This window comes from Amycolatopsis sp. NPDC051106 (assembly GCF_040682775.1).
In the GTDB taxonomy this organism is placed as follows: domain Bacteria; phylum Actinomycetota; class Actinomycetes; order Mycobacteriales; family Pseudonocardiaceae; genus Amycolatopsis.
Genome location: NZ_JBFBBQ010000061.1, coordinates 1 through 49713, shown reverse-complemented (window position 1 = coordinate 49713; position 49713 = coordinate 1). Strand labels below are relative to the sequence as shown.

Sequence of the window (49713 nt, the reverse complement as noted above, 5' to 3'; positions counted from 1 at the left end):
TTCCTATCTTGCTCGGTGTCCCGTACCCCGTACCGCGGGGGTTCCGGCTTCAATCACGCGAGTCACGGCTCTGATCACGCGAGTTACGCCTGGGCGGCCAGGGCCCGCAGGGGCTCGTCCGTCAGGCGGTTGACCGTCCACTCGTCCATCGGGACCGCGCCGAGCGCCTTGTAGAACTCCGTCGCCGGGTTCCAGTCCAGGACCGACCACTCGAGCCGGCCGTAGCCGTTCGCGACGCACTCGGCCGCCAGCGCCGCCAGCAGGGCCTTGCCGAGGCCGGAACCGCGGTGGGCGGGCAGGACGAACAGGTCCTCCAGGTAGATCCCGTGCACGCCGCGCCACGTCGAGAAGTTCAGGAACCAGACCGCGAAGCCGACGACCTCGCCGTCCACTTCGGCCACGTGCCCGAACAGCTTGGGTGTCTCGCCGAACAGCGCTTCGCGAAGCTGCGGCACCGTCAGGTGGCACTCGCCGGGCGCGCGCTCGTACTCGGCCAGGTCGTAGGCCAGCTTGACGGCGGCCTCGACGTCGCCGGGCCGGATCCGGCGGATGCGGTCGTCGGGCACGTCAGTCCTCCAGGGCGGGCGGCAGGTTGAGGTGTTCGATCTGGGGTTCGCCGCGCTCGTCGCCGAGCACCGCGATGCCGGCCGCGTCCAGTCCGAAGTGGACGCCGGACGTCGCGGGCAGGCCGAGCCAGCGGGCCACCAGCACGCGGCTGAAGTGCCCGTGCCCGACCAGGATCACGTCGCCGGCCTCGATGTCGCCGCGGGCGCGCGCCAGCACGCGGTCCGCACGGTCGGAGACTTCCGAAGCGCTTTCGCCGCCGGGGACCGGGTGCGTCCAGACCGTCCAGCCCGGCACGGTCTCGCGGATCTTCGGCGTGGTGACGCCTTCGTACTCGCCGTAGTCCCACTCGGAGAGGTCCTCGGTGACCTCGTCGACGCGCAGGCCGGCCAGCGCGGCGGTCCGCAGCGCGCGGGTGCGCGGGCTCGAGAGCACGAGCGACGGCCCGCCGACCAGGCTTCGCAGCGTGCCGCCCGCGGCCAGCGCCTGGCCTTCGCCGGCCGGCGTCAGCGGGATGTCGGTGCGGCCGGTGTGCCGCCCGTTCACCGACCATTCGGTCTGGCCGTGCCGGAGGAGGAAGAGACGGTTCGCCACAGGGGCGAATATATCCGGCGGTTTGCGCGGCGGCCGGGCGTCTGGTTGGCTACTGAGCAGTAGCTTAGCTTGAGGAGACTTCATGTCCGACACGCCGACGTTCGCGCTGTGGCACAAGCTGGCCGCCAAACCGGGCGGGAAACAGCTGTTCAGCGCCGCGATGTGCCTGCGCGTGCCGTACTTCCGCACGGTGCTGCCGTCGGTGCGCGAGCTGCGCCCGGGCCACTGCGAAGTCACCGCGCCGAAGTGGTGGGGTGTCTACAACCACATCCACACGTTCCACGCGATCGCCGCCTGCAACCTCGCCGAGATCGCGATGGGCATGCTCGCGGAGGCGACGGTCCCCGCGACGCACCGGTGGCTGCCGAAGGGCATGAACGTCCAGTACGTCGCGAAGGCCGAGACGGGCCTGCGCGCGGTCGCGTCGTTGCCGGAGCTGCCGGAATTCGGCGACGAAGGTGTCGAGCTCGACGTCCCGGTGACCATTTCGGACAAGCGTGGCAAGCCGGTGGTCACCGGGACGATCACGATCTGGGTGACGCCGAAGAAGCGTTAAAGCGGCTTGTACTGCACGTACGTCGTCTGGTGGAACGCGTTCTCGCCGGCCGCCGACGGCAGGCCCAGCCGGAGGTCGACGAGCTTGCCGAGGGCGCCGCAGCCGGTGGTCGCGGGCAGGGCGAGGTCCGGGTCGACGACGCCGAAGTACGCGATCCTCGGGTCGTTCGAGATGATCCGCGGCGGCACCGCCGGGTCGTCGTGGACGACGGTGTGCAACGGCGCGGCGAGGGTGCCGATGCTGCAGTCCTTGCGCAGCAACGGGTGCTGGACGACGGCGTAGAGGTCGACCTCGCCGCGGCGTTCGTCGTTGCTCTGGAAGTCCGAATGACCGCCGTAGCGCACCTGGATCGTCGCGCCGGGAACGCCCGGCAGCGGGGCCGGCGCGTGCCGCATGGCGCCGAACACCTGCGCGTACTGGCCGTTCACCCGGCCCTCGCTGAACGTCATGCGCAGCTCCCCGAGCGGGATCTCCCGGTCGTGGATGGTCAGTTTTCCTTGCGAGACAAAGGCCTCGCAGCGCCAGGTGCCCGGGTCGGCGTTCGCGGGCGGTGCCGGGCAGTCCGTGAAGTCGAACGTCGGGAGCTCGTCGGCGGACGCCGTCCCGGGCATGACCCCCAGTGCGGCGACGGCGACCGCGGCCGCCCCCAGTGTGAGAAGTTTCATGGCCGTGAGCCTGCTCGTCCCGCGTGGCCCGGACATCCGGGATCGCCCCCAGGGGAGGACCGGAGATTTCCCTCGACCGGGTGAAACACGTTCTGACTAGTTAACGCCGTTTACTGAACTGGGGCATGCTCGGGACCATGTCTGCGTTTTCCCGCCGCCGGTTCCTCGGCCTCGCCGCCCTGAACTCCGCCGCCGCCCTCGGGCTGACCACGGTCTCGACGCGGCCCGCGGCCGCCTCGCCGCTCCCGGACCATTCGCCGGCGGTGGTCATCGGCACCGGCTACGGCGCCGCCGTCACGGCGTTGCGGCTCGGCGAGGCCGGGATCCCCACGCTGATGCTCGAGATGGGCAAGCTGTGGACCGAGCCGGGCGCGGACGGCGAGGTCTTCTGCTCGATGCTGAAGCCGGACGAGCGGGCGATGTGGTTCAAGGACCGCACCGAGGCGCCGCTCGCGTCGTTCCTCTGGCTCGACCTGGCCAACCGCGACATCGGGCGCCACGCCGGCGTGCTCGACCGGGTGAGCTTCGGCGACATGGCGGTGTACCTCGGCCGCGGTGTCGGCGGCGGATCCCTGGTCAACGGCGCCATGGCGGTGACGCCGGAACGGTCGTACTTCGAGGAGATCCTGCCGCGGGTCGACGCCGGCGAGATGTACGGCAAGTACTTCCCGCGGGCGAACGCGGCCCTGGGTGTCAACGTCGTCGACCCGGACTGGTTCGAGACGTGCCGGTCGTACCAGTACGCCCGCGTCTCGCGGCAGGCCGCGCGCAAGGCCGGGTTCGGCACGGTGTTCGTCCCCAGCGTGTACGACCTGGACTACCTGCGGCGCGAGGAAGCGGGCGAGGTCCCGCGCTCGGCGGACGCGTCCGAGGTCATCTACGGCAACAACCACGGGAAGCGCTCGCTCGACAAGTCCTACCTGGCCGCCGCGCTCGGCACGGGCAACGTGACCATCGAGACGCTGCGCGAGGTCCGCGAGATCCTCCGGCAGCCCGATGGGACGTACACGCTGGTCGTCCGCGAGATCGACGAGCGCGGCACCGTCCTGGGCACCCGGCACGTGAGCACGAAGTACCTGTTCCTCGGCGCGGGCAGCCTCGGTTCGACCGAGCTGCTGGTGCGCGCCCGCGACACCGGGCGGCTCCCCGAACTGGGCGAGGCCGTCGGGCAGGGCTGGGGCACCAACGGCAACGTCATGTGCGGGCGCGCCAACCACGTCTGGGACACCACCGGCGGCCTGCAGTCCGGCATGCCCGCGCTCGGCATCGACAACCGGGCCGACCCGGTGCACCCGGTGTTCGCCGAGATCGCGCCGGTGCCCGCCGGCGTCGAGACGTGGGTCAGCCTCTACCTGGCGATCACGAAGAACCCCGAACGCGGGCACTTCACCTACGACGCGGCGAGCGACTCGGCGAAGCTGCACTGGACGGCGTCGCAAGGACAGCCGTCGATCGACGCCGCGAAGGCCCTGTTCGACCGGATCAACCGGGCGAACCGGACGATCTACCGCTACGACCTGTTCGGCGACACCCGCACCTTCGAGAACCGCTTCACCTACCACCCGCTGGGCGGGCTGGTGCTCGGCGAGGCCACCGACGACTACGGCCGCGTGAAGGGCTACCGGAACCTCTACGTCACCGACGGCTCGCTCATCCCGGGCAGCACCGGCGTCAACCCGTTCGTGACGATCACCGCGCTGGCCGAACGCAACATCGAGCGCGTCCTCGCCGAAGACCTCAGGGGCTGAGCTTCGCCAGCGAATCGACGAAGCCGTCGTCGGCGGCTTCGAAGAACGACGCGTCGGCGGCTTCGACGTCCTTCAGGGCCTTCGCGACCAGGTCCAGGCCGGCCTCGGTGACTTCCAGGCGCTTCGCGCGGGCGTCGGCCGGGTCGTCGGCGCGGGCGAGCAGGCCGCGTTCGGCGAGCTTGCGGACGACCTGGCTGGTCATCATCGTGTCCGTGCCGGCCCGCTCGGCCAGCTGCCGCTGGGTCGGGGGTTCGCTCGAGCGGGTGAGCCACCACGTGGTGGTCAGCAGCACGAACTGGACGTGCGTGAGGTCGTGCGGCGCCAGCGCGGCCCGCATCGCCCGCTGCCAGGCCAGCGTCACGCGCCACAGCAGGAAGCCGGGGCTGCGCTCGGGGCCGGGCAGGCGGGACTCCGGGGCGGTCATACTCGCGATCCTGCCCTTCGGGGGTTCCGGGTGGCGGAGCCCCCGGCCCGGGGCGAAGCCCCGGATGTCGCAGCCTCAGCCAGCCTGGCCAGCGCGCGCATGGCGTCCGGGGTGTCCGACGTGACCTGCGGACCGAAGCCCTCGGGTCCGTCGATGGTGACGCGGTAGGTGATGCGCGTGCCGCCCTCGACGTCGGTCAGGACGTGCTCGAAGCGCAGGTGGGCGTCCGGCAGCCGGGTCTCGTCGGTGAAGCTCCGGCCCTCGGTGACCTCGGTCAGGGTGAACGGGATCGGTGGCATCCCGTCCATCGTCATGGTCCCGGCGGTCCCGACGGCGAAGGGGCCTTCGAGGACCACCGAGCGGACGCCCGCGTCCCACTCGGGCCAGCGGGCGGTGTCGGCCCAGAGCGGCCAGATCGCGTCGGCGGGAGCGGTGGACGTCTCGCTGTGCTCGTACTCGTAAAGTGTCATGCGGGCAGACTATATGCGCACTTACTAAATGGGCAAGGGGTCACGCGGACCCGGTGGTGCGGTGCTCAGTGCGCCGAGCGCAGCTTGTCGTAGTAGGCGACGCAGTCCTGGTAGGACGGCAGCAGCCCCTGCTCCCGGGCTTCGGCCAGCGTGGGGGCGGTGCGGTCCTTGTCGGACAGGATCGGCTCGATGTCCGCCGGCCAGGGCAGGCCCAGCGCCGGGTCGAGCGGGGTGATGCCGTGCTCGCCCGTCGGGTTGTACGGCTCGGAGCACAGGTAGGCCATCACGGTGTCGTCCTCGAGGGCGATGAAGCCGTGCCCGAGGCCCTCGGCGAGGTAGGCGGCGTTGAACCGGTCCGCGTCGAGCCGGACGGCGTCCCAGGTGCCGAAGCTCGGCGAGCCGACGCGGATGTCCACGACGACGTCGAGCAGCGAGCCGCGGGCGCAGTAGATGTACTTCGCCTGGCCGGGAGGCGTGTCGGCGAAGTGGATGCCGCGGATCGCGCCGCGCCGGGACACGCTGTGGTTCGCCTGGGCGAGGCGCAGGGGGTGCCCGACCGCTTCGCGCAGGGCCTCCTCCTGGAAGGGGGCGACGAACAGGCCCCGCTCGTCGGGGAACGCCCGGGGGGAGAACTCGAAGGCGTCCGGGACGCTCAGCCGGCGGAATTCCATGGCGTCACCATATCGGGCGGTTAAAAAACCGAACGGACGTCTTGGCAATTGCCGGGAATCAGGGGTTGTGTGACGTCAACCGCACCAAGGGGTCACCTCCCGGACAAGACCTGTCACAATGATTGGACCGCCGCGTCCGCGGCCATCGCCAGACCCACGGCACCGATGGCCGACGTGACGCCTCGCCGACAGGCCGGCGCTACCGCGCTGGGCTGCCGTGCCGGGATCCTTCACGGTTTCCCCTTGCAGACCGTGATCCCAGCCTGCATGCCCAGGAGAAATTCCAGTGACCCAAGTCCGATCCGCGAGTTCCGTCATTCCCACTGGAGGAATGACGGAAACGACGACAGGAATCCCCATGACCGACCCCACCGGCGCACCGGCGCCGGTCACCGACGAAGAGATCTTCACCGGGCACGAGGGCGGCAAGCTCTCGGTGGCGGCCACCCGCCCGATTTCCAGCCCGCGTGACCTTTCGATCGCGTACACCCCGGGTGTGGCGAAGGTGAGCCGCGCGATCGCCGAGGACGCCGCCAAGGCCAAGCGGTACACGTGGGCGGACCGGCTCGTCGTCGTGGTGAGTGACGGGACGGCGGTGCTGGGCCTCGGCGACATCGGCGCGAGCGCGTCGCTGCCGGTCATGGAGGGCAAGTCGGTCCTGTTCAAGACCTTCGGCGGGCTCGACTCGATCCCGCTGGTGCTCGACACCACCGACGTCGACGAGATCGTCGAGACGCTGGTGCGGCTGCGGCCGTCCTACGGGGCCGTCAACCTGGAGGACGTCTCCGCCCCGCGGTGCTTCGAGCTGGAGGACAAGCTCAAGCAGGCGCTCGACTGCCCGGTCATGCACGACGACCAGCACGGCACGGCGATCGTCACGCTGGCCGCCCTGCGCGGCGCCAACCTGGTCCTCGACCGGGCGATCGCCGACCAGCGCGTGGTCGTCTCCGGCGCCGGCGCGGCGGGGGTCGCGTGCGCGCGGATCCTGCAGGAGGCCGGCATCGGCGACGTCACCGTCCTCGACTCGCGCGGCATCATCCACCCCGGCCGCGACGGCCTGAACCCGATCAAGACGCACCTGGCCGCGACGACGAACAAGGCCGGTCTCCAGGGCTGGCTGGCGGAGGCCCTCGAAGGCGCCGACGTGTTCCTCGGCCTGTCCGGCGCGACGATCGACGAGACGCTGCTCGGCCGGATGGCGGGCGGCGGCATCGTGTTCGCACTGTCCAACCCGGACCCGGAGGTGCACCCGGAGGTGGCGGCGCGGTACGCGTCGATCGTGGCCACCGGGCGCAGCGACTTCCCGAACCAGATCAACAACGTGCTGGCGTTCCCGGGCGTCTTCCGCGGCGCGCTGGACTCCGGCGCGCGGGCGATCACGGAGAACATGAAGCTGGCGGCCGCCGAGGCGATCGTGTCGGTGGCGATGGACGACCTGGGCCCGGACCGCATCGTCCCGAGCCCGCTCGACCCGCGCGTCGCCCCCGAGGTCGCGGCCGCGGTCGCGAAGGCCGCGGAAGCCGACGGCGTCACGGCCTGACCCGAACGCCCCAAGGCGGCCTTGGGTGCGTTGAACGCACCGAAGGCCGCCTTGGGTGCGTCTGACGCACCGAAGGCCACATTGGGGCGCTTCAGCCCAGCAGGTCGGGGAGGCGGTGGCGGGGGACGTCGACCAGGCGCAGGTCCGTCAGGTCCTCGGGGACGTCCAGGGAGACGTTCGCCAGGCGGGCGTGGGCCCGCGTGAGCACCTCGTCCTGCTGCTCCACCGCGTCCGCGACCACCACCGCGTGCCGGTTGTCCGGCGTGCTGCGCAGGTACCGCAGGGTGTACTTGCCCCGGATCAGCTCCGAGAGAGCCGTCTGGGACCGCTCGTCCGCCAGGTCCGGGTGCGCGTTCGGCACCAGCAGCGCCAGGCGCCGGGCGTTCGTGCCCAGCAGGGTGCGCAGCAGCCACGGTCCCGGGTCGGCCGTGAGGTCCATCGCGACGGCGTCGCCCTCGGGGCCCGAGATCGACCAGTCCACCGGCCGCGTCTCCGGCGAAAGCCCGCCGGAGACGGCGATCTCCTTGAGCTGCTCCAGCAGCGCCGGCTTGGTCCCGGTCGCCTCGACCGACTGCGGCCCGTGCGTGTAGATCGCGGACTTCCCCTTGCCGCCGCGCATCTTCTTGGCCTTCGCCGTCGGCTGGCAGACGTACAGGTCCGCCGCGCTGCCGATCGCCTGCGCCCCGAAGTAGCGGTTGAAGTCCGGCAGGATCGCCTCGAACGTCAGCCCGAGCGTGGCCAGCGACCGCTGCACCTGCGCGCCCAGCGCCGGGTGCCGCGGGCTGTAGCCGTACGCGAACAGCAGCCGTCCCTCGGCCGGCTCCCGCAGCGCCTGCACCCCGCGCGTCGCGAACAGGCCCATGCCCTCGGGTGTGTACGGCGGATCGCTGAACACCAGGTCGAAGCCACCGCTGAGGGCCGGCGGCAGGCCGATGCGCAGGTCCGTGTGAGCGGTGGCGATCTCGCGCCCGCCGCGGTCGTCGAGGTAGGCGAGCACGCGCTCGTCGAGGTCGACGACCGTCAGCGACGCCGCCGGGCACACCGCGTGCACCGCCAGCGACGTCAGGTCGTGGTCGCCGAGGAACAGCAGCCGCGCCGACGCGAGGTCGTAGCGCGCGTCCAGCCACAGCGCGCGGCGCAGCACCGTCTCCGGCGTGGCCTGCACGTGGTCGAGCGCGGCCAGCGGCGGCGGCACCTCCGCGACCCACTCGGCGACCTTCGGCAGCAGCTCGTGCGTCGCGACGGCTTCGTCGAGCGGGTCGGCGTAGCGCGGCGCGCTGTACCGCAGGTACGACGCGGCCACGCCGGGGGAGATCCGCAGCCGGTCGCCGCTGCGGTCGAGGTCGTCGCCCAGCGCCGCGAGGACGTCCTCGACGCTGCGCCGGGGCGCCGCGCTCAGCCGCACCAGCTCGCCGAGGTCGTGGTCACCGGTCCGCAGCAGGTCGATGACGCGGTACAGCGGGCGGACGCCGACGCCGTGCTTGGCGAGGACGTCGTCGAGTGCGTTCACGGGCTCTGAGCCTAGCCACCACCTGTCGGAACACCGTGCCAAGCACCGCCGACTCGGCTACGGTCGACGGGACCGGACATGGGGAGTGGGCAAGTGACGATCGAATTCCGCGACGTGACCAAGCAGTATCCCGATGGGACGGTCGCCGTCGACAAGCTGAACCTGACGGTCGAGGACGGCACGATCACCGTGTTCGTCGGCCCGTCCGGTTGCGGCAAGACGACGTCGCTGCGGATGATCAACCGGATGATCGAGCCCACCGGCGGCCAGGTGCTGCTGGACGGCAAGGACGTCGCCGAGGGGGACCCGGCCCTGCTGCGCCGCGGCATCGGCTACGTCATCCAGCACGCCGGTCTCTTTCCACACAGGACGGTCCTGGACAACATCGCCACCGTGCCCCTCCTGTCGGGCTGGGACAAGGCGAAGGCGCGCAAGCGGGCCGCCGAGCTGCTCGAGACCATCGGCCTGCCGGTCGAGGTCGGCAAGCGGTACCCGGCCCAGCTCTCGGGCGGCCAGCAGCAGCGCGTCGGCGTCGCCCGCGCGCTCGCCGCGGACTCGCCGGTGCTGCTGATGGACGAGCCGTTCTCCGCCGTCGACCCCATCGTGCGCGAGGACCTGCAGAACGAGCTGCTGCGCCTGCAGTCGCAGCTGGGCAAGACGATCGTGTTCGTCACGCACGACATCGACGAGGCGGTCCGGCTCGGCGACAAGGTCGCGGTGATGCGCGTCGGCGGCAAGCTCGCCCAGTACGGCACCCCCGCCGACGTGCTGCGCCACCCGGTGGACGACTTCGTCGCGTCGTTCGTCGGCCGGGACCGCGGTTACCGCGGCCTGTCCTTCCTCTCCGCCGAGGGCGTCGAGGTGAAGGAGATCGAGCTGGTCGAGATCGGCTCGACGGTGCCCGCGAGCGACGGCTGGCGGCTGGGTGTCAACGCGGACAAGCAACCGCGCGGCTGGCTGCGGCCGAATTCCACAGTGGACGGCGAACTGTCCGAAGGCGACCTCGTCGCCGGCGGCTCGCTGTGGGTCCGCGGGACGCCGATCCGCGGCGCGCTCGACGCCGCGTTGTCCTCGCCCGCCAGTCTTGGTGTGGTCGTCGACGACGACCACCGCGTGCTCGGCGGCGTGGTCGCGAGACAGGTCCTGGACGTGATCGAGGCGACGCCCCAGGCGTCATGAGCTTCTTCGACGAGCTCGGGCACTACCTGAGCAGCGCGAACACGCGTGTCGAAATCCTCGGCGACCTGGGTGACCACGTCTACCTGGCGTTGCTCCCGCTGGTCCTGGGCATCGTCCTGGCGATCACCGCGGGCTGGCTCGGCCATCGCTGGCGGCCCGCCCGGAGGGTGCTGACGGTGCTGGCCAACCTGCTCTACACGATCCCGTCGCTGGCGCTGTTCGTCGTCATCCCCGGCTTGATCGGGTCGAAGATCCTGGACAGCGTCAACGTCGTCGTCGCGCTGACCATCTACACCACGGCGCTGCTGGTCCGTCCGGTGCTCGACGCGCTCGACGCCGTGGCGCCGTCCGTGATCGCCGCGGCCACCGCCGTCGGCTACAAGCCGGTGCGCAAGTTCTTCGCCGTCGAGCTGCCGCTGGCCGTGCCGGTCCTCGCGGCCGGCGTGCGGGTGGCGTCGGTCAGCAACATCAGCCTGGTCAGCGTCGGCGCGCTGATCGGCACCGGCGGCCTCGGGGTGCTCTTCACCGACGGCTTCCAGCGCGAATACTTCTCGCCGATCGTCGTGGGCATCGTGTTGACACTGCTGCTCGCGCTGGTCGTCGACCTGATCCTGGTGGGCATCCGGAACCTCCTGACGCCGTGGGAACGGGCCGGGCGCACGGGGGTGGCCGTCGCATGATCACCGACCTCTTCCACTGGTTCGGCGACCCGGCGCACTGGTCGGGCCCGGACGGCGTCCCGCAGCGGCTGCTGGAGCACCTCGGCTACGTCGCGCTGTCACTGGTGATCGCCCTCGTCATCGCCGTCCCGTTGGGACTGTTCGTCGGCCACACCGGACGTGGCGGCGTCGCCTTGGTGAGCGCGGGCAACGCGATCCGCGCGCTGCCGACGCTGGGGCTCGTGACGTTCCTGTTCCTGCTCTTCACCGAAAGCGTCACCTCGACGATCATCGGGCTCGTCGTGCTGGCCGTGCCGCCGGTCCTGGCCGGCACGTACGCCGGGTTGCAGGCGACCGACCACGGCGTGGTCGACGCCGCCCAGGGCATCGGGATGACCGGCTGGCAGCGGCTCTGGAAGGTCGAGGTGCCGATCTCGCTGCCGCTCGTCCTGGGTGGCATCCGCAACGCCGTACTGCAGCTGGTGGCGACCGCCGCGGTGGCCGCGTACGTCGGACTCGGTGGCCTGGGCCGGTTTCTGCTCGACGGACTGGCCATTTTGGACTATTCCGAAGTCATCGCGGGCGCGTTGCTGACGACGGTGCTCGCCATCGTTCTGGACCTCCTTTTCGCGCTGCTGAACCGGGCTCTGGTGCCGCGGGGTGTCCGGCTCGCGACCGCGGCGGCGACCGGCAAGAAGGTGACGGCGTGAAGCGGCTGGGTCTGCTGGCCGCGGCTTTGGTCCTGGTGGCCGGCTGCGGCAACCCCCTGGCGGGCGGTGGCGAGGGCGGTTCGAACGGCGACATCATCATCGGCGCGTCCGACGTCGGCGAAAGCTTGCTGCTGGCCCAGATCTACGCCGGCGCGCTGAAGAACGCGGGCGCGGCGAACGTGACCGTGCGGCCGCCGGTCGGCAGCCGCGAGGTCGTCGTCAAGGCACTGCAGGACAAGTCGCTGTCGGTGGTGCCGGACTACAGCGGGAACCTGTTGCGGTACTTCGACAAGGACACGTCCGCGACGACGTCCCAGGACGTCTACGCGCAGCTTCGCCAGAAGATCCCCGCGGGTTTCGAGGTCCTGGACCAGGCGCCGGCCGAGGACAAGGACCTCCTGGTCGTGGGGGCGCAGCTGGCTTCGTCGGGCGTGAAGACGTTCTCCGACCTGGGAAAGCGCTGCGGCGAGCTGGTGTTCGGCGGGCCGGGCCAGTGGAGCAGCCGCTGGAAGGACAAGATCAAAACGCTCTACGGCTGCGAGTTCAAGGAGATCCGCACGACCGACACGGGCGGCCCGGTGACGGTGGCGGCGTTGAAGTCGGGCGACGTCCAGGTGGCGGACCTGTTCAGCACGTCCTCGACGATCGCGGCGAACGGGTTCGTCCCGCTGGTCGACGACAAGAACATGTTCCCGGCGCAGAACATCGTGCCGCTGGTGGCGAAGGGCACGTTGTCGCCCGGCGAGGTCGCCGCGCTCAACCGCGTCTCGGCGGCGCTGACTACCGAGCAGCTGACGCGGCTGAACGTCGAGTTCACCGAGGAGAAGCGCAACCCGCTCGACATCGCCGAAGACTTCCTGGCGCGCAACAACCTGAGGTCCTAGTTGTCGGTCGCCAGCTTGATGCCGAGGCCGATGAAGATGCCTCCGGTGGCGACCTCGATGCGGCGCTGGTTCTTCTTCCGGCGCACCCACCCGCCGATGCGGCCGGCGAGGACGCCGACCGCGCCGTCGACGAGGAACTCGAACACGATCATGACCGTGCCGAGGAGCGCGAACTGCAGCCACACGTCCCCCCGCGCGGGATCGATGAACTGCGGCAGGAAGGCGATGGTGAAGGTGACCATCTTCGGGTTGAGCAGGTTGGTCAGCAGCCCGCTGAGGTAGGCGCGGCCGGCCGGTTTCTCCACGAGCGGCTTCCGGTTCCGGATGGCCTGCACGCCCAGGTAGACGAGGTAGGCCGCACCGGCGATGCGGACGACGGTGAAGGCGACGGGCACGGCGGCGAAGAGCGCGGCCAGCCCGGCCGCGGCCACGGCGACGTGGATGGCCTCGCTGGTGGCGACCCCGGCGGTGGCGAGCAGCCCAGCTTTCGGGCCGCCGCGCATGCCGCAGCCGAGGATGAACAGCATGTCCGGGCCCGGGGTCACCATCGCGACGAGGGTGGTGAGGACGAAGGCCAGGAGGAGGTGGGGATCGACCGGCATGGGCCGATCCTGACACGCGTGCCGCGTCCGGCGAACTTGTTTTCGGCCTCCGGCACGGTGCCATGATGGATCACATGGCCACCGACTACGACAGCTTCGCCGAGGCGTACGCCGCCGAGAACGAGACCAGCCTCATGAACGCCTACTACACGCTGCCCGCCATCGTGGACCTGGCCGGGGACGTCGCCGGCCGCCGGATCCTCGACGCCGGCTGCGGCTCCGGCCCGCTGTTCGCCGCGCTGCGCGAGCGCGGCGCCGTCGTGGCCGGCTTCGACTCCAGCGCCAAGATGGTGGACGTGGCCCGGCGGCGGCTCGGCGACGGCGCCGACCTGCGGGTCGCCGACCTGGGCGACCCGCTGCCCTACCCCGACGGTGCCTTCGACGACGTCGTCGCGGCCCTGGTCCTGCACTACCTGGAGGACTGGAACGCGCCGCTGGCCGAACTCCGGCGCGTGCTCGAGCCCGGCGGCCGGCTGATCGTGGCCGTCAACCACCCGATCCTCTACAAGGTGATCCACCCCGAAGGCGACTACTTCGCCGTCGCCCAGTGGACCGACGAGTACGACTTCAACGGTCAGAAGGCCGAGCTCACCTTCTGGCACCGCCCACTGCACGCGATGACCGACGCCTTCACCGCGGCCGGTTTCCGCACCGCCGTGATCAGCGAACCGCCTTTCGCGCCGGAAGCCCGTGAGCTCTTCCCCGACGAGCTGTCGAAATTCTCCTCCGGGGCCTTCCTGGGCTTCCTGTTCTTCGTCCTCGAGGCCGTCTAACGACGCAAGGCCGCTGCCAGGAGGCCCGCGTCCTCGATGCCCCGTTCCGGCGGTTCCTCCGGCAGCGGCAGCAGCACCACCGACCCGCTCCCGGCCTCGTGCAGCGCACGCACCGCGGCGACGCACTGGTCCAGCTCGCCGCAGACGGCCAGCCGCGAGATCCACTCCGGCCGCAGCCCGGCCGCCAGTTCGTCCACAGTGGACGACGAATCCACCAGCGCCAGCAGCTCCGAAGCGAACGGCAGCCCCTCGACCTGCACCCGCGCACCGGGAGTCAGCGACTCCGCCACCGTCCGGCGCGCCCGCTCGGGGTCACCCAAGGCCAGCCAGTTGTACGTCACCACCGCATGATGGTCAGGTGCGCCCTCCGCAGAACGCCCGGCAGCGACGCCTTCCAGCGCCGTCCGGACGTACTCCGGCGGCGCGGGCTCCGCCAAGATCGTACCGTCGGCGGACGCACCCGCGATCGCCAGCGACTTCGGCCGGCGAACCCCGGCCAGCACCGGCGGCACCACGGCCGGCGGGAACACCAGTTCCACCTCGTCCAACGTGACGTGCCGGCCCTGCGTGGTCACCCGATCGCCCGCCAGCAGCCGGCGGACCGCCACCAGCGTCTCCTCCAGCGCCGCCAACGGCGAAGCCGGGTACGCGCCGATCTGGCGCATCCACGACGCCACCCCGTGGCCCAGCCCGCCGATCAGCCGGCCCGGGTGCAGCTCGGCCAGCGCCGCCAGTTCCATCGCCGCGATCGCCGGGTTGCGGGCCACCGCCGGCAGGACGCCGATGCCCACCTTGATCGTCGACGTCGCCGCCAGCGCCGTGGCCACGGTGGCGATCCCCGCCGCCCAGAAGCAGTCTTCGACCAGCCAGACCTCGTCGAGGCCCGCGGCTTCCGCCTGGCGGGCCAGCTCGACCAGCCTGGCCGGCGGCTGCTCGCGGTTGATCCGGACGCCGACGGACGAGCTCGGTGCGTACATGCGAAGGCTCCTCAGATCCGGGAAAACGCCGGCGCGTACTCGAACGCGCCCGCCTGCGTGGGTTTGTAGCCGGTGAGCGTGCGGGCCTGGAAGTGCTTGTCCCAGGCCGGATCCGGCGCCGTGATCGACAGCGTCGACGCCGTGACGAAGCCGAACCGCCCGTAGTACGCCGGGTTGCCGAGCAGCACGACCACGCCGTACCCGAGCGCGTCCGCCGCGCCGAGCACCGCGTGCACCAGCGCCGAGCCGACGCCGGACGCCTGGTGCGCGGGCAGCACGCCGAGCGGCCCCAGCCCGACGGCCGACGTCGTGTCGTCGCCGACGCGGGCCCGGCTGCAGCACACGTGCCCGACGACCTCGCCATCGCGGACGGCCACCAGCGAGAGCGCGTCGAGCAGGTCGCCGTCCGCGCGCAGCTCGTCCACCAGCGGCGCCTCGACCGGGGTGACACCGGGTTCGCGCCGGAAGGCCTCGCTGTGGATCGTGTGGACGGTGCTCCGGTCGGCGGGCGTCTCGCGGCGGATCAGCATGGCCGCCACCTTGCCGCGAACCGGCCGCGGGCGAAAGCCGTTTTCGCCCGCTCACCCTAGAATCGGACCGAACCGGATGAGGGGAAACCATGGGGATTCGGGAACTGGTCGACCGCGTCGTCAAGCGGGAGGCCGAGGGCATCGTCGCCGTGCAGGTTCCGGCGGTGGACTCCGCGCCGGCGCCGGCGTTCGCGCCCGGCCAGGTCTACCTCGAAGTCCGGCTCCAGCAGATGTGGCTGACCCGCGCCCGCGAGCTGTGGCGCGAGTACCTGCCCTTCGGGACGATCGTCACCGAGTTCGCCCACAAGGGGAACACCGTCGCGGTGCCCACGGTGCTCAGCAGCGCCGAGCTCGCGCGCCGGTTCCAGGTCACCGGCGCCGACGACGCCGTCGAGATCGCCAACGTCCGGGTCGCCGGGCCGGTCCCGTACGAAGGCGACGAGGTCAGCCTGCTGGTCGCGCTGTTCCGGGCCAAGACCACCGACTGGATCGCGCGCTCGCTGAAGGTCGTCGAAGACGTCGCCTCGGCGGTCGGGTTCGGCGGGCTCGCCGGCGCCGTGCCGCTGGCGTCGTCGCTGATCCGCGGCATCGAGTCGTTCCTCGAGTCCCCGGACGTCGAGCTCCGCGTCGGCGCCTACCGGTCGTGGCAGAGGGGTTTCGAGCCGCTGAACTACTGCGTGATGCGCCGGCCGCGCACGGCGGCGTCGGCGGCGGAGCTGGCGTCCCTGCGTGTCTCCGACGGGCGGCTGCACCGCCTCCTCGACGACGGCGTCACCCTCGTGCCCTACACCGAACACGACTTCATCCTGGTCAGCGTCGAAGCGAAGACCGAGCGCGACGACTACCGCAAGCTCGCCTTCTACCCGCTGTGGGAGCGGACGAAGGAGCAGGTGATCGCGGGCGAGCTCGGCGCTGCCCAACGCGCCTGGCGCAAGACCGCGGGGGCGATCTTCACCGACGACCTGACCCGGCCCCAGCAGGAAATCCTCTTCGCCGAGTACCAGCGGCTCTACGGCGAGCTGGTCGAGCGCTTCTCGGACTTGGAGATGGCGGAGTACCGCGGCACGACGAGCGAGCCCGCGGTGGCTCCCCTCGTCGACGACCCGGTCGCCATCATCCGGGCGGCCGGGGCGTGACCGGGCCCACGGAGTCCGACCTGCAGCTGCTGGGCCTGATCCAGCACGTCCACCGGCTCCTCGGCGAAGGGCGCCACCAGGACGCCTACGGAACCCTGATGAGCGGGCTCGAGCTCGCGGAGGACGAGTCCGCCGACCGGCTGACGGTGTTCGCGTTCTACCGGCTGCTGGGCCAGGCCGCGCGCCTGGCACGGCAGTTCGACGACGCCCGCAAGGCGTACGCCCTCGCCTTCGGAATCGCCCGGGAGCTGGAAGACCTCAACGCGGTCAGTGCCGCGTTCGAGGGGCTCGGCCTGGTGGAGCTGGCCGACGACCGGCTGCCCGAAGCCGACGAGTACCTCGCCGAAGCCGTCAGGGCGGCCGAGGCTTCGGGGGACGCCGACGGTTACCGGGCCGCGCTGCAGAACCACGCGCTGGTGCTGTCGCGGCGCGGGGACGCGCGGGCGGCCGAGCGGTACGAGGAGGCACTGGCCGTCCCGGGGCAGGCGCCGGCCGTCCGGGCGATCACCACCGACAACCTCGCCGAAGAGCTGCACCGGCAGGGCCGCGTCGAGGAGTCCGTCGCGAAGACCCGCGAAGCCGCGGCGATGTTCCGCGAGGCCGGCGCGGGCTACGACGAGTTCGTCGCCCTGCACAACCTCGCCCTGCGGGCTCGCGGGGTGGACGCCGAAGCCGCGACGCAAGCCTTCGTCGATGCCCACGACCTCATCCACCGCCTGCACGCCGAAGTCGACGTCGAGCGCTACACGACCGGGCACGAGCAGATGGTGCGCCGGATCGAGCAGCGGACCGAGGAGAAGTTCGCCGGGGAGCACCCGGCCGACGCGGCACTGGAGATCGGGCTCCTCGCGAAGACCGCGTCCGACGCCACCGACGAAGGGGAGCGGCTGCTGGGGCGGCACCGGTACGCCGACGCCGAACGGCTCCTCCGGCAGGCCGAGGCGGCGTGGGACCACCTCGGTGCCGTCCACTGCCTGCCGCGGGTGTGGAACAGCCTCGGCTACCTGTACATGGAGACCGGCGACCACGAAACGGCGTGGCAGTACCTGGAGCGCGCGAAGCAGTACGCGAACCAGCTCGGCGACGCCCGGCGCGAGCTGACCGCCCTGATCAACCAGTGCAGCCTGAGCCGCCGGTTCGAGAACGTCCTGCCGGTCCGGGCCGTCGAGCTGCTGGCGCGGGCCCGGGGCCTGCAGACGTTCGTCCGCGACCGGGAGGCAGCCGAGCGGCTGCCCGGCGTCGAGCTGACGGAGTCGCAGCGCGAAGAGCTCGCGACCATCGTCGACGGCGGTGTCCTCGACGGGGTCGCCGCCGGCATCGCGGCCGAGCACGGTGCCGTCGAACTGGAGGAGCGGTACCTGCGGCGGTTCGTCGCCGCCGGCCAGCGGTCGGCCGACGACATGCCCGGACGCTACGCGAGCCGGCGCGCCCGGCTGATGCACTTCCTGTTCCGGCAGGGGAAGAGCGACGAGGCCGCGGAGATCGCCGCACAGCTCGAAGCGGCTTTGGCGGCGACTTCGGACGACGCGCTGGTGTTCGTCGTCAACACCGTGCTCGGCGGGCTCGCCTTCGAGGACGGGCGGTGGAGCGAGGAGACGCTGCAGCGCCTGGAACGGGCCTGTACCGCCCATTCGGAGCTGCGCCGCGGCGCCGTCGACGTCGGGGAGGCCGGCCGGTTCGCGGTGTACCTCGAGCCGCCGTACACGCAGGCCGTCGAGGTCGCGATCGACCTCGGGCACGCCGAGCGGGCGTTCGAGCTGGTGCAGGCCGCGAAGTCCCGTGCCCTGCTCGACGCCGTGCGCGACCGGCCGCCCGTCGTGGACGATCCGCTGGCGGACGAAGAGGAACAGCTCTGGCAGCGGCTCGTGCGGTTGCGCACGCGGTCACTCGGCGACGAGCTCTCCCCGCGCGAGCGCGTCACCCGGCTTTCCGAAGTCGACAAGGAGATCGAGGACGTCCGCGGCCGGCTCGAAGACGTCTGGGACCAGCTCCCGGCCGATGTCCGATTGCACCGGCTGGCGACGCCGTCCACCGGCCCGGACGTCCGCGCGCTGCTCTCGCTGCGCGGTGAGCGGACGCTGCTCGAGTTCTTCACCGGCGGCAAGGGCATCTACGTCTTCACGGTGGCCGCCGGGGAGATCGGGGTCCGGCTGGTCGTCCCGGCCGGCGATCCCGGACTGGCCGAGTTCCACCGGCTGCTGAACGAGGACGACCCGCGCGGCCTCGACCGCCTGCTCGCCCAGCCGGTGTACCAGCGGCTGGCGCGGCTCGTCGGGGACGTCCGCACCGACGTGTACGTCGCGCCGCACGGCGTGCTCCACCTGGCGTCACTCCACCTCGTTCCGCGCGAGGACGGCGGGATCGAGCCGCGGCCCGGGACGTTCGTGGTGCCCAGCGCGTCCCTGCTGCGCGCGGCGCACAGCGGGTCGTGGACGCGGCGGGAGTCGCTCGTCATCGGCGGCGACCCGCTCGGCGACCTGCCGTTCGCGCGGGCGGAGGCGGCCGGTGTCGCGGCCCGGCTGGGCGGCGAAGCGCGGTACGGCGGCGACCTGACCTTCGACTGGCTCGCCGGCGCCCTCGACGGCACCGCGCGCCTGGTGCACCTGGCGTGCCACGCCGTGTTCGACGAAGCCCGGCCCGAACGCTCCGGCCTGCTGCTCGCCGGTCCCGAGGGCCGGCCGGACCAGGTGACGCTGCCGCGGCTGGCCTCGCTGGACTGGTCGGGCGCGCTCGTCGTGCTCGGCTCCTGCCAGAGCGGCAAGCACCGGGTCCGGACCGGCGACGAGCTGACCGGCATCGCGAGCACCCTGCTCGCCGCGGGGGCGACGGCGCTGGTCAGCACGTTCCGCCCGGTCCCGGACCTCGCGACGGCGGTGCTCATGCTCTGGTTCCACGACCGGCTCGGCGCGGACGGCGACTGGTCGCTCGAAGCGGTGAGCACGGCGTTGACCGACGCCCAGCGCCGCATCGCGGCGGCCAGTGCCCGGGAGCTGCTGACCTGGGTCGTCGAGCGGGTGGCCGCGGGGGGACTGGACCTGGCGCTGGCCTACACGCTGCTTTCGGTGGCGCACCGCGCGGCGGGGAACGTCGAGGAGTTCGCCGCGTGCCGGCACCGGCGTCAGCAGCTCCGGGAGGTGTCCGCGGAGGAAGCCGCGGCGGACATCGCCCGCCAGCGCGCGCTCGGCCCGGGCTACGCGGAGCGGCCCTTCCGCGCGGCGGTGAACTGGGCGCCGTTCTCGATCACTTCCGGCGGCTGACGCTCTCCCGAAAGCCGTGAAGGCCCCCTTACCGGCTCAAGATGCCGGTAAGGAGGCCTTCACGGACCGTCAAGCGATTAGTCGAACGCCTTCGAGATCAGCGCCTTCTGCTCAACCTCGTGCACCTTCGACGAGCCGGCCGACGGCGCCGCCATCGGACGGCGCGACACGACCTGCAGGCCCGAGAGCAGCTCCGGGAACTTGCGCGGCAGGTTGAGGCCGAAGAACGGCCACGCGCCCTGGTTCTCCGGCTCCTCCTGGACCCACGCGACCTGCGACGCGTTCGTGTAGCGCTCCAGCGCCGCCACCAGCTTCTTCTTCGGCAGCGGGTAGTACTGCTCGATCCGCACGATCGCGACGTCGTGCGCCTCGCGCTTGGTGCGCTCCGCGACCAGCTCCCAGTACAGCTTCCCGGAGGTCAGCAGCACCTTGCGGATGTTCGCGGGGTCCGGCGTGACGTCGTCGATGACCGACATGAACCGGCTCTGGCCGGTGAAGTCGCCGGTCGCCGACGTCGCGGCCTTGTTGCGCAGCATCGACTTCGGCGTGAACACGACCAGCGGGCGCTGGATGCCGTCGAGGGCGTGCCGGCGCAGCAGGTGGAAGTAGTTCGCCGGGGTCGACGGCACCGCCACCGTCATCGAGCCCTCCGCGCACAGCGAGAGGAACCGCTCGATGCGGCCGGACGTGTGGTCCGGGCCCTGGCCCTCGTGGCCGTGCGGCAGCAGCAGCACGACGTCCGAGCGCTGGCCCCACTTGGCCTCGCCGGAGGAGATGTACTCGTCGATGACGGTCTGCGCGCCGTTGACGAAGTCACCGAACTGCGCTTCCCACATGACCAGCGACTCGGGGTTGGCCACCGAGTAGCCGTACTCGAAGCCCACGGCCGCGTACTCCGACAGCGCCGAGTCGTAGATCATCACGCGGCCCTGGCCGTCGGCCAGGTTCTGCAGCGGCGAGTACTCCTGGCCGGTCTTGCGGTCGATGAACACCGAGTGCCGCTGGGTGAACGTGCCGCGCCGCGAGTCCTGGCCGGACAGCCGGACGAGCCGGCCCTCCATCGCCAGCGACCCAAAGGCGAGCAGCTCGCCGAACGCCCAGTCGATGTCGCCTTCGCGGGACATCTTGTGGCGGCGCTCCATGACCGGCTTGACGCGCGGGTGCGGCGTGAAGCCCTCGGGCACATTCACGAACGCGTCGCCGATGTGCTCCAGCGTCTCGCTGGTGATCGCCGTGGCGACCTTGGCCGGGACCTGCTGCTCCTCCTCGACCGAGGGACTCGCCTTCGCCGGGTGCTTCTCCAGCTCCCGCACCTCGTTGAAGACGTGCTCCAGCTGGCTCGAGAAGTCGCGCAGCGCGGCTTCGGCCTCTTCGACGGAGATGTCCCCGCGGCCGATCAGCGACTCGGTGTAGGTCTTCCGCACCGAACGCTTCGTGTCGATGATGTCGTACATCGCCGGCTGCGTCATCGAGGGGTCGTCGCCCTCGTTGTGGCCGCGGCGGCGGTAGCAGATCAGGTCGATGACGACGTCCTTGTGGAACGCCTGCCGGTACTCGACGGCCAGCTTGGCCACCCAGTGCGCGGCCTCCGGGTCGTCGCCGTTCACGTGGAAGATCGGCGAGCCGATCATCTTCGCGACGTCGGTGGCGTACTGGCTGGAGCGCGAGTGCTCCGGCGCGGTCGTGAAGCCGACCTGGTTGTTGACGATCACGTGCACGGTGCCGCCGGTGCGGTACCCGCGCAGCAGCGACAGGTTCAGCGTCTCGGCGACGACGCCCTGGCCCGCGAAGGCCGCGTCGCCGTGCATCAGGACCGGCAGCACGGTGTAGCCCTCGCCGCCCTTGTCCAGGAGGTCCTGCTTCGCGCGGACGATGCCCTCGAGCACCGGGTCCACGGTCTCCAGGTGCGACGGGTTCGCCGTCAGCGACACCTTCGTCTCGCCGTCGCCGAACATGCGGAAGTACTTGCCCTCGGCGCCGAGGTGGTACTTCACGTCACCGGAGCCGTGCGCCTGGCCCGGGTCGAGGTTGCCCTCGAACTCCTGGAAGATCTGGCTGATCGGCTTGCCGACGATGTTGGCCAGCACGTTCAGCCGGCCGCGGTGCGGCATGCCGATGACGACCTCGTCGAGCTCGTGCTCGGCGGCCTTGTCCAGCAGCGTGTCGAGCAGCGGGATCGCCGTCTCGCCGCCTTCGAGCGAGAAGCGCTTCTGGCCGACGTACTTGGTCTGCAGGAACGTCTCGAACGCCTCGGCGGCGTTCAGCTTCGAGAGCACGTACTTCTGGACCGCGGGGTCCGGCTTCTCGTGCGGGATCTCGACGCGCTCCTGGATCCAGCGCCGCTCCTCGGGGTCGAGGATGTGGGTGTACTCGATCCCGACCGTGCGGCAGTAGGAGTTGCGCAGCACGCCCAGGATGTCGCGCAGCTTCATCCGCTCCTGGCCGGCGAAGCCGCCGACCGGGAACTCGCGGTCGAGGTCCCAGAGGGTGAGCCCGTGGCTCAGCACGTCCAGGTCGGCGTGGCTGCGCTGCCGGTAGTTCAGCGGGTCGGTGTCGGCCATCAGGTGGCCGCGCATCCGGAACGCGTCGATGAGCTCGATGACGCGGGCGGTCTTGTCGACCGGGCCGTCCGGGATGTCGGCGACCCAGCGGATCGGCTCGTACGGCAGGCGCAGGCTGGTGAAGACGTCGTCGTAGAAGCCGTCTTCGCCGAGCAGCAGCTGGTGGATGCGCTTGAGGAACTCGCCGGACTCCGCGCCCTGGATGATGCGGTGGTCGTACGTCGAGGTCAGCGTCATGATCTTGCTGATGCCGAGGTCGACCAGCGTCTTCTCGCTGGTGCCCTCGAACGCCGCCGGGTACTGCATGGCGCCGACGCCGATGATGGCGCCCTGGCCGGCCTGCAGGCGCGGCACCGAGTGGTTGGTGCCGATGCCGCCCGGGTTGGTCAGCGAGATCGTGGTGCCGGAGAAGTCGTCCGCGGTCAGCTTGTTGTTGCGGGCCTTCTTGACGATCTCTTCGTACGCCTGCCAGAACTGCAGGAACGACATGTCCTCGCAGCCCTTGATCGAGGCCACGACGAGCGTGCGAGAGTTGTCCTTGCCCTTCATGTCGATCGCGAGCCCGAAGTTGACGTGCTCCGGCGTGATCGCGAACGGCTTCCCGTCGATCAGCTGGTAGTGCCGGTTCATGTTCGGGAAGTTCTTCAGCGCCCGCACCATGGCGTAGCCGATGAGGTGCGTGAAGGAGATCTTGCCGCCGCGGGTGCGCTTGAGGTGGTTGTTGATGACGATGCGGTTGTCGGCCATCAGCTTCGCCGGGACCGCGCGCACGCTGGTCGCGGTGGGGACGCTCAGGGAGGCGTCCATGTTCTTCGCGATGGCGGCCGCGGCACCGCGCAGCTGCTTCGACTCCGGCTCTTCCTTCTTCGCGTCCGCCTTGGCAGCGGCCGGCTTCGGCGCGGCCGGCTTCGGCGCGGCCGCAGGCTCCGGCTTCGACTCCGTCTTCGAGGGGGCCGACGTGGCCGCGACCGGCTTGGTCGCCGACTGCTTGGCCGCCGACTCGGCGTTCCGCACCGCCTCGGCCGACGGCGCGGAGGCCTGGCCGTTGGTGGCGGTCTTGGCGTCGGACTGCTGCTGCCGGGCGTTGTCCGCCTTGGCCTGCGCGTTCTGCGTCGGCTTGAAGTCCGCGAAGAAGTCGTGCCAGGCGGCATCGACTGAACTGGGGTCTGCGAGGAACTGGTCGTACATCTCTTCGACCAGCCACTCGTTGGGGCCGAACTGTGACGCAGGGCTGCTGCTGGACACGGCTTGGGCTCGCCTCTATCCGTCTCGATCTCGATCATGAATCCGCTGATGCGCCTACCAGGCTAACCCCTTCGATGACCGCGTTGTGATGGAACCGGCCTGTGTGAGGCGTGGCGCACTAGGGGATCGGTCACTGACTCGATCAAGATGTGCTAAGGGAACCTTAAGCGCTGGACCCGGTACAAGGTTCGCGGCCTCTTCCGCCGGGGTTCGTCCGCGGGTCCGGGAACGTTCACCGCGGCGGGTTCCCCTGGACGGATGTGGCTGGTCGAATGTCCTTCGTTCTGGGACCAGGGCCTGGTACGGCCGCTGGTGACGGAGTCCGGCACGGTCGTGCTGCGGTGCGACTCGTGCCAGGCGGTCTGGCCGACGCCGGCGGACTTCGAGTCGTTCGAGCACGTCGAGCCGGAGGAGCCGGACTGGCTGGTCGGGGCCGGGGTGCACGTGCGGCCGGGGACGGTCCGGTGGGCCTCCCGGCCCGACGTCGAGGCGGCGGGGCTGGGCTCGCTGAAGTGGCGGGCGCTGCCTTAGCCGGTTGCGTCGACGGCTTTGGCGAGGTCCTCGCTCAGTGGGTACGGCGGCTCGTGCGGGACCAGCTTGACGGCCTTGTGCAGCTGGTCGGTGGCCAGGAGGCCGGAGATGTCCCGCATGACGGGCGTGACGTCGGTGATGGCGGTGATCCACTCGTCGGCGTAGTCGTCGAGGACGTCGCCGGTCAGGCCGATCCGGATCGCCTCGAAGTTCAGGGCGGTGTGGTCGAGGTCTCGTTCTGCGTCCCACCGGACGAGCACCGGACCGCCGCCGGCCGACCGGGCGAGCGCCTCCTCGAAGCCGCCCCGGGTGAGGTCGACGGCCAGGATGCGCTCCCGGCCGGGCTTGCTCCCGTTGCCGCTGCCGTAGGCCGCCCAGCGGAAGGACGGCATGAGCCACGTCGTGCCACCCCGCTCCTCGAACGTCTGCTTCGCGAGCGCGGCGTCGGCGACCGCGGGTGAGCAGGCCTGGTAGACCCGGACGGTCGTCTGCGTCTGCGCCGCACGGACCTGCCGGTCGGGGACCCGCTTCTCTTCGAACATGCCCACCATGCTCCCAGCGCGGCCCGGCCACGGCCACGAACTTTCGTGCTCAAGAGGGCATCTCGCGTGATTGGAGGGGTATCACCGCGTGATTGAGCGGGCATCTCGCGTGATCAAAGCCGTAACTCGCGTGATTGAAGCCGGAACTCGCGAGATCCGGCTTCAATCACGCGAGTTCCGGGCTCGATCACGCGAGTTACGGGGTCAGCCGAGGGACCAGAGGCGGGCGTAGAGGCCGTTCGCCGCCAGGAGCTCTTCGTGGGTTCCCGTCTCCGCGATGCGGCCGTGGTCCAGGACCACGATGCGGTCGGCGCGGGCCGCCGTGGCCAGGCGGTGGGCCACCACGAACGTCGTGCGGCGGCGGGCCACGTGCTCCGTCGCCCGCAGGACCGCCGCCTCCGTCGACGGGTCCAGCGCCGCCGTCGCCTCGTCGAGCAGCAGGACGTCCGGGTCCACCAGTTCCGCCCGGGCCAGCGCCACCAGCTGACGCTGCCCCGCCGACAGCGACCGGCCGCGTTCGCCCACCGGCTGCAGGAACCCCGCCGGCAGGGCCGCGACGCCGTCGAACGCGCCCACCGCCCGGACCGCCGCCTCGACCTCGGCGTCGGACGCCGCGGGGCGGCCGTAGCGGACGTTGTCCGCCACCGTGCCCGAGAACAGGTGCGCCTCCTGTGGCACCACGCCCATCCGGCGCCGCAGCCCGGCGAGCTCGTACTCGCGGACGTCCGTGCCGTCGATCCGGACCTCGCCGCCGGTGACGTCGTAGAAGCGCGCCACCAGCTTCACCGCCGTCGACTTGCCCGCGCCGGTCGCGCCGACCAGGGCGATCGTCTCCCCGGCCGCGACGTCCAGCGAGAACTGCTCCAGCGCCTTGCCTTCGGTGCCGGTGTAGGAGAAGTCGACGTCCTTGAACGACACCTCGCCGCGCAGCCGGGCCGGCGCCGCGACGGCGTTCTCCGCCGCCGGCACCGACGTCGGCGTCCGCAGCAGGTCGCCGATCCGGTTCAGGCCGACGCGGGCCTGCTGGTAGCCGTCGAACACCGACGACAGCTGCTGGATCGGCGAGAAGAACTGCTGCAGGTACAGCAGGAACGCCAGCAGCACGCCGGCCGACAGCGTCCCGGCCGAGACGCGGTTCGCGCCCGCCACCAGCACCGTCGTGGTCGCCAGGTCGGACAGCAGTGCCACGAGCGGGAAGTACGTCGCCACGTACCGCTGCGCCCGTAGCCGCGAGCGCCGGTAGTCGTCGCTGCGCGAAGCGAACGCCTCCGCGGAGCGGTCTTCGCGCGTGTACGCCTGGGCGACGCGCAGGCCGCTCATGTTCTCCTGCATGTCCGCGTTGACGAGACTGACCCGCTCGCGGGCCTCGTTGTACGCCTTCGACGCCGCGCGCCGGAAGATCACCGTCGCGACGGCCAGCACCGGCACCATGGCCAGCGCGAACAGCGCCAGCCCGGCGTCGGTGACCAGCAGCGCCGCCGTGATCCCGGCCAGCGTCAGCGCGCTGACGACCGCGGTGGCCAGGCCGGTCTGCAGGAACGTCGAGAGCGCGTCGACGTCCGTCGTCATCCGGGTCATGATCTTTCCGGACAGCTCGCGCTCGTAGTAGTCGAGCCCGAGCCGCTGCAGGTGCGCGTAGCTGCGGACGCGCAGCGCATACAGCACCGTCTCGCCGACCCGCGAGGTCAGGCGCGTCTGCGCGAACACCACCAGCCAGTCGGCCGCGATCACCACGGCGCCGATCCCGGCGGCCAGCCAGATCATCGACTCCACACCCGCGCGGACGCCGTGGTCGACGCCGAACTGGTACAGCGCCGGCAGCGCGATCGACGCCAGCGCGTCCGCCGCCACCAGCCCGATCACCAGCGCCAGGGGCCAGCGGACCGGCCGCAGCAGCCGGGCCAGCCGGAAGCCGGGGTCGGGTGCGGTGACGTCCACATCGGACATCCGCGGCTCGTCGACGGCGGCCGGGAGCTTGCGCACGCCTTCGATCAGCTCCGGCGTCGGCGGCACGTCGAGGCCGCCGCCCCCGCCCACGAAGCCGCTGCTGTTCGGGTTGCCGCTGCGCTGACGGGCGGCGTCGGCCAGGTCGTCGACCTCGTCACGGCTTTCGTCGCGTGGCCACAGCGCCTGCGTGATCCCGGCCTGGTCGCAGTCGAGGCCTTCGCAGCGGTGCTTCTCCTCCACGTCGTCGCCCGGGCCGGCGACGAGCTCACGGAACAGCGGGCAACGCGCCATCAGCTCGTCTTCGGTGCCGACGTCGACGACGCGGCCCTCGTCGAGCACCGCGATCCGGTCGGCCAGGGCCAGCGTCGAGCGCCGGTGCGCGATCAGCAGCGTCGTGCGGCTCGCGGTGACCGACCGCAGGGTGTCGTGGATCGCCGCCTCGGTGACGGTGTCGATGGCCGACGTCGCGTCGTCGAGGATGAGGATCCGCGGGTCGGTGATCAGCGCCCGGGCCAGCCCGAGGCGCTGCCGCTGCCCGCCCGACAGCGTCAGCCCGCGCTCGCCTACCAGCGTGTCGTAACCGTCGGGGAGGACGCGGATGAACTCGTCGGCTTCGGCCGCGCGCGCCGCCGCGACGATCTCCTCGTCGCTCGCGTCCGGGCGGCCGTACGCGATGTTGTCCCGGATCGACGAGGAGAACAGGAACGCCTCCTCGAACACCACGCCGATCGCCTGCCGCAGCTGCCGCAGCGGGACGTCCCGGACGTCGAGGCCGCCGACCCGCACCGAGCCCGCGTGGACGTCGTAGAACCGGGGCAGCAGCAGGGAGATCGTCGACTTCCCGGAGCCCGCGGTGCCGACCAGCGCGAGGGTCTCGCCCGGGTTCGCGGTGACCGACAACCCGGCCAGCACCGGGTCGGTGCGCGTGTAGCCGAACCGGACGTCGGCCAGTTCGACGCCGAGCGGCCCCTCCGGCAGCGGGCGCGCGCCGGGGGCGTCGACGACCTCCGGTTGCGCGTCGATCAGCTCGTACACGCGCTCGGCGCCGGCGCGGGTCAGCTGGGCCTGCACGACCAGGCCGGACAGCATCCGGGCCGGGCCGATCAGCGTCGCGAGGTAGGTCGCGAAGGCGAGGAAGGTGCCGAGGGTGATCGAGCCGTTCAGCGCGAGGACACCGCCGATGCCGAGCACGGCGACCTGGCCGGCGGCGGGCAGGGCCGCGGTGGTCGCCGTCGGCACCGCCGACAGCTTCGCCGCGCGAAGCCGCTCCCCGAACAGCTTGCGCGCGGTTCCTTCGAGCTTCGAGACCTCCCGCGTCTCCTGGCCGAAGCCCTTCACGACGCGCACGCCGGTGACGGTCTCCTCGACCTGCTGCGCGACGTCGGCCGCGCGCTGCTGCGCCGACCACGTCGCCGGGAAGAGGCGCTTGCGGCTGCGGGCGATGACGATGCCGACCGCGGGCGTGACGACCAGCGCGATCAGCGTCAGCATCGGGGACATCCACAGCATCGCCGCGAACGACAGCAGCGCGAAGATCACCGAACCGAACGAGAGCGGGACCTGCATCAGGATCCCGGTGACCAGCTGCAGGTCGGAGATGGCCCGCGAGACGACCTGCCCGGTGCGCAGCGCGTCCTGCTTGCCGCCGTCGAGGCGCGAGACCGCGTTGAAGACGCGCTGCCGCAGGTCGTGCTGGACGTCGAGGGCGAGCTTCCCGCCGAAGTACCGGCGCAGGAACGCGGTGGCGAACGCGACCAGCTGCAGCGCCACCAGGAAGACGGCGATCCCGGGCAGCGCCCCGGTCCGCCCCGCCACGGCGTCGTCCACCGCCGTGCGCACCAGCAGCGGGCTCGCGGCCTGCACACCGACGCTGAAGACGGCGGCGAGCAGCGACAGCACGACAATGGCGCGGTGCTCCCAAGCCGCGGCGGACAGCCGGCGGACCCAGCCGACGGTCTCAGCGGGTGGGAGCTCTTGACGGGAGCGGGGCGGAGCGATGGTCACGTTGTCACACTAAGCGCCGCCACCGACAAAATATTTCCCGGAAAGCCGTGAAGGCCTCCTTACCGGCGTCTCGAGCCGGTAAGGAGGCCTTCACGGACCACGGGAACTTACGTGATGTCGCGCTTCTGGTTGCCCGCCCAGCCGAGGCCGAAGAACAGCATCGTCCAGGCGAAGAAGATCAGCGCCGAAGCCCACCACGAGAGCACGCCGGGCGCCGCCGCGGTGTACTGCAGCAGCAGCTGCGCCCCCGTGTTGACGTCGGCGGGCAAGTTGAGCGAGTTGAACCCGAACGCGTCCGCGGCGATGCCGCCGACGATGCCGTTCGCGGTGCCGTTCGGCAGGATCCCGCCCAGCAGGGTCGTCTGGCCCCAGAGCAGGATCACCAGCACGTTCTCCACGATCAGGAACCACACCAGGAACAGCACGACCGCCAGCGGCACGCTGCGCAGCACCGCGCCGAACCCGATGCCGAACAACGTCACCAGGACCGCGGCGAGCACCGTCCCGCCGAGTGCGGCCAGCCACTGGCCCGCCGACGGCCAGCGGCCCGAGTCGACCGACGACATGACGGCGATCGCCGAGACCCCGAAGCTGACCAGACCGTAGATCGCGCCCCACGCGACGTAGGTGAGCATCTTCGCGGTCAGGGCCGTGATCCGGTTCGGCGCGGTCAGGAAGGTCGTCGTGATCGTCTTGCTGCGGTACTCGCCGGCCAGCGCGAAGATGCCGAACAGGCCCGGGACGAGCTGGGCGATGTTCACGCCGTGCGCCAGCGCGAGCAGCCCCACCGGCACCTGGTTCGGGTCCAGGCCGATCAACCGGGTGACCTGCCGGGCGTCGCTGTCCGAGCTCAGGAAGTCCGCGAAGTCGTTGGTGATCTTGCCCCACGCGAACGTCAGCCAGAACGCCACCAGCGCCAGCGGGATCAGCAGCACCCACCACGTGTTCAGGGAGAGCGTCTTGCGGAACTCCGCCTTGATCAGGTTGCCCATCACTGCTGCGGTCCTCCCCGGTACTGCTGCTGTTGCTGCGGGCCCGACGGCGGATACCCCGGCGGCGGCGGACCCTGGTACTGGGGCTGCTGCTGGTAACCCGGCCCGCCGGCGAACTGACCCTGCGTCAGCTGGAAGAACATCCGCTCCAGGTCGGCGTGGTCCTCCTGCATCCCGTAGACGGCGATCCCGGCCTTCGCGGCGATGTCACCGATCTGCTGGACGCTCGACCCGGCGACCGCGACCCGGCCGTCCGGCGTCGGCGAAACGGCGGTGATGCCGTTCTCCTGCAACGCTTTCACGAGCGCCGAGGGATCCGCCGGCTGCACGAGCACGCGCGACTGCTGGCTCTTGCGCAGCTGGTCGAGCGAGCCGTAGTAGCGCGTGACGCCCTGGCTGATGATCACGACCTGGTCGATCAGCTGCTCGACCTCGTTGAGCAGGTGGCTCGACACCAGGACCGTCCGCCGCTGCTCACGCGCGTACGTGCGCAGGAAGTTCCGCAGCCACAGGATGCCCTCCGGGTCGAGGCCGTTCGTCGGCTCGTCCAGCACCAGCACCTGCGGGTCACCCAGCAGCGCCGTCGCCAGCGCGAGCCGCTGCCGCATGCCGAGGGAGAACCCGCCGGCCTTCCGGTCCGCGGCACTGCCCAGGCCCACCAGCCCGAGCACCTGGTCCGCCCGCTGGTCCGGCACCCCGATGGCCGCCGCGTACACGCGGAGGTGGTTGCGCGCCGTCCGGCTCGGGTGGAAACCCTCGTTCTCCAGCACCGAGCCCACCACCCGCGCCGGGTTCCCCAGCTGCGAGTGCGGGCGCCCGTTGATCGTCGCCGTCCCCGCCGTCGGCGTCACCAACCCGAGCAGCATTCGCAACGTCGTCGTCTTCCCGGCGCCGTTCGGACCCAGGAAGCCCGTCACCGAACCCGGTTCGACCGTGAAGCTGAGGTTCTGCACCGCGTTCACCGCGCCGAACTGCTTGCTCAGGTTCTGCACCACAATCCGGCCACTGCCGTCGTGCATACCGTCCCCTAACGTTCCCGCTGATGCGGCGTCATCCTGCCCTACCCGCGCCACCCGCGCGCACGGAACGGCCGAACCCGTCGAGAGCGACGTTCGTCACGTTCCGCAACCGGTTCCGGTTGCCCAGCGTGGTCTGCGTGAGGCGCTGACCTGAGGTTTCGCGGCCGAGGTGAGCTGGGACTCAGATCAACTTGGTAAAGAATTCGTTCGACTTGCCGACCCGGTGCGGCGAACTCCGCAGAACCCCTCTAAGCTTGTCGTTGGCGGCCCGCTCCCAATGACCCCCAGGTTGGTTGAGCGGGTCGCCGTTACATTTCGGGCTTCGCCCTTCACTTCATCCCCTCTCCCGGGGGCCGAGCCCCCGGACCCCCACGGTGCCTCGGCCGCACCTCCCAGCGTTGTCCCGTGAGCGTGGCCTGGTTGGCGTATTCGTCGCACGGCAAGCGCCGGGCGGCCGGGCTGGCGTGGGTTGGTGCCGCTGGTCGGGGGTCGCGGCTTCCCGGCTTCCCCGCACCCCTTGTGGCATCGTGACGCGGTGCGGATCTTGCTCGTGGAAGACGAACGGCGGCTTGCCGAAGCCCTGCGGGCCGGGCTGAGCGCCGAGGGCTATGCCGTCGACGTCGCCCACAACGGGCGGGATGCGCTCTGGCTCGCCACCGAACACCCCTACTCCGCCATCGTCCTCGACATCATGCTGCCCGGCCTGAACGGCTACCGCGTCTGCCGCCGGCTGCGCGACCAGGGCGACTCCACCCCCATCCTCATGCTCACCGCCAAGGACGGCGAGGACGACGAGATCGAGGCCCTCGACACCGGCGCCGACGACTTCCTGCCCAAGCCGTTCTCCTACGGCGTCCTGCTCTCGCGGCTGCGTGCCCTCATCCGGCGCGGCGGCGCCACCCGGCCGGGGGTCCTCAAACTGGGTGACCTCGAACTCGACCAGGCCGGCCGGACCTGCCGGCGCGGCGGCGCCGACATCACCCTCACCGGCAAGGAGTTCGCCCTCCTCGCCTACCTCATGCAACGGCCCGGGCAGGTCGTCACCAAGGCCGAGCTGCTCGACAACCTCTGGGACTTCGCCGCCTCCGCGACGGCCAACCTGGTCGAGGTCCACGTCAGCGCGCTGCGGCGCAAGATCGACGTGCCCTTCGGTGTCGAAACCATCCGGACGGTCCGCGGCGCCGGCTACCACGTGGTCGGCTCGGGTGCCTAGTTTCCCGCGCTCCACCCGGTTCCGCGTCGCGGTGACCGCCTTCGCCGCATCGGCGCTCGCGCTCGGGGCTGTGTCGGTGTGGTTCGTGCTCCAGGCCGAAAGCCGCCTGGAGAACGCCGCCACCCAGCTCGCCGGCGCCCACGCCGACGCGATCGTCCAGCTCCTGAACACCGGCGCCCGGCCCGCCGATCTGACGCTGCTCGTGCGTGACTCGATCTACGAGGTCACCGACCAGGCGGGCAAGAGTGTCGCGTCCTGCCCTGTCCTGCGCGAAGCCACGCTGGCTGCCTACGACACCGATGTCACGCTCGCGCCGTACGAGTTCGACCGCACCAGTCAGGCCTCCGTCGGGTGCGCCCCCGAACTCGGCGACCTCGACGAGTACCTCACCCTGCACGTCGTCCACGCCGACAGTGGCGACAGCAAGTACGACGTCTACGCCGGCGTCTCGATCGACCCCGAAGGCCAAGCCGCCGTCGACTCGGTCCGGACCGTGCTCACGGCGGGCGTCCCCGCGGTCGCGCTGCTCATCGGCGTGATCGCGTGGCTCGCCGTACGCCGCTCGCTGCGCCCGGTCGAGGCCATCCGCGGCGAGGTCGCCGAGATCGGCGCGCACGACCTGAGCCGCCGGGTCCCGGCTCCGCGCACCGGCGACGAGATCGCGCGCCTCGCCGGAACGATGAACACCATGCTCGCCCGCCTCGACGAGGCCGTCACGCGCCAGAGCCGGTTCACCTCCGACGCGTCACACGAGCTGCGCACGCCGCTCGCCTCCCTGCGGACGCAGCTCGAGGTGCTGCTGGCCCACCCCGACCGGCTCGACTGGCGGCACGCCTGCGAGAACGCGCTGCTCGACGTCACCCGCCTGCAGGACCTCGTCGCCGACCTCGTGCTGCTCGGCAAGCTCGACCACGCCGGGCCGGATCGCCTCGAGCCGGTGGCACTGTCCGAAGTGGTCGAAGCCGTCGTGGCCGGGCGGGAGAAGATCGACGTCGAGGTGACCGGGACGCCGGTGGTGCGCGGGCACCGGTCGCGCCTCGAACGGCTTCTCCGCAACCTCGTCGACAACGCCCAGCGGCACGCGGCCTCCCGGGTCGCCCTCGAGGTGTCGGCGGTGGACGGGTGGGCGGTGCTGTCCGTCACGGACGACGGGCCCGGCATCCCCGAAGCCGACCGCGAGCGCATCTTCGACCGCTTCGTCCGCCTCGACGACGCTCGCGCCAGTGACGACGGCGGATCCGGGCTGGGCCTGGCGATCGTCGCCGACATCGCCCGCGCCCACGGCGGCACGGCCGCGGTCGACGGCGGCAGCCGGTTCGTCGTGCGGCTCCCGGAGCTGAAGACGTCTTAAGCCCGCTTCAGGCTGCGTTCAGCGTCCAAGACTGACGCTGCGGCCATGATCATCTCTTGGCGGCCGCTCGAGCACGCCGAATACCGGTCGTCGTCGTGGTTCCCCGGCCTGACCGGCCTGCGCGCGCTCGCCGCGCTGGCCGTCGTGTTCTTCCACTACGGCGGGCCCGTCGTCGACCGGCTGCAGGGGTGGATCGCCGTCCAGCTGTTCTTCGTGCTGTCCGGCTTCCTCATCACCACGCTGGCGCTGCGCGAAGAGGACCGCACCGGCCGGATCTCGTTGCGCGGCTTCTACGTCCGCCGCGTCTTCCGGATCATGCCGGTGTACTTCCTGCTGCTCGGCCTGACGGCGCTGGCGGTGACGCTCGCCGGCACGTACCAAAGCAGCCGGCTCTCGGACGCGCTGCCGTTCTACCTGACGTTCTTCAACGAAGTCGTCGACTACAACACGCCGTACCCGACGTCGTGGTCGCTCGGCGTGGAGGAGAAGTTCTACCTCGTCTGGCCCGCGCTGCTCGTGCTGACGTCGTTCGCCCGCACCGGGAAGACCGCGCTGCGCCTGCTGATCGGCGCGGGCGCGGTGGGTGTCGTGCTCGGCGTGCTGCCGCTGGCGCCGGCGCACCAGTGGGCGAGCCTGACGGTGCACTACGGCTCGCTGGTCGTCGGCTGCCTGCTCGCGCTGGCGCTGCACCACCCGCGCGGGTTCGCGGTGCTGCGGCCGCTGACCAGCCCGGCCGTGGCGGTGCTGGTCGCACTGGGGTTCTGCGTGCTGCAGCTGTCGGTCAAGCCGCTGGGGCGGGCGCTCGGCGGGAGCTGGCAGTTCGTCGTCCCGATCTACGCGGTGGGCGCGGCCTTGCTGCTCGTGGCGGTGCTCGCGCGGGGGCCGGTGCGGCGGCTGCTCGCGAGCCGTCCGCTCACGTACCTCGGTGACCGGTCCTACGCCCTCTACCTGGCCCAGACCGGGGCCGCGGGCGTGACCGGGCTGCTGCTGCCGACGGGACTCGCGAAGGCCGTCGCGACCTCCGCTGTCGCGTTGCTCTTCGCGGGTGGCCTGCGGCGGTGGGTGGAGCTGCCCGCGATCGCGTTCGGCCGTCGGCTGGTGGCGAAAGGGGAGCGGGCCCCTGCCGGAGAACGACAGGAGCCCGCTCGGGTGGAACAGCGTCAGGCGAGGACGGTCTCCAGCGCCGTGTGCGGGAGGTCGTGAGCGACCGCGACCGGGCCGTTCGTCAGGGCGCCGGCGTGCGTGTTGAGGCCCTTGGCCAGCGCCGCGTCCGCCTGCAGCGCGGCCTTCCAGCCGTGCTCGGCCAGCTGGACCGCGTACGGCAGCGTGACGTTCGTGAGGCCGTAGGTCGACGTCCGGGGCACCGCGCCCGGCATGTTCGCGACGCAGTAGAAGACGGACTCGTGCACGGTGTAGGTCGGGTCGTCGTGCGTGGTCGGGCGCGAGTCGGCGAAGCAGCCGCCCTGGTCGATCGCGATGTCGACGAGGACGCTGCCGGCCTTCAGCCGCGAGACGAGCTCGTTCGAGACCAGCTTCGGCGCCTTGGCCCCCGGCACCAGCACCGCGCCGATGACCATGTCGGCCTGCAGCACGGACTCCTCGACCGACAGGCGGGTCGACGTCACGGTGCGGATGCGGCCGCCGAAGTCGTTGTCGATCTGGCGGAGGCGGTCGACGTTGGTGTCCAGGATCTCGACGTCCGAGCCGAGGCCCAGCGCGACGCGGGCGGCGTTGAGGCCCGCGACACCGCCGCCGATGACGACGACGCGCGCCGGGTGCACGCCGGGGATGCCACCGGGCAGCACACCGCGGCCGCCGCTCGGCTTCATCAGCGAGAACGCGCCGACCTGCGGGGCCAGCCGGCCCGCGACCTCGGACATCGGGGCGAGCAGCGGCAGCGCGCCGGAGGCGGTCTGCACCGTCTCGTAGGCGATCGCGGTGGTGCCCGCGGCCAGCAGCGCGTCGGTCAGCGGCCGATCGGCAGCGATGTGGAGGTAGGTGAACAGCACCTGGTCGGCGCGCAGCCGGGGGTACTCCTCGGCGATCGGCTCCTTGACCTTGAGGACCAGCTCGCCCTCGGCCCACGTCTCGTCGGCGGTGGCGAGGATCTTCGCGCCGGCGGCGACGTACTCCTCGTCGGAGATGGACGAACCGACCCCGGCGCCCGTTTCGACGAAGACGTCGTGCCCGCGGCCGACCAGCTCGTGCACCCCGGCCGGGGTCAGCGCGACCCGGTACTCGTGCTTCTTGATTTCACGGGGAACGGCGATACGCACGGTCGGCCTCCTGGGTCGGTCTGCGTCCGGATTCGGTGCGGTGGTGCCACTCACGGTGAACCACCCGGACGGCGGTGTCATCGTGCTGAGCGGACATTTTATCGACGCTTTCGTGGTGCTGGGCGGACAAGAACGTTGACTTCGACCGCGCTGGAGGTTGCAGCGTGCAGGAATGAGAGCTGTGTGGTTGCGGGAGTTCGGCGGGCCGGAAGCGCTGGAGCCGGGGGAGGCCCGGGACCCGGTTCCCGGGCCCGGTCAGGTGCTGGTCGAAGTGGCGTTCGCGAACATCACCTTCGTCGAGACGCAGGTGCGGTCCGGGACGGGACCGTTCCGGCCGGTGTTGCCGATCGTCCCCGGCAACGGCGTCGGCGGCGTGATCAGCGCGGTCGGCCCCGGCGCGGACCCGGGGCTCGCCGGGCAGCGGGTGGTGACGTCGACCGGCGGTTCCGGCGGGTACGCGCAGCGCGTCGCGGTGGACGCGGCGGCGGTGTTCGAGGTCCCGGACGCACTCGCGCTCGACGCGGCGGTGGCGCTGCTCGCGGACGGCCGCACCGCGACGGGGCTGGTCCACGCGACAAGGGTGCGGCCGGGCGATCGGGTCCTGGTCGAGGCGGCCGTGGGCGGCGTCGGCGGCCTGCTGGTGCAGCTGGCGAAGGCCGCGGGTGCTTCGGTGGTCGCCGCGGCGGGCGGGCCGGCGAAGGTGGCTTCGGTGGTGGGCGCCGACGTCGTCGTCGACTACCTGCTGCCGGACTGGCCGTCTTCGGCCGGTGAGGTGGACGTCGTCTTCGACGGCGTGGGCGGCGCGATCGGCACGGCGGCGTTCGGCCTGCTGCGTCCGGGCGGCCGGATGGCGATGTACGGCCTGGCGGGCGGTTCGTGGGCGCAAGTGTCCGAAGCCGACGCTGCGGCGCGCGGAGTTTCGCTGGTGCGCTCGATCGGGAGCCCGGAGGAGCTGCGGGCGTTCACGGAGTCGGCGTTGTCCGAAGCCGCCGCGGGGCGGCTGGTCCCGGTGATCGGCCAGCGGTTCCCGCTGGAGAAGGCCGCGGACGCCCACGCGGCAATGGAGTCCCGCGCCACAGTGGGCAAGACGCTGCTGGTCGCGTGAACGCCGGGTGGGTGCGTCAGCTCCAGCGCAGCGCGACGAGCTGGGTGATCAGGGCCAGCCGGACGTCGGGGTCGTCGAGGTCCAGCGGCACCAGTTCGAGGAGCTTGCGCATCCGGTACCGCAGGGTGTTCGGGTGGATCCGCAGCTCGCGCGCCGCCGCGCGCGGGTCGCCGGGGTGGCGCAGCCACTCGTAGAGCGTCTCGACGTACTCGGCCTTGCCCGTCTCGTCGTGCGCGCGCAGGGCGCCCAGCGGGCCGAGCTCCGCGACCTTCGCCCCGGCCGCCGCCGTCGCGCCGCGGTGCAGCGTCAGCGCCGTCCAGGCTTCGTCGAACGTGATCACGCGCTCGTCGAGGACCTCGGCGCGCAGCAGGCCGAGGGCTTCGTCGGCCTGACCGCGCGACGCCGAGAGGTCACCGATCTCGCCGGGTGCGCCTGCCGCGGCGCGCGCGGCGCCATTGCGCCGGGAGGGTCCCGTCCCGACGAGAGCGTCGCGTAGTTCCTCCCAGCCGCCGGGGCCCGGCCTGTCGGGAACCACGGCGTAGAGCAGCCCGCCCAGCTCGGTCGCCACCGGACGGCGCCCGATGCCCTGGGAGATCCGCTCGAGCAACGCGAGCCGCAGGCCCTCGGCGTCGCGGCCGTCGCCGCCGGTGACCTCGATGGCGACCACGCGGTGCGGCTCGTCGGAGAGGTCCAGCTCGGCCATCGCCTTGCGCGGGTTCGCCCGGCCTTCGAGCACGCCCCGCAGCAGTTCGGCCGACGCGCGACGCTGCGCGTCGGTGTGCGCGCGGCGGCGCAGCAGGTGCAGCGCGACGACCGGGGCGGCGTCGGCGAACGCGGCCGCGCGCTCGTCGGACACCGGCCCGGCGACGACCGCCCACATCGACCCGAGCAGCTCGCCGCCCATCCGGATCGGCACGATCAGCCGCGGCAGCGTGCCGTCGCGCTGGGCCGGGACGAAGATCGTCTGCCGGCCGCGCGACAGCTCGCGGAAGACCCCGCGCGAGCGGAACCGCGCGAGGACGTCGTCGGGGATGCGGCGGCCCATGATCGTGGCGACGCGGGCGGGGTCGGTGAGGTCCTGGCGCGCGGAGTAGGCGAGCACGCGGGAATTGGTGTCCTCGATGGTGACCGGGGCGTCCACGACGGACGCGACGGCGTCGGCGAGCCGGAAGAGGTCGCCGGAGCCGGGATCGAGGTCTTCGGACTCGTCGGCGAGGGCGTCGAGCACGGTCCGCAGCAGCCAGACGAGCTGCGCCCACGACGTCGCGGCGTGCACCTGGACGAGCGCGATCCCGCTGGCCTTCGCGGCGCGCTTGACGGCCGGCTTCGCGGCCAGCGGCGGCTTGAGCAACACGGCGGCGGCGCCCTGTTCGGCACTCCGCTTCACCAGCTGGGCCGCATCTTCGGGACCGGTGGTGGCGACCCCGAGCACGAGATCCCCGGCGGCGAGGGTGAGCGCCCCGCCGGGCTCGGCGATGACGACATCGGCGACGGCGGGCGAGTCGTCGGGCACCTGGAGCGCGTGGAGCAGCGTCGGCCCCACCCGGTCGACCACGCTGCGCACCGACACCACGGGCTCATTCTGGCCGAGAAACCCCTGGACGGCTCGGTAGGGTCGGACGGGTGAGCGACGCGCGGCGGATCGTCGAATCCGGCTATGACAGCTCGGCGGAGCGGTACCTGGAGTGGAGCGCGCGCATCGCGGACGATCCCCGGCTGCGCTTCCTGGCCGAGCTGACCGACCGGCTCACCGACGGCGCCGACGTGCTCGACCTCGGCTGCGGCGCGGGCGTGCCCTGCACGGCGTTGCTCGCCGAACGCCACGACGTCCTCGGCGTCGACATTTCGTCGGCCCAGCTCGACCTCGCGCGGCGCACCGTCCCCGGCGCGCGGTTCGAGAAGGCGGACATGGCCGCGGTGTCCTTTTCGGACGGCAGCTTCGACGCCGTCACGGCGTTCTACTCCGTGCTGCACGTCCCGCGTGAGGAGCAGGGCGCTCTTTTCGCGCGGATCGCGCGCTGGCTCCGGCCCGGTGGCTGGTTCCTGGCCGCGCTCGGCTGCAGCGAAGCTGACGGCGTCGAGGACGACTGGCTCGGCACGCCGATGTTCTTCAGCAGCCACGCCCCGGCGGAGAACCGGCGGCTCCTCGAAGCCGCCGGTTTCACGCTGGTCGTCGACGAGCCGGTGACCATGCACGAGCCGGAAGGACCGGCGACCTTCCACTGGGTGCTCGGCCGCTGCTAGCGCGACAGCACCGCGTCCAGCACCCGTCGCAGCTCGCCCGCCGGGTCGCCGGCCGGCTCCGGAGCCCGCCACGCGACGATGCCGTCCGGGCGCACCAGTGACGCGCCGCCCGCCGAGAGGCCGTAGCGCGAGGCGAACACCTCGTCGTCGATGACGTGGCAGTCGACGCCCGCGTCGGAAGCGGCCTGAGCCCACGTCGAGTCGTCGCCCGCGCAGAGCAGCACCCACGAGTGCCCCAGCAGGTCCACAGTGGACGCCAGGCCGGGCCCCCGGAACCCCGGCCGCCCGGTCGGCGCGTGGATGTCCTCGACGCGCTCGCCGTCGTCGGGCTCCTCCGAAAGCACCGCCGTCGAGCGGTAGCGGAACCCGAGGACGGCGTTCAGCGGGTCCTCCGGCCCGGTGATCCCCGAGACGTCGAGATCGGGGTGCATCCGCTGCTTCATGTTGTGCAGCGACGCGTCGATGATCATCCGCGCGATCGGCCGCCGCTCGGCCTCGTACGTGTCGAGCAGCGCCGGGCCCGCTTCGCCGCGCAGCACCGCGGCGAGCTTCCACGCGATGTCCGCGCCGTCGCCGACCGCCGTGTTGCCGCCCTGGCCGCCGGTCGGCGGCGTCACCTTCGCCGCGTCGCCGACGAGGAACACCCGGCCGGACCGGAACCGGTCGGCCAGCCGCGCGGCGATCTCCCAGGAGCCGGTCCAGACGATCTCCGGCTCCAGCTCCGGCAGGTCGGTCGCCGAGCGGATCATCGACACCAGCCGGTCGTGGCCGAAGTCGGCCGGGCTCTCGCCGCGGTCCGGGAAGTAGTCCGGCGCGAAGACGTACCGGTTCGGCACGTCGGTGTTGACCAGCCCGGCGGTGAAGTCCGGGTGCTGGAGGTAGAACAGGTCGGTCACGCCGGGCTGGACGCGGTCGCCGAGGTCGGCGTCGAACACGACGCCGAGGCAGTGGCTCAGCGCGTCCATCCCGGTGGTCCCGATGCCCAGCCGGGCCCGGATGCCGCTGCGCCCGCCGTCGGCGGCGACGACGTAGTCCGCGCGGACCACCGTCTCCTCGCCCGAGTCCCGGTGCCGCAGCGTCGCGGTGACGCCGTCGTCGTCCTGCGCCAGCTCGACGAGCTCGGTCCGGAACCGGACCCGTGCGCCGGCCTTCTCCGCGTGCGCGAGCAGGATCGGCTCGACGACGTCCTGCCCGGCCATGCCGGCGGGCATCGTCGTCGAGGCCGAGACGTCGAACTCGCTGCCGTCGTCGACGAGCCGGTGCAGGACGCGCCCGGCCAGGCTGGTCGCGACGGTGATCCGCAGCCCCTGCGACGCCCGCGGGCTCACGTCCAGGACCTCGCGGTCGATTCCTGCCCAGTGGAACAGCTCCATCGTGCGCCAGTTCTGCCCGGCGGCCCGCGAGTGGACCGACGTTCCGGCGTGCCGTTCGACCGTCAGGACGTCCACTCCCTCCCGCGCCAGGAACAGCGACGCCGACAGCCCGCCCAGCCCGGCCCCCACGACCAGCACCTGCACCCGCTCCGTCATGATTTCCTCCCGGTCCGTAAATCTCCCTGTCCAAATATCTTAGGAGCAAAGATATCTTCGGCGCAAGAGCGGTACGCTCCCAGGACGTGGGAACGGTTGGGTACTCCGTTCGGCCCAAGTAGCTTCGAGCCGGACGAACCCCTTGAGCCGCAAGGAGAAAACCGATGAGCGCGGACGACACCTCGGCGTGGTCCTTCGAGACCAGGCAGATCCACGCGGGCGCCGCGCCGGATCCGGCCACCGGCGCGCGGGCGACGCCGATCTACCAGACGACGTCGTACGTCTTCCGCGACAGCCAGCACGGCGCCGACCTGTTCAGCCTCGCCGAGCCCGGCAACATCTACACGCGGATCATGAACCCGACGCAGGACGTGCTGGAGCAGCGCGTCGCGTCACTCGAAGGGGGCGTCGCGGCGCTGGCGTTCGCGTCCGGCTCGGCCGCGACCACGGCGGCGATCCTCAACCTCGCGGGCGCGGGCGACCACTTCGTGTCCAGCCAGTCGCTCTACGGCGGCACCTACAACCTCTTCCACTACACGCTGCCGAAGCTCGGCATCGAGGTCACGTTCATCGACGACCAGGACGACCTCGAGCAGTGGCGCGCCGCCGTCCGGCCGAACACGAAGTTCTTCTTCGCCGAGACGCTGGCCAACCCGGGCAGCAACGTCCTCGACATCCGCGGCGTCGCCGACGTCGCGCACGAGGCCGGCGTCCCGCTGCTGGTCGACAACACCATCCCCACGCCGTACCTGGTGCGCCCGATCGAGCACGGCGCCGACGTCGTGATCCACTCGGCCACCAAGTACCTCGGCGGCCACGGCACGACGATCGCCGGCGTCTTCGTCGACGGCGGCACGTTCGACTTCGGCAAGGACCCGGCCAAGTTCCCGGGCTTCACCGAGCCCGACCCGAGCTACCACGGCCTGAAGTACTGGGAGGCGCTCGGCCCGGGCGCGTTCGCGGCGAAGGCGCGCGTGCAGCTCCTGCGCGACACCGGCGCGGCGATCGCTCCGCTGAACAGCTTCCTGATCCTGCAGGGCATCGAGACGCTGTCGCTGCGCATCGAGCGGCACGTGTCGAACGCCCAGGCGCTCGCCGAGTGGCTCGAGCGGCGTGACGAGGTCGAAAAGGTGTACTACGCCGGCCTGCCGTCCAGCCCCTTCTACGAGGCCGGGCAGAAGTACCTGCCGCGCGGCGCGGGCGCGGTCCTGTCGTTTGACCTGCGCGGCGGCGTCGAGGCGGGCCGGAAGTTCGTCGACGGCACCGAGCTGCACAGCCAGCTGGTGAACCTCGGCGACGTCCGCAGCCTGATCGTCCACCCGGCGTCCACCACGCACAGCCAGCTCGCACCGCAGGAGCAGCTCGCCAGCGGCGTCACGCCGGGCCTGGTCCGGATCGCCGTCGGGCTGGAGGGCATCGAGGACCTCAAGGCCGACCTGGAGGCCGGATTCCGGGCGGCCAAGGCGGAACTGTGACGGCTGGACCCGTCACCGGCGCCTGGCGGATCGGTGATCCGCCGGGCCGCCGGAAGTTCGTCACCGGCCCCGGCGCGCTCGCGCTCGAGGCCGGTGGCGTGCTGCCCGCGTTCACCCTCGCCTACGAAACCTGGGGGACGCTGAACTCCGACGCGTCGAACGCGGTCCTCGTCGAGCACGCGCTGACCGGCGACAGCCACGCGGCCGGGCCGCTCGTGCCGGGGCACCCCAGCGCGGGCTGGTGGGACGGGCTGATCGGGCCCGGGAAGGCCCTGGACACCGACGAGTTCTTCGTCGTGGTCCCGAACGTGCTGGGCGGGTGCCAGGGATCGACGGGCCCGTCGTCCCCGGATCCCGACGGGACGCCGTGGGGCAGCCGGTTCCCGGTCGTGACCGTGCGGGACCAGGTGGCGTCGGAGGCGGTCCTGGCCGACCACCTGGGCATCACGCGGTGGGCGGCCGTCGTCGGCGGGTCCATGGGCGGGATGCGCGCGCTGGAATGGGCGGTGACGTTTCCCTCGCGCGTGGCGTCGGTGCTGGTGCTGGCGTCGACGGCGCGGGCGTCGGCCGAGCAGATCGCCTGGGCCGCGCCGCAGCTGCACGCCATCCGCAGTGACCCGTTCTTCCACGGTGGTGACTACTACTCGGCGCCGGCGGGGCCGTTTCGGGGACTCGGTATCGCGCGGCGGATCGCGCACGTCACCTACCGCAGCGAGCCGGAGCTGGCCCAGCGGTTCGGCCGCTCGTACCAGGGTGACGAAGACCCGTTGCGGCGCGGCCGGTTCGCCGTCGAGTCCTATTTGGACCACCACGCCGAAAAGCTGGCGGGCCGGTTCGACGCGAACAGCTACCTGGTGCTGACGGAGTCGATGAACACCCACGACGTCGGCCGCGACCGCGGCGGCGTCGCGGCGGCGTTGGGCAGGGTGACGGCCCGCGCGGTGATCGGCGGGGTGGACAGCGACCGGCTGTACCCGCTGTACCAGTCGGCGGAACTCGCCGAGGGGATCCCGGGCGTGTCGGAGGCGTCGGTGGTTTCCTCGCCGTACGGCCACGACTCGTTCCTCATCGAGACCGGTCAGATCGCGTCCTTGGCGAAGGCGCTGCTGGGTCGGTGACGCGTTCTCCCCGGCGCGGCGGGCCGGCTGAGCTGTACCTGGCCCCGACCGTCCGTTCGCCGCGGCCGGCCTAGTCCGAGACGGCTTCCGAGATCCAGGGCGCCACCGGGAGGTCCCGGTCCAGGCACTCGACCGACAGCCGGATCGTCCACCGCAGCGCCTGCAGCACCAGGCTGTCCACCTCGTCGGGCGCCGCGTTGGCCAGGGCGATCTCCACCTGCTCCTGCGCCGCCTCGGTGTTGCCGTGGACCTCCGCCAGCAGCGTGCGGACCGCGGTCCGGACCGGCGGGTCGGCCTGGTCGATCGAGACCTCTTCGCCGTCTTCGTCGAAGACCTGGACCTTCACCGGTGCGCTGCCGCCGTCGCCGAGGGTGGAGACCATCGCGCTGCACTCGCCGAACAGCAGCAGCATCAACGCCTTCGTCTCGTCCGCGCGGGCCTGGGGTTCGGCGGCCGTCGGCGCGACCTCGACGAGGGCTTCGGCGTCGTCACCGAGGCTCAGCGCCGTCAGTGCGCGCTGAGCCTTCTCGACGAGCTCCTGCTCGTTCCAGTCCGCATCCACGTGCCCCATCAAACACCAGCGACGGCGATCGTGGGGATACCTTGATCCGGGTCGGTCATCGGGCGGCGCGGAGGGCACCCAGTGCGAGCCGGGAGAGCAGCTCGGCGAGCTCCGAGTCACCGAGATGGCGGTTGTACGGCGTCGAGTTGATCAATCCGAACACCGCGTGCGCCGCCGACCGCGCCTGCAGTTCTCCCAGCTCCGGGAGGGCTTCGCGGATCGCCCGGACCCACACCTCGACGTACTGGCGCTGCAGCGCGCGCACCTGCTTGCGGTCGGCGTCGGTGAGGTTCGCCAGATTGCGCTCTTGAACAGTGATCAACGACGGATGGGCGAGCGCGAAGCCGACGTGGAACGCCACGAGCCCGGCCAGCGTGTCGTCCGCGTCGCCGGGCCGGCTCGCCCACCTCGTGCCGCCCTCGAGCAGGTAGCGGCTGATCGAGTTCAGCATCTCGCCGAGCATCGCGTCCTTGCTGCGGAAGTGCCGGTAGAGCGCGGGCCCGGAGATCCCGACGGCGGCGCCGATGTCGTCGATCCCGACACCGTGGAACCCGTGGTGGGCGAACAGCTCGGCGGCCGCGGACAGGATCTGCTCGCGTCTGTTGGCCTTCTCGCCGTTCACTAGAGGAGTGGGGTTGGCCGGCATCCGGCCATATTAGAGCCGCAGGTTAGCGAGCGCTAACACTGTTCCCGTCTTCCGGCGTGAGCCGAGTGGGTTACTTACAGGTAACTAGGGGTTCCTCGTGGAGCTTCCACATGCTGTGCTTTTGGGGTCGGTTCTGTCACAAAGGAGTGGCCCATGGGGGTTCCGATCCGTCTGTCGCGACGGTTTCTACTGAGGTTGAGCACGGCTCTCGGGGCCGTCGTCCTGTCCACTCTCGGCGTCACGGGCCTCGCCCACGCCGCCGGGACCGTCTACGCCGCGCTCGGCGACTCCTACTCCTCGGGAGTCGGGGCCGGCAGCTACGGCAGTTCCGGGAGCTGTTACCGCAGCTCCAACTCCTACCCGCAGCTGTGGACCAACGCCCACAGCGGCACGTCGTTCACCTTCCTGGCCTGCTCCGGTGCCAAAACCGGGGACGTCATCAGCCAGGCGAACTCCATCCCCTCCAACGCGACCCTGGTCACGGTCACCGTGGGCGGCAACGACGCCGGCTTCAGCGACGTGATCCAGACCTGCACCCTCGGCAGCGACGCGACCTGCACGGCCCGCGTCAACACCGCGAAGACCTACGTCAACAACACCCTGCCCGCGTTGCTGACCAACACCTACAACGCGATCAAGGCCAAGGCTCCGGGCGCCAAGCTCGTCGTCCTGTCCTACCCGCGCTTCTACACCGTGCCCGGCTCCTGCTGGGTCGGGCTCAGCGACACCAAGCGGTCCGCGATCAACTCCGGCGCGGACACCCTGGCGTCGGTGATCCAGTCCCGGGCGGCGTCGGCGGGCGCGACGTTCGTCGACGTCCGGTCGTCGTTCGTCGGGCACAACATCTGCTCTTCGGCTGACGACTACCTGCACAGCCTGACCTGGCCGGTGATCGAGTCCTACCACCCGACCGCGGCCGGTCAGTCGGGCGGCTACTACGCCCCGCTGCGGGGCGCCATCGGCTGAACCCGGTCCCCTCCGGTCGTGAAGGCCATCCCGGCGTGCCCGGGGTGGCCTTCACGGCGTCCGGCGACTGGACACCCACGTTAGCGGTCGCTAACATCGAGCCGGAGGTTAACGACCGCTAACGTCGAGGGAGCCCATGGACACGCCGGCACTGGGGACGTCTGCTGCCCCGGACAGCGAGGCCTACGCCCGCAACGCCACATCCCACGCGGAGCTGGTCGAGGACCTCCGCAAACGCTTGTCCGCCGCCCGCCTCGGCGGCCCCGAGAAGTCGCGCACGCGGCACGTCGAACGCGGCAAGCTGCTGCCGCGCGACCGCGTCGACACGCTGCTCGACCCGGGTTCGCCCTTCCTGGAGCTCTCGCCGCTGGCCGCGAACGGACTGTATGACGACGAGGCGCCGTCCGCCGGGATCATCACCGGCATCGGGCGCGTCTCCGGCCGCGAGTGCGTGGTCGTCGCCAACGACGCCACCGTCAAGGGCGGCACGTACTACCCGATGACGGTCAAGAAGCACCTCCGCGCCCAGGAGGTCGCGCTCCACAACAACCTGCCGTGCGTCTACCTGGTGGACTCCGGCGGCGCGTTCCTGCCCCGGCAGGACGAGGTCTTCCCGGATCGTGAACACTTCGGCCGGATCTTCTACAACCAGGCGACGATGTCCGCGCGCGGCATCCCGCAGATCGCCGCGGTGCTCGGCTCGTGCACCGCGGGCGGGGCGTACGTCCCCGCGATGAGCGACGAGGCCGTGATCGTCCGGAACCAGGGCACGATCTTCCTCGGCGGCCCGCCGCTGGTGAAGGCCGCGACCGGCGAGGTCGTCACGGCCGAGGAGCTCGGCGGCGGCGACGTGCACTCGCGCCAGTCCGGCGTCACCGACCACCTGGCCGACGACGACGCGCACGCGCTGCGGATCGTCCGCCAGATCGTCTCGACGCTCGGCCCGCGCACGCCGCGTCCGTGGGACGTCCTGCCGACCGAAGCGCCGGCCGTCGACCCCGCCGAGCTGTACGGCGTGGTTCCGACCGACCCGCGCACGCCGTACGACGTGCGCGAGGTGATCGCCCGGATCGTCGACGGCAGCCGGTTCGGCGAGTTCAAGAAGGAATACGGCTCGACGCTGGTCACCGGGTTCGCCCGGATCCACGGCCACCCGGTCGGCATCGTCGCGAACAACGGCGTGCTCTTCGCCGAGTCGGCGATGAAGGGCGCGCACTTCATCGAGCTGTGCGACAAGCGCTCGATCCCGCTGCTGTTCCTGCAGAACATCACCGGCTTCATGGTCGGGCGCGCGTACGAGGCCGGCGGCATCGCCAAGCACGGCGCGAAGATGGTCACCGCGGTGGCCTGCGCGCGGGTGCCGAAGTTAACGGTCGTTATCGGCGGGTCGTTCGGGGCCGGCAACTACTCGATGTGCGGCCGGGCGTACTCGCCGCGGTTCCTGTGGATGTGGCCGAACGCGCGGATCTCGGTGATGGGCGGCGAGCAGGCGGCGTCGGTGCTGTCGACCGTCCGCCGCGACTCGATCGAAGCCCGCGGCGGCGAATGGTCCGCCGAAGACGAAGAGGCGTTCAAGGACCCGATCCGCGAGCAGTATGAGGCGCAGGGCAGCCCGTACTACTCGACGGCGCGGCTGTGGGACGACGGCGTGATCGACCCGGCGGACACCCGCACGGTGCTCGGCCTCGCGCTCTCGGCCGCGGCCAACGCGCCCCTGTCCGATGTCAACTACGGCGTCTTCCGGATGTGAGGCAGATGTTCGACTCAGTGCTGGTCGCGAACCGCGGCGAGATCGCGGTCCGGGTCATCCGCACGCTGCGGGCGCTCGGCATCCGCGCGGTCGCGGTGTACAGCGACGCCGACGCCGACGCGCGGCACGTCCGGGAGGCGCACACCGCCGTCCGGATCGGCCCGGCCGAGGCTTCGAAGAGCTATCTGTCCATCCCGGCCATCGTGGACGCCGCCGTGTCGACGGGGGCGCAGGCCGTGCACCCGGGCTACGGCTTCCTGGCGGAGAACGCGGAGTTCGCGCGGGCCTGCGAGGCGGCCGGGCTCGTGTTCATCGGCCCGCCGGTCGCGGCGATCGAGGCCATGGGCGACAAGATCCGCGCCAAGGCGACGGTGTCGAAAGCCGGGGTGCCCGTCGTGCCCGGCGCGTCCGACGTGGACATCCCCGCCGGCGGCTTCGCCGAGGCGGCCGCGAAGGTCGGCTACCCGCTGCTGCTGAAGCCGTCCGCCGGGGGCGGTGGCAAGGGCATGCGGCTGGTCCACGAAGAGTACGAACTGGATGCCGCCATCGAGTCGGCGCGGCGCGAGGCCAAGGGATCCTTCGGCGACGACACCCTGCTGATGGAGCGGTTCGTCACGACGCCGCGGCACATCGAGATCCAGGTCATGGCCGACAAGCACGGCAACGTCATCCACCTCGGCGAGCGCGAGTGCAGCCTGCAGCGGCGGCACCAGAAGATCATCGAGGAAGCGCCGTCGGTGCTGCTGGACGAAGCCACGCGCGAAAAGATGGGCTCGGCGGCAGCCGAAGCCGCGCGCTCGGTCGGGTACGTCGGCGCGGGCACCGTCGAGTTCATCATGTCGGCGCACGACCCGGACGAGTTCTTCTTCATGGAGATGAACACCCGGCTGCAGGTCGAGCACCCCGTCACCGAGCTGGTCACCGGCCTCGACCTGGTCGAGTGGCAGGTCCGGGTGGCGGCGGGGGAACACCTTTCCGTCGCGCAGGAAGACGTCGTCCTGACCGGACACGCCGTCGAAGCCCGCGTGTACGCCGAAGATCCGGCACGCGGGTTCATTCCGACCGGCGGGACGGTGCTGGCGGTGCACGAGCCGGCCGGCGACGGCGTCCGCGTCGACTCGTGGATGACGCGCGGCGCGGTGATCGGTTCGAACTACGACCCGATGCTGGCCAAGGTCATCGCGTGGGGCCCGGACCGGGCGGCCGCGCTGCACCGGCTGGACCGGGCGCTGGCCGACACGGCCGTGCTCGGCGTCGGCACCAACACGGCGTTCCTGCGCGGACTGCTGGCCGATGACGACGTCCGCGCCGGCCGGCTCGACACCGAGCTGGTCGACCGGCGGCTGTCCACTTTGGTCTCCTCCGACGTGCCGTCCGAGTTCTTCGTCGCGGCCGCTCTGGACCGGTTCCTGGAACTGCAGCCGCCGGGGCCCGTCGTGGACCCGTGGGACGTGCCGGACGGCTGGCGGATGGGCGGGTCCGGCGGAGTGACGTTCCGCTTGAAGTCGGGGCAGGTCAAGGCCGTCGTCCGGGTGCACGGCACGCCGTCCGACGCGACGGTCGTCGTCGACGACGCCGAACCGGTCCGGGTTTCGGCCCGGCGCGACGGCGACGTGCTCGAGATCCGGCACGCCGGCGGGTTCGACCGGTACCGGCAGGCCTGCGGCCCGGATCGGACGGTCTGGCTCGCCCGCGACGGACTGAGCTTTCCCTTCGGGGAGCAGGAGTTCGTGCTGTCGTCGCGCGGCGAGGCCGCCGGGGCCGGGCCGGTCACCAGCCCGATGCCGGGCACGGTGCTCGTGGTGAAGGTGGCCACGGGTGACGTCGTGCGCGCCGGGACGCCGTTGCTGGTGGTCGAAGCGATGAAGATGGAGCACACGGTCACCGCGCCGATCGACGGCGTCGTCAGCGAACTCCCCGTCCGGGCCGGCCAACAGGTCGCGCTGGACGAAACCCTTGCCGTCGTTAAGCCCCAAGAGGAGCAGCAGTGATCGACTTCCGCCTGGACGAGGAATACGAGTCCCTTCGCAAGACGGTCGAGGACTTCGCGCACGCCGAGGTCGCGCCGGTCATCGGCGAACTGTACGAGAAGGAAGAGTTCCCGTACGAGATCGTCGCGAAGATGGGCGAGATGGGCCTGTTCGGCCTGCCGTTCCCCGAGGAGTTCGGCGGCATGGGCGGCGACTACTTCGCGCTGTGCCTGGTGCTGGAGGAGCTGGCCCGGGTCGACTCGTCGGTCGCGATCACCCTGGAAGCCGGCGTTTCGCTCGGCGCGATGCCGATCTTCCGCTTCGGGACGCAGGAGCAGAAGGAGAAGTGGCTCCCCGACCTGTGCGCGGGCACGGCGCTGGGCGGCTTCGGCCTGACGGAACCGGGCGGCGGTTCGGACGCGGGCGCGACCCGCACGCGTGCGCGTCAGGACGGCGACGACTGGGTCATCAACGGCAGCAAGGCGTTCATCACCAACTCGGGCACGGACATCACCCGCCTGGTCACGGTCACCGCCGTGACGGACGTGATGGAGAACGGCCGCAAGGAGATCTCGGCGATCCTCGTCCCGTCGGGCACGCCGGGCTTCGAGGTCGCGCCGAAGTACTCCAAGGTCGGCTGGAACTGCTCCGACACGCACGAGCTGTCCTTTTCGGACGTTCGGGTCCCGGCGGAGAACCTGGTCGGCACGCGCGGCCGCGGGTACGCGCAGTTCCTGTCCATTCTGGACGAAGGCCGGGTCGCGATCGCCGCGCTGTCAGTGGGTCTGGCGCAGGGCTGCGTCGACGAGTGCCTGCGGTACGTGAAGGACCGCGTCGCGTTCGGCAAGCGGATCGGCGAGTACCAGGCGATCCAGTTCAAGATCGCCGACATGGAGGTTCGCACGCACACGGCCCGCCTGGCGTACTACCAGGCGGCGTCGAAGATGCTGCGCGGCGAGCCGTTCAAGAAGGAGGCGTCGATCGCGAAGCTGGTGGCCTCGAACGCGGCCATGGACAACGCGCGCGACGCGACCCAAATCTTCGGTGGGTACGGATTCATGAACGAGTACCCGGTGAGCCGCTTCTACCGCGACGCGAAGATCCTGGAGATCGGCGAGGGCACGAGCGAGGTCCAGAAGATGCTGATCTCGCGCCACCTCGGGGTCGCCTGAAAGCCGTGAAGGCCTCCTTCCCGGCTCTCACGGCCGGTAAGGAGGC

At 71.3% G+C, this 49713-nt stretch carries 42 protein-coding genes; 22 read left to right on the top strand and 20 right to left on the bottom strand.

Going from position 1 to position 49713, the window contains the following annotated elements; translation table 11 throughout:
- Positions 1 to 83 precede the first annotated feature (83 nt).
- Together AB0M83_RS34260 and AB0M83_RS34255 are read right to left on the bottom strand one after the other, a co-directional pair.
- Positions 84 to 566 (bottom strand): GNAT family N-acetyltransferase, encoded by a 483-nt coding sequence (locus tag AB0M83_RS34260; protein WP_364523430.1) that lies wholly within the window; start codon positions 564 to 566, stop codon positions 84 to 86.
- A gap of 1 nt (position 567) precedes the next feature.
- Positions 568 to 1158: an acid phosphatase gene (locus tag AB0M83_RS34255; protein WP_364523428.1), complete on the bottom strand. Its 591-nt coding sequence runs from the start codon at positions 1156 to 1158 to the stop codon at positions 568 to 570.
- A gap of 82 nt (positions 1159 to 1240) precedes the next feature.
- On the opposite strand from AB0M83_RS34255, the gene AB0M83_RS34250 reads away from it, so the two are divergent.
- Positions 1241 to 1714 (top strand): hotdog fold domain-containing protein, encoded by a 474-nt coding sequence (locus AB0M83_RS34250; protein WP_364523426.1) that lies wholly within the window; start codon positions 1241 to 1243, stop codon positions 1712 to 1714.
- Here the strand turns inward: AB0M83_RS34250 and AB0M83_RS34245 are convergent.
- A complete protein-coding gene (locus AB0M83_RS34245; RefSeq protein ID WP_364523424.1) occupies positions 1711 to 2379 on the bottom strand; it encodes a hypothetical protein in 669 nt (222 codons plus the stop codon). The two genes, AB0M83_RS34250 and AB0M83_RS34245, sit on opposite strands and share 4 nt — an antisense overlap.
- A 137-nt stretch (positions 2380 to 2516) precedes the next feature.
- Between AB0M83_RS34245 and AB0M83_RS34240 the strand changes: the two genes are divergently transcribed.
- Positions 2517 to 4127 (top strand): GMC oxidoreductase, encoded by a 1611-nt coding sequence (locus tag AB0M83_RS34240; RefSeq protein ID WP_364523422.1) that lies wholly within the window; start codon positions 2517 to 2519, stop codon positions 4125 to 4127.
- On the opposite strand, the gene AB0M83_RS34235 is transcribed toward AB0M83_RS34240, so the two are convergent.
- The 3 genes from AB0M83_RS34235 to rfbC form a co-directional block, all read right to left on the bottom strand.
- On the bottom strand, positions 4117 to 4551 hold the full coding sequence (locus AB0M83_RS34235) for a MarR family winged helix-turn-helix transcriptional regulator (RefSeq protein WP_364523420.1): 435 nt from the start codon (positions 4549 to 4551) through the stop codon (positions 4117 to 4119). The genes AB0M83_RS34240 and AB0M83_RS34235 overlap by 11 nt on opposite strands.
- Positions 4548 to 5021: an SRPBCC family protein gene (locus tag AB0M83_RS34230; RefSeq protein WP_364523418.1), complete on the bottom strand. Its 474-nt coding sequence runs from the start codon at positions 5019 to 5021 to the stop codon at positions 4548 to 4550. The genes AB0M83_RS34235 and AB0M83_RS34230 overlap by 4 nt, the downstream gene beginning before the upstream one ends.
- Positions 5022 to 5086: 65 nt before the next feature.
- A complete protein-coding gene (gene rfbC, locus AB0M83_RS34225) occupies positions 5087 to 5692 on the bottom strand; it encodes a dTDP-4-dehydrorhamnose 3,5-epimerase (protein WP_364523416.1) in 606 nt (201 codons plus the stop codon).
- A 358-nt stretch (positions 5693 to 6050) separates the two neighbouring features.
- Here rfbC and AB0M83_RS34220 point away from each other — a divergent pair, with 358 nt between their 5' ends.
- Positions 6051 to 7232 carry an NADP-dependent malic enzyme gene (locus tag AB0M83_RS34220; protein WP_364523414.1) on the top strand — a complete coding sequence of 394 codons (1182 nt, stop codon included), beginning with the start codon at positions 6051 to 6053 and terminating at the stop codon, positions 7230 to 7232.
- A 91-nt stretch (positions 7233 to 7323) separates the two neighbouring features.
- On the opposite strand, the gene AB0M83_RS34215 is transcribed toward AB0M83_RS34220, so the two are convergent.
- Positions 7324 to 8742: a bis-aminopropyl spermidine synthase family protein gene (locus tag AB0M83_RS34215; RefSeq protein WP_364523412.1), complete on the bottom strand. Its 1419-nt coding sequence runs from the start codon at positions 8740 to 8742 to the stop codon at positions 7324 to 7326.
- A gap of 93 nt (positions 8743 to 8835) precedes the next feature.
- On the opposite strand from AB0M83_RS34215, the gene AB0M83_RS34210 reads away from it, so the two are divergent.
- From AB0M83_RS34210 to AB0M83_RS34195, 4 genes are read left to right on the top strand one after another with little or no spacing between them, the layout of a single operon-like run.
- Complete coding sequence (locus tag AB0M83_RS34210; RefSeq protein WP_364523410.1) at positions 8836 to 9921, top strand: ATP-binding cassette domain-containing protein; 1086 nt, start codon at positions 8836 to 8838, stop codon at positions 9919 to 9921.
- Positions 9918 to 10601, top strand: a complete 684-nt coding sequence (locus AB0M83_RS34205) for an ABC transporter permease subunit (RefSeq protein ID WP_364523407.1) — start codon at positions 9918 to 9920, stop codon at positions 10599 to 10601. Before AB0M83_RS34210 ends, AB0M83_RS34205 begins: the two co-directional genes overlap by 4 nt.
- A complete protein-coding gene (locus AB0M83_RS34200; protein WP_364523405.1) occupies positions 10598 to 11290 on the top strand; it encodes an ABC transporter permease subunit in 693 nt (230 codons plus the stop codon). Before AB0M83_RS34205 ends, AB0M83_RS34200 begins: the two co-directional genes overlap by 4 nt.
- Positions 11287 to 12174, top strand: coding sequence for an ABC transporter substrate-binding protein (locus AB0M83_RS34195; protein ID WP_364523403.1), 888 nt, complete (start codon positions 11287 to 11289; stop codon positions 12172 to 12174). Before AB0M83_RS34200 ends, AB0M83_RS34195 begins: the two co-directional genes overlap by 4 nt.
- Here the strand turns inward: AB0M83_RS34195 and AB0M83_RS34190 are convergent.
- Positions 12171 to 12776, bottom strand: a complete 606-nt coding sequence (locus AB0M83_RS34190; RefSeq protein ID WP_364523401.1) for a LysE family translocator — start codon at positions 12774 to 12776, stop codon at positions 12171 to 12173. The genes AB0M83_RS34195 and AB0M83_RS34190 overlap by 4 nt on opposite strands.
- 74 nt (positions 12777 to 12850) lie before the next feature.
- Between AB0M83_RS34190 and AB0M83_RS34185 the strand changes: the two genes are divergently transcribed.
- Positions 12851 to 13549, top strand: a complete 699-nt coding sequence (locus AB0M83_RS34185; RefSeq protein ID WP_364523399.1) for a methyltransferase domain-containing protein — start codon at positions 12851 to 12853, stop codon at positions 13547 to 13549.
- On the opposite strand, the gene AB0M83_RS34180 is transcribed toward AB0M83_RS34185, so the two are convergent.
- Together AB0M83_RS34180 and AB0M83_RS34175 are read right to left on the bottom strand one after the other, a co-directional pair.
- Complete coding sequence (locus tag AB0M83_RS34180) at positions 13546 to 14526, bottom strand: LLM class flavin-dependent oxidoreductase (RefSeq protein ID WP_364523397.1); 981 nt, start codon at positions 14524 to 14526, stop codon at positions 13546 to 13548. The two genes, AB0M83_RS34185 and AB0M83_RS34180, sit on opposite strands and share 4 nt — an antisense overlap.
- A gap of 11 nt (positions 14527 to 14537) precedes the next feature.
- Positions 14538 to 15056: an N-acetyltransferase gene (locus AB0M83_RS34175; RefSeq protein ID WP_364523395.1), complete on the bottom strand. Its 519-nt coding sequence runs from the start codon at positions 15054 to 15056 to the stop codon at positions 14538 to 14540.
- 89 nt (positions 15057 to 15145) lie between these two features.
- On the opposite strand from AB0M83_RS34175, the gene AB0M83_RS34170 reads away from it, so the two are divergent.
- Together AB0M83_RS34170 and AB0M83_RS34165 are read left to right on the top strand one after the other, a co-directional pair.
- Positions 15146 to 16192 carry a hypothetical protein gene (locus tag AB0M83_RS34170; RefSeq protein WP_364523393.1) on the top strand — a complete coding sequence of 349 codons (1047 nt, stop codon included), beginning with the start codon at positions 15146 to 15148 and terminating at the stop codon, positions 16190 to 16192.
- Complete coding sequence (locus tag AB0M83_RS34165; RefSeq protein WP_364523391.1) at positions 16189 to 19449, top strand: CHAT domain-containing protein; 3261 nt, start codon at positions 16189 to 16191, stop codon at positions 19447 to 19449. The genes AB0M83_RS34170 and AB0M83_RS34165 overlap by 4 nt, the downstream gene beginning before the upstream one ends.
- A gap of 77 nt (positions 19450 to 19526) precedes the next feature.
- Here the strand turns inward: AB0M83_RS34165 and AB0M83_RS34160 are convergent, their stop codons facing one another.
- Positions 19527 to 23255, bottom strand: a complete 3729-nt coding sequence (locus tag AB0M83_RS34160) for a multifunctional oxoglutarate decarboxylase/oxoglutarate dehydrogenase thiamine pyrophosphate-binding subunit/dihydrolipoyllysine-residue succinyltransferase subunit (RefSeq protein ID WP_364523389.1) — start codon at positions 23253 to 23255, stop codon at positions 19527 to 19529.
- Between the two features lie 258 nt (positions 23256 to 23513).
- On the opposite strand from AB0M83_RS34160, the gene AB0M83_RS34155 reads away from it, so the two are divergent.
- Positions 23514 to 23786 (top strand): hypothetical protein, encoded by a 273-nt coding sequence (locus tag AB0M83_RS34155; RefSeq protein ID WP_364523387.1) that lies wholly within the window; start codon positions 23514 to 23516, stop codon positions 23784 to 23786.
- Here AB0M83_RS34155 and AB0M83_RS34150 read toward each other — a convergent pair.
- The 4 genes from AB0M83_RS34150 to AB0M83_RS34135 form a co-directional block, all read right to left on the bottom strand.
- Positions 23783 to 24328 carry a DUF4291 family protein gene (locus AB0M83_RS34150; protein WP_364523385.1) on the bottom strand — a complete coding sequence of 182 codons (546 nt, stop codon included), beginning with the start codon at positions 24326 to 24328 and terminating at the stop codon, positions 23783 to 23785. The two genes, AB0M83_RS34155 and AB0M83_RS34150, sit on opposite strands and share 4 nt — an antisense overlap.
- Positions 24329 to 24532: 204 nt before the next feature.
- Positions 24533 to 28279: an ABC transporter ATP-binding protein gene (locus tag AB0M83_RS34145; protein WP_364523383.1), complete on the bottom strand. Its 3747-nt coding sequence runs from the start codon at positions 28277 to 28279 to the stop codon at positions 24533 to 24535.
- A 107-nt stretch (positions 28280 to 28386) separates the two neighbouring features.
- Positions 28387 to 29271, bottom strand: coding sequence for an ABC transporter permease (locus AB0M83_RS34140; RefSeq protein ID WP_364523381.1), 885 nt, complete (start codon positions 29269 to 29271; stop codon positions 28387 to 28389).
- Positions 29271 to 30290, bottom strand: coding sequence for an ABC transporter ATP-binding protein (locus tag AB0M83_RS34135; protein ID WP_364523379.1), 1020 nt, complete (start codon positions 30288 to 30290; stop codon positions 29271 to 29273). Before AB0M83_RS34135 ends, AB0M83_RS34140 begins: the two co-directional genes overlap by 1 nt.
- 535 nt (positions 30291 to 30825) lie before the next feature.
- On the opposite strand from AB0M83_RS34135, the gene AB0M83_RS34130 reads away from it, so the two are divergent.
- From AB0M83_RS34130 to AB0M83_RS34120, 3 genes are read left to right on the top strand one after another with little or no spacing between them, the layout of a single operon-like run.
- On the top strand, positions 30826 to 31503 hold the full coding sequence (locus tag AB0M83_RS34130; RefSeq protein ID WP_364523377.1) for a response regulator transcription factor: 678 nt from the start codon (positions 30826 to 30828) through the stop codon (positions 31501 to 31503).
- Entirely contained in the window at positions 31496 to 32854 is a 1359-nt protein-coding gene (locus tag AB0M83_RS34125) for an ATP-binding protein (protein WP_364523375.1), read from the top strand. The genes AB0M83_RS34130 and AB0M83_RS34125 overlap by 8 nt, the downstream gene beginning before the upstream one ends.
- Before the next feature lie 45 nt (positions 32855 to 32899).
- Entirely contained in the window at positions 32900 to 34057 is a 1158-nt protein-coding gene (locus AB0M83_RS34120) for an acyltransferase (protein ID WP_364523373.1), read from the top strand.
- Here AB0M83_RS34120 and ald read toward each other — a convergent pair.
- Complete coding sequence (gene ald / locus AB0M83_RS34115) at positions 34015 to 35130, bottom strand: alanine dehydrogenase (protein WP_364523371.1); 1116 nt, start codon at positions 35128 to 35130, stop codon at positions 34015 to 34017. The genes AB0M83_RS34120 and ald overlap by 43 nt on opposite strands.
- 172 nt (positions 35131 to 35302) lie before the next feature.
- Between ald and AB0M83_RS34110 the strand changes: the two genes are divergently transcribed.
- Positions 35303 to 36235 carry a zinc-binding dehydrogenase gene (locus AB0M83_RS34110; RefSeq protein WP_364523369.1) on the top strand — a complete coding sequence of 311 codons (933 nt, stop codon included), beginning with the start codon at positions 35303 to 35305 and terminating at the stop codon, positions 36233 to 36235.
- 16 nt (positions 36236 to 36251) lie between these two features.
- Here AB0M83_RS34110 and AB0M83_RS34105 read toward each other — a convergent pair whose 3' ends face one another.
- Positions 36252 to 37808, bottom strand: a complete 1557-nt coding sequence (locus AB0M83_RS34105; protein WP_364523367.1) for a helix-turn-helix domain-containing protein — start codon at positions 37806 to 37808, stop codon at positions 36252 to 36254.
- A gap of 50 nt (positions 37809 to 37858) precedes the next feature.
- Here AB0M83_RS34105 and AB0M83_RS34100 point away from each other — a divergent pair, with 50 nt between their 5' ends.
- Positions 37859 to 38479 carry a class I SAM-dependent methyltransferase gene (locus AB0M83_RS34100; protein ID WP_364523365.1) on the top strand — a complete coding sequence of 207 codons (621 nt, stop codon included), beginning with the start codon at positions 37859 to 37861 and terminating at the stop codon, positions 38477 to 38479.
- On the opposite strand, the gene rdmE is transcribed toward AB0M83_RS34100, so the two are convergent.
- Positions 38476 to 40008 (bottom strand): aklavinone 12-hydroxylase RdmE, encoded by a 1533-nt coding sequence (gene rdmE, locus AB0M83_RS34095; protein WP_364523363.1) that lies wholly within the window; start codon positions 40006 to 40008, stop codon positions 38476 to 38478. The two genes, AB0M83_RS34100 and rdmE, sit on opposite strands and share 4 nt — an antisense overlap.
- A 164-nt stretch (positions 40009 to 40172) precedes the next feature.
- Here rdmE and AB0M83_RS34090 point away from each other — a divergent pair, with 164 nt between their 5' ends.
- A complete protein-coding gene (locus tag AB0M83_RS34090; protein WP_364523361.1) occupies positions 40173 to 41483 on the top strand; it encodes a bifunctional o-acetylhomoserine/o-acetylserine sulfhydrylase in 1311 nt (436 codons plus the stop codon).
- Positions 41480 to 42601: a homoserine O-acetyltransferase gene (locus tag AB0M83_RS34085; RefSeq protein WP_364523359.1), complete on the top strand. Its 1122-nt coding sequence runs from the start codon at positions 41480 to 41482 to the stop codon at positions 42599 to 42601. The genes AB0M83_RS34090 and AB0M83_RS34085 overlap by 4 nt, the downstream gene beginning before the upstream one ends.
- Before the next feature lie 70 nt (positions 42602 to 42671).
- Here AB0M83_RS34085 and AB0M83_RS34080 read toward each other — a convergent pair whose 3' ends face one another.
- Both AB0M83_RS34080 and AB0M83_RS34075 read right to left on the bottom strand, forming a co-directional pair.
- Entirely contained in the window at positions 42672 to 43172 is a 501-nt protein-coding gene (locus AB0M83_RS34080; RefSeq protein WP_155541161.1) for a hypothetical protein, read from the bottom strand.
- A gap of 46 nt (positions 43173 to 43218) precedes the next feature.
- Positions 43219 to 43809, bottom strand: coding sequence for a TetR/AcrR family transcriptional regulator (locus tag AB0M83_RS34075; protein ID WP_364523357.1), 591 nt, complete (start codon positions 43807 to 43809; stop codon positions 43219 to 43221).
- Positions 43810 to 44004: 195 nt separating this feature from the next.
- On the opposite strand from AB0M83_RS34075, the gene AB0M83_RS34070 reads away from it, so the two are divergent.
- The 4 genes from AB0M83_RS34070 (at position 44005) to AB0M83_RS34055 (ending at position 49667) form a co-directional block, all read left to right on the top strand.
- On the top strand, positions 44005 to 44775 hold the full coding sequence (locus AB0M83_RS34070) for an SGNH/GDSL hydrolase family protein (protein ID WP_364523432.1): 771 nt from the start codon (positions 44005 to 44007) through the stop codon (positions 44773 to 44775).
- Positions 44776 to 44911: 136 nt separating this feature from the next.
- Positions 44912 to 46525 (top strand): carboxyl transferase domain-containing protein, encoded by a 1614-nt coding sequence (locus AB0M83_RS34065; RefSeq protein WP_364523355.1) that lies wholly within the window; start codon positions 44912 to 44914, stop codon positions 46523 to 46525.
- Positions 46526 to 46530: 5 nt separating this feature from the next.
- Complete coding sequence (locus AB0M83_RS34060; RefSeq protein ID WP_364523354.1) at positions 46531 to 48516, top strand: acetyl-CoA carboxylase biotin carboxylase subunit; 1986 nt, start codon at positions 46531 to 46533, stop codon at positions 48514 to 48516.
- The gene (locus tag AB0M83_RS34055) at positions 48513 to 49667 is read left to right on the top strand and encodes an acyl-CoA dehydrogenase family protein (protein ID WP_364523352.1); all 1155 of its coding nucleotides are present in this window, start codon (positions 48513 to 48515) and stop codon (positions 49665 to 49667) included. The genes AB0M83_RS34060 and AB0M83_RS34055 overlap by 4 nt, the downstream gene beginning before the upstream one ends.
- The last annotated feature ends 46 nt before the right edge of the window (positions 49668 to 49713 follow it).

Excerpts from the sequence above, each read along its gene's own strand:
- AB0M83_RS34240 (WP_364523422.1), top strand. The coding sequence starts at position 2,517 with ATGTCTGCGTTTTCCCGCCGCCGGTTCCTCGGCCTCGCCGCCCTGAAC.
- AB0M83_RS34175 (WP_364523395.1), bottom strand. The coding sequence starts at position 15,056 with ATGCTGATCCGCCGCGAGACGCCCGCCGACCGGAGCACCGTCCACACG.
- AB0M83_RS34120 (WP_364523373.1), top strand. The coding sequence starts at position 32,900 with ATGATCATCTCTTGGCGGCCGCTCGAGCACGCCGAATACCGGTCGTCG.
- AB0M83_RS34060 (WP_364523354.1), top strand. The coding sequence starts at position 46,531 with ATGTTCGACTCAGTGCTGGTCGCGAACCGCGGCGAGATCGCGGTCCGG.
- AB0M83_RS34090 (WP_364523361.1), top strand. The coding sequence starts at position 40,173 with ATGAGCGCGGACGACACCTCGGCGTGGTCCTTCGAGACCAGGCAGATC.
- AB0M83_RS34065 (WP_364523355.1), top strand. The coding sequence starts at position 44,912 with ATGGACACGCCGGCACTGGGGACGTCTGCTGCCCCGGACAGCGAGGCC.
- AB0M83_RS34155 (WP_364523387.1), top strand. The coding sequence starts at position 23,514 with ATGTGGCTGGTCGAATGTCCTTCGTTCTGGGACCAGGGCCTGGTACGG.
- AB0M83_RS34220 (WP_364523414.1), top strand. The coding sequence starts at position 6,051 with ATGACCGACCCCACCGGCGCACCGGCGCCGGTCACCGACGAAGAGATC.
- rfbC (WP_364523416.1), bottom strand. The coding sequence starts at position 5,692 with ATGGAATTCCGCCGGCTGAGCGTCCCGGACGCCTTCGAGTTCTCCCCC.
- AB0M83_RS34190 (WP_364523401.1), bottom strand. The coding sequence starts at position 12,776 with ATGCCGGTCGATCCCCACCTCCTCCTGGCCTTCGTCCTCACCACCCTC.
- AB0M83_RS34200 (WP_364523405.1), top strand. The coding sequence starts at position 10,598 with ATGATCACCGACCTCTTCCACTGGTTCGGCGACCCGGCGCACTGGTCG.
- AB0M83_RS34080 (WP_155541161.1), bottom strand. The coding sequence starts at position 43,172 with ATGGGGCACGTGGATGCGGACTGGAACGAGCAGGAGCTCGTCGAGAAG.
- AB0M83_RS34075 (WP_364523357.1), bottom strand. The coding sequence starts at position 43,809 with ATGCCGGCCAACCCCACTCCTCTAGTGAACGGCGAGAAGGCCAACAGA.
- AB0M83_RS34140 (WP_364523381.1), bottom strand. The coding sequence starts at position 29,271 with ATGGGCAACCTGATCAAGGCGGAGTTCCGCAAGACGCTCTCCCTGAAC.
- AB0M83_RS34230 (WP_364523418.1), bottom strand. The coding sequence starts at position 5,021 with ATGACACTTTACGAGTACGAGCACAGCGAGACGTCCACCGCTCCCGCC.
- AB0M83_RS34135 (WP_364523379.1), bottom strand. The coding sequence starts at position 30,290 with ATGCACGACGGCAGTGGCCGGATTGTGGTGCAGAACCTGAGCAAGCAG.
- AB0M83_RS34110 (WP_364523369.1), top strand. The coding sequence starts at position 35,303 with ATGAGAGCTGTGTGGTTGCGGGAGTTCGGCGGGCCGGAAGCGCTGGAG.
- AB0M83_RS34235 (WP_364523420.1), bottom strand. The coding sequence starts at position 4,551 with ATGACCGCCCCGGAGTCCCGCCTGCCCGGCCCCGAGCGCAGCCCCGGC.
- AB0M83_RS34245 (WP_364523424.1), bottom strand. The coding sequence starts at position 2,379 with ATGAAACTTCTCACACTGGGGGCGGCCGCGGTCGCCGTCGCCGCACTG.
- rdmE (WP_364523363.1), bottom strand. The coding sequence starts at position 40,008 with ATGACGGAGCGGGTGCAGGTGCTGGTCGTGGGGGCCGGGCTGGGCGGG.
- AB0M83_RS34150 (WP_364523385.1), bottom strand. The coding sequence starts at position 24,328 with ATGTTCGAAGAGAAGCGGGTCCCCGACCGGCAGGTCCGTGCGGCGCAG.
- AB0M83_RS34185 (WP_364523399.1), top strand. The coding sequence starts at position 12,851 with ATGGCCACCGACTACGACAGCTTCGCCGAGGCGTACGCCGCCGAGAAC.
- AB0M83_RS34205 (WP_364523407.1), top strand. The coding sequence starts at position 9,918 with ATGAGCTTCTTCGACGAGCTCGGGCACTACCTGAGCAGCGCGAACACG.
- AB0M83_RS34170 (WP_364523393.1), top strand. The coding sequence starts at position 15,146 with ATGGGGATTCGGGAACTGGTCGACCGCGTCGTCAAGCGGGAGGCCGAG.
- AB0M83_RS34180 (WP_364523397.1), bottom strand. The coding sequence starts at position 14,526 with ATGTACGCACCGAGCTCGTCCGTCGGCGTCCGGATCAACCGCGAGCAG.
- AB0M83_RS34250 (WP_364523426.1), top strand. The coding sequence starts at position 1,241 with ATGTCCGACACGCCGACGTTCGCGCTGTGGCACAAGCTGGCCGCCAAA.